Genomic DNA, 50,473 nt, shown 5'->3' on the forward strand with positions numbered 1-50,473 from the left:
AGGACCAGCGAGCGGGGCTGGTCCTGGGGTTCGCCGCAGTGCCGGAGGCGGCGATCGAATCGGCACTGGCGAGGCTCAAAGAGGTCTGGAGCCCGGCGTGAGCGACGGCGTCCGCATCAGGTCCCGGACTTGATCTTGGTCCAGGCCCGGGTCCGCGCCCGTTCGGCATCGCGAGGCAGCGGTTGCAGGGTGTAAAGCGTGCTCATCGCCGTTTCCGTCGGGTACAGGTTCGGGCCGCTCCAACGGTCCCAGCCTGAACCGGCGGGCAAAGGGTAGTTGAAGTTGAACCCTTCGCCTGCGCCTTCACCGTGTTCGTCTTCGTAGCCGAGGAAGAACGGAAACTCGGCTTCCGGATGGCCATGGATCGAGGTGAACAGCACATCGCTGCGCTCGTAGAAAATCGATTGGGTGCCGTTGCCGTGGTGGCAATCGACATCGAGGATCGCGACCTTTTTGTGGCCTTGATCGAGGAGTGCCTGAGCGGCGACGCGACGGCGTTGGCGCAAACCAGCATCTCTTGATTGGTGGTGATTCGCGTGTCCGCCTGGCTCAGATCCGCCGCGCTGATGCCGCTGCCGGCCAATAACGCCTCGCTGGACAGGCCTTCGGCCTTGAAGGTGTTAAGCACCAGGGAAACGGCGTTGAGGGTGGTGAGATGGGAGTGGAGCATGGAGTGTTCCAGCGTCGAGATGCTGGAACGGGAGCAAGTTATGTGCCGAGCGCAATAACCTTGTGGGAGCGAGCCTGCTCGCGATGGCGGCAAGCTAGTCGATATCAATGTTGAATAATCAATCGCTATCGCGAGCAGGCTCGCTCCCACAGGGCCGCTTTGTGTCAGCTCAGTTCGCCGCACAGGTCGAGTTCAGCCAGCCGCCGAACTTCAGCAGTTTCAAGCCCCGCACCCAGCAGCGCACGCAGCTTGCCGAGCGCCGCCTCGCGGGTCATGCCGCCACCGGACAACACACCGGCATCACGCAAGCGGCTACCGGCCTCGTACACGTCGAGATGCACTCCACCTTCATGGCATTGCGTGACCGCGACCACCACCACACCTTTGTCTCGCGCCCGTTCCAGGCTGGCGAGAAACTCGGGGTTGTCGCTTGGCCCGGTACCACTGCCATAACATTCCAGCACCAGACCCTGAATACCGCTGTTGAGCAGGCCATCGAGCTGCTCGGCGCCGATGCCGGGGAACAGTGGCAGTACCGCGACTTTCGCCAGTTGATTGGGTTGGTTGTAGTTCAGCTGCGCCGGCACGGAAGTCGCCTTCACACCGCCGCCCTGGCGCTCCAGCCGCTTGAACGGATGACGACCGAAACTGCGAACCTTCGCGCAACGAGTCGGGTCGAGCAGCTCGCCGTGGAAGTACAGATGAACCCCCGGCGCCAGGCCTTGACCAAGGGCAACCAACGCACCGCTGAGGTTTTCCCAGGCATCGCTGTCGGTCACACCGGCCGGTAACATCGAGCCGGTGAACACCACGCGGGCATGCAGGCCGAGCAATTGAAAGCTCATGGCCGCGGCGCTGTAGGCCAGGGTGTCGGTGCCATGCAGGATCAACACGCTGTCGCAGCCCTGGACATCGACGGCGTCGACCACCGCTTCGCGCAGTTGCTGCCAGTAGGCGGGCGTCATGTTGGCGCTGTCGATCAGCGGCGACATCTCGCGAAAGCGCCACTGCGGCACCACCAGCTCGGGCTGGCTGTGCAGATACTCACGCATCCGCGCTTCGAAGCCGGACGCCGGGGCCAGGCCATGGGCACTGGCTTGCATGCCGATGGTACCGCCGGTGTAGAGCACCATGACGTGCTGGGCAGCAGGAAAAGTCGAGGAATTCATGGAGGTTCTCCGAAAGCGATGTGGGAGCGAGCCTGCTCGCGATGGCAGCGATGTGGTCTCAGGCTCGAACCAAAACGGCAGCCTCAAAAAAGCTGCCACAACATACGACCGAGCATGACGTCGGTCGCAAGCTGTGTCACGCCGGACGCAGGGGATGCGCCCGGTTTTTTACCAATCAGCGTTGCGCTGCGGTCACGCCTTGCGGCTCGGCGTCTGCCTGTGGAGCAGCGGCTGCCGGATTGGCTGGCCAGGCTTTCAAGTCCAGGTCCAGATCCGGGAACTTGCTCGAATCGAACACCGGGGTCTTGATGCCGGCAGCGCGCTGGTCATCGTAGTCACGCAGGATGCGCATGCCGATCTTGAACAGCAGGAACAGCGCGATCAGGTTCACGAACGCCAGCAGGGTCATGGTGATGTCGGCGAAGGCGAACACAGTGCCGAGGTTTTCGATGGCACCCCAGAAAATCAACACCAGTACCAGCGCGCGATAGCCGATCAGCACCTTGCGGTTTTCGCCGATCATGAAGCGCAGGTTGCTCTCGCCCAGGTAGTAGTTGTAGAGGATCGAGGTGAACACGAACAACGACAGGGCCACCGAAATGAATATCCGGCCCCAGTCACCGACCACGGCGGCCAGGGAGTTCTGGGTCAAGGCAATGCCGTCACCTTCAAAGCCCGCGGTGTAGAAGCCCGACAGCAGGATCAGCAATGCGGTGCAGGTGCAGATCACGAAGGTGTCGAGGAACACGCTGAACGCCTGAATTACACCTTGCGAGACCGGGTGCTCGACCGAGGCCACGGCGGCTACGTTTGGCGCACTGCCCAGGCCTGCTTCGTTGGCGAATACGCCGCGCTTCACGCCCATGACGATGGCGCTGCCGATCAGGCCGCCGAACGCCTGATCCAGACCGAAGGCGCTTTTGACGATGGTCATCAACATGCCTGGAACGTGGTCGAACTGCAGCACGATCACGTAGAGGGTCACGCCGATGTAGGCCAGGGTTTTGACCGGTACCAGCAGGTCAGCGACCTTGGCGATCCGCTTGATACCGCCGATGAACACCAGACCCAGCAATACCGCCAGGGCCAGCCCGGTGTACGTGGTGTCGAAGCCGAACGCGTTGTTCAGCGAGTGGGTCACGGCATGGGCTTGCAGGCCGTTGAAGGCGAAGCCGAAGGTGATCAGCAGCAGGAACGCCATGATCATCCCCAGCCAGCGTTTCTGCAGGCCGTGCTGAATGTAGAAGGACGGGCCGCCACGGAACTGGCCTTCGGAGTCGCAGCGCTTGTAGAGCTGGCCGAGGGAGCATTCGAAGAAGCTGCTGGACATGCCGACCAGCGCGGTCACCCACATCCAGAACACCGCACCGGGGCCACCAAGGGTCACGGCGATGCCGACACCCGCGATGTTGCCCGCACCGACGCGGCCAGCGAGGCTGAGCATCAGTGCCTGGAAGGAACTGAGCTGGCCGGCGCTGCTTTTGAGGCTGTCACGGAATACCGCGAACATGTGAAAGAAATGACGGAACTGAACGAAACGCGAGCGGATCGTGAAGTAGCTACCGAGCCCGACAATGAGCACGATCAGTACTTTCCCTGAGAGGAAGTCGTTGATGACTTCGAGCATGGATTATTCCTCGCTATTTTTTGTGTGTGCAGATAATGGTGGACCGACACATCGCGTTACACCGGCTTGCGCGTGGCACAACAAGTGGATCGAGGTTCGTTCCGGTTCCATATCGCGGGTTTTATTAGTTCGGGTTTCGCATGGGTTTGGGCCTCGTTACCGACGACCGCTCAAGCGAAGAGGGCCGGCACTATACCTAGGAGAGTGCCGTCCGTCTGCACGATTGTGGTGCGAGCGACGAAACGAGAGCGCTGCAAAATCAAAAAATCGCAGCCTTCGACAGCTTCTACAGAGGTCTCAAATCCCGTAGAAGCTGACGAAGGCTGCGATCTTGGCGGCACTGAAAACATTTAACATGTTCGGAAAATCCGCAAAGTATTAAAAAAAAGGGCTTGAGGGAACAAATCCCCAAGCCCTCAAAAGGTGAGAGGTGTCTAGTCCCTCGACCTGGTGAGCGTGCTCTCACTTGGAGAGCCGGCGTTTGGTTAAGCCTTCAGAGGCACCAGACGCGGAGCAATCATGTTTTCCGGGCGCAGGATGTCGGCGAGCATTTCTTCGTCGAGCAAGCCTTCTTCGCGCACCAGTTCCAGCACGCCGCGGCCGCTTTCAAGGGCGACACGGGCAATGCGGGTGGCGTTTTCATAGCCGATGTACGGGTTCAGCGCGGTGACCAGGCCGATCGAGTGTTCGACCAGTTCACGGCAGCGCTCTTCGTTGGCGGTGATGCCGACGATGCAGTGCTCGCGCAGCATGTCCATGGCGCGCTGCAGCAGGCGGATCGAGTCGAAGATCTTGAAGGCGATCAGCGGCTCCATCACGTTCAGTTGCAGCTGGCCGCCTTCGGCCGCGATGGTCAGGGCCAGGTCGTTACCGATGATCTGGAATGCCACCTGGTTCACGGCTTCCGGGATAACCGGGTTGACCTTGCCTGGCATGATCGAGCTGCCTGGCTGACGCGCTGGCAGGTTGATTTCGTTGATGCCGGTGCGTGGGCCGCTGGACAGCAGACGCAGGTCGTTGCAGATCTTCGACAGCTTGACCGCGGTGCGCTTGAGCATGCCGGAGAACAGCACGAAAGCGCCCATGTCGGAGGTGGCTTCGATCAGGTCGGCGGCCGGCACCAGCGGTTGACCGCTGATCAGAGCCAGACGCTGAACGGCCAGGGCCTGGTAACGCGGGTCGGCGTTGATGCCGGTACCGATCGCGGTGCCGCCCAGGTTCACTTCGGTCAGCAGCTCAGGCGCCAGGGTCTTCAGACGCGCCAGGTCTTCGCTCAGGGTGGTGGCGAAGGCGCGGAATTCCTGGCCCAGGGTCATCGGCACGGCGTCTTGCAGCTGGGTACGACCCATCTTCAGAACGTGGCTGAATTCTTCACCTTTGGCGGCAAACGACTGGATCAGGCTGTCGAGGCTGGCCAGCAGAGCGTCGTGACCCAGTAGCAGACCCAGACGGATCGCGGTCGGGTAGGCGTCGTTGGTCGACTGCGCCATGTTCACGTCGTTGTTCGGGTGCAGGTACTTGTATTCGCCCTTGCTGTGGCCCATGGCCTCCAGCGCGATGTTGGCGATGACTTCGTTGGCATTCATGTTGGTCGAAGTGCCAGCACCGCCTTGAATCATGTCCACCACGAATTCTTCGTGGAAATCGCCGCGGATCAATCGGGCACAGGCTTCGCTGATGGCAGCGTGCTTGGCTTCGCTCAGGTGACCCAGCTCGCGGTTGGCGTCAGCGGCGGCCTGCTTGACCATCGCCAGACCAACAACCAGTTTCGGGTAATGCGAAATCGGAACACCGGAGAGACGGAAGTTGTTCACCGCTCGCAGGGTCTGGATGCCGTAATACGCTTGAGCAGGTACTTCGAGTACGCCAAGCAGGTCTTTTTCTGTGCGGAAAGATGCAGCGGAGGACATGATAGAAATCATCTCGATATGGACCCGGTCTGTGCCGGAACACGGCAAATGCTAGGCGTGTGGAGAATTTTGAGCCAATGCTGTTAAACACTAGCCTATGCACATTCGGCATAATGCCGGTGTGACGCCGCGTGTGCGGCGAACGTGTGACCTAAATCGGTGCATTTTCGGGAGGGGCGTGATGAATCTGGAAAGCAAATGGCTCGAGGACTTCAGTGCTCTGGCCGCTACCCGCAGCTTCTCCCAGGCGGCTGAAAGACGCTTCGTAACTCAGCCGGCATTCAGCCGGCGGATCCGCAGCCTTGAAGCCGCGCTGGGGCTGACCCTGGTCAATCGTTCCCGCACCCCGGTCGAGTTGACGGCGGCGGGGCAGCTGTTTCTCGTCACCGCGCGAACCGTGGTCGAGCAGTTGGGTGAAGTGCTGCGTCACCTTCATCATCTGGAAGGCGGGCAGGGCGAGGTGATGCAAGTCGCCGCCGCGCACTCCCTGGCGCTGGGTTTTTTTCCGCGCTGGATTGCGCAATTGCGCAACGAAGGGTTGAACATCGCCACGCGACTGGTGGCCACCAACGTAGGCGATGCAGTGCATGCGCTGCGTGAAGGCGGCTGTGATCTGATGCTGGCTTTTTACGATCCGGACGCAGCGATGCAAATGGACCCGGAAATTTTCCCGTCACTGCATCTGGGGGACACCGAAATGCTCCCGGTCTGCGCCGCGGACGCTGACGGCAAGCCATTGTTCGATCTGGAGGGCGAAACCAGTGTGCCGCTGTTGGCCTACAGCGCTGGTGCGTTTCTCGGGCGTTCGGTCAACATGTTGTTGCGCCAGCGAGCCCTGCGATTCACCACAATTTATGAAACCGCCATGGCCGACAGTCTGAAAAGCATGGCGCTGGAAGGTTTGGGAATTGCCTGGGTGCCGCATCTGAGCGTGCGCGCCGAACTGGCTCGCGGCGAGCTGGTCGTCTGCGGTGGCCCGCAATGGCATGTGCCGCTGGAGATTCGCCTGTATCGCTGCGCGCTGGTGCGCAAGGCGAACGTGCGGTTGCTCTGGCGCAAACTTGAGGGCAGCGTAGCCCAAACCACCACCGGCTCTTGAATACAAAGAAGAACCCTGTGGGAGCGGGCTTGCCCGCGATTGCGGAGGGGCAGGCAACATCAATGTTTGCTATGCCGACCTCATCGCAGGCAAGCCAGCTCCCACAGGGACTTGTGGTGTATTTGATTGACCTTGAGGTCAACAAAACCGCTGCTTTGCACCGCATGACAGATGGTCGTATAGGGGGCTGTTTATCTGCTTCATTGAGGTATACTGCGCGGCCTTCGGCCGGTTTGACTGGCCATAATTCGTACAATCAAGCCACGCATTTTGCGTGGCTTGTTGTTTTTTGACGCGCCTGCGGGCGCCCAGAGAGAAGAGGCACGACGATGAGCGCACTGGTTGGCGTGATCATGGGCTCCAAGTCCGATTGGTCCACCCTTAGCCACACCGCCGATATGCTGGAAAAGCTCGGCATCCCTTACGAGGTGAAAGTGGTTTCTGCCCACCGTACCCCGGACCTGCTGTTCCAGTACGCCGAAGAGGCTGAGGCGCGTGGCATCGAGGTGATCATCGCCGGTGCTGGTGGCGCGGCCCACCTGCCGGGTATGTGTGCGGCCAAGACCCACCTGCCGGTGCTGGGCGTGCCGGTGCAGTCGTCGATGCTCTCGGGTGTCGATTCGCTGCTCTCTATTGTGCAGATGCCCGCGGGCATTCCGGTCGCCACCCTGGCCATCGGCAAGGCTGGCGCGATCAACGCAGCGCTGCTCTCGGCGAGCATCCTGGGCGCCAAGCACCCGCAGTTTCATACCGTGTTGAAAAAATTCCGCGCAGAGCAGACAGACAGCGTCCTGGACAATCCAGACCCACGCATCGCCTGAGGTTGTTGACGATGAAGATCGGTGTAATCGGTGGCGGCCAGTTGGGTCGCATGTTGGCGCTGGCGGGCACTCCGCTGGGCATGAACTTCGCTTTCCTGGACCCGGCGCCGGATGCTTGCGCAGCCGCGTTGGGCGAACACCTGCGGGCCGATTACGGCGATCAGGATCACCTGCGTCAACTGGCTGATGAAGTCGATCTGGTGACCTTCGAGTTCGAAAGCGTCCCGGCTGAAACCGTGGCCTTCCTGTCGCAATTCGTTCCGGTGTACCCGAGCGCCGAAGCGCTGCGCATCGCCCGCGATCGCTGGTTCGAGAAGAGCATGTTCAAGGATCTGGGCATCCCGACTCCCGCGTTCGCGGACATCCAGTCCCAGGCCGATCTGGACGCCGCCGTGGCGTCCATCGGTCTGCCTGCCGTGCTGAAAACCCGCACACTGGGTTACGACGGCAAGGGCCAGAAAGTCCTGCGCAAGCCTGAAGATGTGGTCGGTACTTTCGCAGAACTGGGCAGCGTCGCCTGCCTGCTGGAAGGCTTCGTGCCGTTTACCGGCGAAGTTTCGTTGATCGCCGTGCGTGCTCGCGATGGCGAAACCAGGTTCTATCCACTGGTTCACAACACTCACGACAGCGGCATTCTCAAACTGTCCGTGGCCAGCACCGATCACCCGCTGCAAGCGTTGGCTGAAGATTACTCCAGTCGCGTACTCAAGCATCTGGAGTACGTCGGCGTGATGGCGTTCGAGTTCTTCGAAGTCGACGGTGGCCTCAAGGCCAACGAAATTGCCCCGCGCGTGCACAACTCCGGGCACTGGACCACTGAAGGCGCCGAGTGCAGCCAGTTCGAAAACCATCTGCGAGCCGTTGCCGGTCTGCCGCTGGGTTCGACCGCCAAGGTTGGTGAGAGCGCGATGCTCAACTTCATCGGTGTCGTGCCGCCAGTAGAGAAAGTGATCGCGATTGCCGACTGCCACCTGCACCACTACGGTAAGGCCTTCAAGGTCGGCCGCAAGGTCGGTCACGCCAATTTGCGCTGTGCGGACCGTGAGACGTTGGCTGCGCAGATCCTCAAGGTCGAAGCGCTCATCGCCGAATAGTTTCATGTGGCAGCGGCGGAACCTTCAGTGGCCGCCGCTCTCTGATGGCAGGATGCCAAAGTCTGTCTAGGCTTGGGCCGGGTGTCCTGTCTCACCAAATCATTCAGAGGGAAATGCCATGGGAATTATCGGAACCATCTTTATCGGCTTGATCGTTGGCCTGCTGGCCCGGTTCCTGAAACCGGGCGATGACGGCATGGGCTGGATCATGACCATCCTGCTCGGTATCGGCGGTTCGTTGGCGGCCACTTACGGCGGCCAGGCCCTGGGCATTTACCATGCCGGTCAAGGCGCGGGCTTCATCGGTGCGCTGGTGGGGGCGGTGGTGTTGCTGGTGATCTACGGCCTGATCAAAAAGAACTGATTCAAGCGACAAAGCCCTCTCTGCGCCATCGTCGGAGAGGGCTAGAATGCTCGGCGTCACACTGTCCTTTCCTTTGCCGAGCACTTTCATGCGCCGTCTTCTGTTGACTCTTCTCTTCCTGGGCAGTGGTTTGGCCCATGCCGGCGAACTGCCGGAAACCGACTGGCTCGAACTGATGCCCAAGTCGGACCAGAAAGCCCTCGAGGCCATGCCCGAAATCGATCACAACTCCCCGGAAGCCAACGGCACCTTTACCCAAAAGGGTGGCATGAAGCAGAGCAAAGGCTTGCCGGCGGTGATGTATTCGACCAAAACCGTGCCGTCGATGAACGACAAGCACATCCGCATCGGCGGTTATCCGGTACCGCTGGAATCCGATGCCAAGGGCCGCAGCACGTTGTTCTTCCTCGTGCCGTATCCGGGCGCTTGCATCCACGTGCCCCCACCACCGCCTAACCAATTGGTGTTGGTGCGTTATCCCAAGGGCCTGAAGCTGAATGACATCTACACGCCGCTGTGGGTGACCGGCACGCTGAAGATCGAGACGGTCAACAACGACCTGGCGGATGCGGCGTATGCGCTGGATGCGGCGCAGGTGCGGGCGGTCAAAGAGTCGGATTTGTAAAAGCGCCCGTCAGCCTGGCACGGATCAAAATGTGGGAGCGAGCAAGTCCGCTCCCACATTCGTTTTGTGGTGTTAGAGGGATTTGCTGCCGATGCTCACGCTCAGGGTGTGGCTTGCTCCCGGCGCCAGGCTCACCACATCATCCATCACATTCGCCGTTTCAATGCACAGCATGCGCTGCCAGCCATCGTCGGCCATGTCGCTGAACGCTGCGGCGCGGTCGATCCAGGGGTTCCAGATCACCGCCGAGCGCGAGCCGCTGCTGGTCAGTTCAATGCGTCGTTCCCAGTGCGGGTCAACGATGCTCAGCTTCGGCGGGGTATTCAGATAGATGCGGTCGGTCTCACCAGTAAAGCGCAGATCACCGGCCTGAGCGACAGTTTTCCAGTCGTCCAGCGTCTCGATGTAACTCAAGCCATCCAGCCCTTCGACATGCACGTTGCGTACGTCGCTGACGGCGAAATAGCTGTGCAGTGCCTGGCTGATCGTGACGGGTTCGGCACCCTTGTTTTCGCTCGTCAGGCTGATGTGCAGCTGTTCGTCCAGACGAATGCTCAGCTTCAAGTCCACCTGATGCGGCCATTCCGGCAAGCCGCCTTCGGGGTAGGGCAGGACGAATTCCACCTTCAGGCTTTCGCCCTCGGCCTCGATGCCGCCCAGTTCCCAATCCATCGCCCGCACCAGCCCATGAGCGGTCGGCGGTTCCTGGCTGACGCGCATGGCCTGAACGCTTTGCGGGTTACGCGACAGATTGCCGAACCACGGCCAGCACACCGGTACGCCGGCACGAATAGCTTTGCCGGTCTTGAACACCGCCTCGTCGTTGAGCCAGATCAGCGGCGGCTGGCCGGCCAGTTGATAACTGAGGATGTGCGCGCCTTGCTGAGCCACCAGCAATTCGGCCTGACCGTGGCGGATGCGCCAGCAGTTCAGTTCATCCAGTTTCACGGCTTCAACGTTGGGAGTGCTCATGGGGTGACTCTCAATCAGGAACAGGGCTGCAATGGACCGCAAAATGGTCGCCGGGTTTAACGAGCTCTAGGCGGAACCGAACGCGTACGGCCACTGCCGTCGATGGCGACAAACACGAATACCGCTTCGGTCACTTTGCGCCATTCGCTGGACAGTGGATCGTCGCTCCAGACTTCGACCATCATCTGAATCGAGCTGCGGCCGATTTCCAGGGCCTGGGTATAGAAGGAGAGCTGAGCGCCCACTGCCACCGGTACCAGGAACGCCATGCGGTCGATCGCAACGGTGGCCACGCGCCCGCCAGCCACTTTGCTGGCCATTGCTGTGCCGGCCAAGTCCATCTGCGCCACCAGCCAGCCGCCGAAAATATCGCCAAAGCCGTTGGTTTCGCGCGGAAGTGCGGTGATTTGCAGGGCCAGATCGCCTTGCGGGATTGGATCTTCTTGTTCGAGCTCTATCATGCCGGGGGTGCCTCTGACCCGTGACTCTTCATTTGTACTTCAGGTTGAATAGCCGTCTCTAAGAAAAACGATTCAGCCCCGAACATACTACGTTCGTCACGTTTTTCGTAAGGCGCCTAAAGGGAAACTCTGCGAAATCGGCTGACGGGCGCCAACGACGGTTTCGCACAGCAACCCCTTACAAGCCGTTGCAATGTTGCGAGTATATCGATCGGTAGACTCCGAGACGACCGTCCGGTTCTCATTTTGACCGTCAAATACGCGCCTCTATGTGCTTTTTCGAACAATTTGCTATCGTGCCGAACCTGCCCAAGCCTCCGCCAGCGTTGTTGAGGTTGCAGATCCGACTATAAGAGAAGCCCTTGCCATGACCACAGCGCCCTCGAGCCTCGCGCAGCCAGCCCAACCCGCACGTCCGCTGACCCGTAACGACTACAAGACATTGTCGCTGTCTGCCTTGGGCGGCGCGCTGGAGTTTTACGACTTCATCATTTTTGTGTTCTTCGCCACGGTGGTCGGCAAACTGTTCTTCCCCGCCGACATGCCCGAATGGCTGCGCTTGATGCAGACATTTGGCATCTTCGCCGCCGGCTACCTGGCGCGGCCGCTGGGCGGCATCGTCATGGCGCACTTCGGTGACCTGCTGGGGCGCAAGAAGATGTTCACCTTGAGCATTTTCATGATGGCCGTGCCGACCCTGATCATGGGCTTGCTGCCGACTTATGCGCAGATTGGTATGTGGGCGCCGATCCTGTTGCTGCTGATGCGGGTGATTCAGGGCGCGGCGATTGGCGGTGAAGTGCCGGGGGCGTGGGTATTCGTTTCCGAACACGTGCCACAGCGGCACATCGGCTATGCCTGCGGCACGCTGACCAGCGGTCTGACCGTCGGTATTCTTTTGGGCTCGCTGGTCGCCACCGCAATCAACAGCATTTACACGCCGGTTGAAGTTTCGGATTACGCCTGGCGGATCCCGTTCCTGATGGGCGGTGTGTTTGGCCTGTTCTCGGTTTACCTGCGCCGTTGGCTCCACGAAACCCCGGTATTCGCCGAACTGCAATTGCGCAAGGCCCTGGCCGAAGAAGTGCCGCTGCGCGCGGTGTTGCGTGACCATCGCGGTGCGATTCTGATCTCCATGCTGCTGACCTGGCTGTTGTCCGCCGGCATCATCGTGGTCATCCTCATGACCCCGACCGTGCTGCAGACCGTTTACCACTTCGCGCCGACTACCGCGTTGCAGGCCAACAGCCTGGCCATCGTGTTCCTGAGCCTGGGTTGTGTCGCCTCCGGTGCACTGGCTGACCGCTTCGGTGCCGGTCGGGTGTTCGTGTTCGGCAGCGGTTTGCTGCTGCTGACGTCGTGGACTTTCTATCACAGCCTGTTCAACCACCCCGACTGGTTGTTCCCGATGTATGCCCTGACCGGTTTGCTGGTCGGCACCATCGGTGCGGTGCCGTACGTGATGGTCAAAGCCTTCCCGGCGGTGGTGCGTTTTAGCGGGTTGTCGTTTTCCTACAACCTGGCTTACGCGATTTTTGGTGGCCTGACCCCGATGGTCGTCACCCTGCTGCTCAAGGAAAGCCCGATGGGGCCGGCCTATTACGTGGCGATTATCTGTGGGGTCGGGGTTCTGGTGGGCGGGTATCTCTGGAAGAAAGGGCGTTAAGCCGACGCTTTCATCGACTGCACTGGCCCCATCGCGAGCAGGCTCGCTCCCACATTTATTCTGTGTTCACCGCAGATCCCCTGTGGGAGCGAGCCTGCTCGCGATGAAGGTGACGCGAATCATCTTGTAAATCCAAATACTGGCCTTTCATCCAATTGTCATATTTCAGCCATAGAGTGTTCACACGGCCTGCTGATACTTGGCCCCGACTTAACACACCTATCTGCTAGGAGTAAGGCATGAAACTGAAGCGTTTGATGGCGGCAATGACTTTTGTCGCTGCTGGCGTTGCGACTGCCAACGCGGTTGCCGCTGTTGACCCTGCTATCCCGAGCTACACCAAGACCACTGGTGTGTCGGGCAACCTGTCCAGCGTCGGCTCCGATACCCTGGCCAACCTCATGACCCTGTGGGCTGAGAACTACAAAAAAGAATACCCGAACGTAAACATCCAGATTCAGGCCGCTGGCTCCGCCACTGCGCCACCTGCGCTGACTGAAGGCACCTCCAACCTGGGCCCGATGAGCCGCAAGATGAAGGACACCGAACTGGCTGCCTTCGAGCAGAAGTACGGCTACAAGCCAACCGCTATCCCGGTTGCCGTAGATGCCTTGGCTGTGTTCGTACACAAAGACAACCCGATCCAGCACCTGACCATGGAGCAAGTCGACGCGATCTTCTCCTCGACTCGTCTGTGCGGTGCCAAAACCGACGTGAAAACCTGGGGCGACCTGGGTGTGACCGGCGACCTGGCCAACAAGCCAGTACAACTGTTCGGTCGTAACTCGGTATCCGGCACTTATGGCTACTTCAAGGAAGAAGCCCTGTGCAAAGGCGACTACAAGCCAAACGTCAACGAACAACCAGGCTCGGCGTCGGTCGTGCAGTCGATCAGCTCTTCGCTGAACGGCGTTGGTTACTCGGGCATCGGCTACAAGACCGCCAGCGTGAAGACCGTGGCCCTGGCCAAGAAAGGCAGCACTGACTTCATCGAAGACAGCGAAGAAAATGCCCTGAATGGCAAATACCCGCTGTCGCGCTTCCTCTACGTTTACGTCAACAAAGCCCCGAACAAGCCTCTGGCCCCGCTGGAAGCCGAGTTCGTGAAACTGATTCTGTCCAAGCAGGGTCAGGAAGTGGTTGTGAAAGACGGCTACATCCCGCTGCCAGCCAAGGTTGCTGCAAAAGCACTGGCTGACTTGGGTCTGCAAGAAGGCGGCAACGTCGCAAAAAAGTAAAACCCTAGGTCCGGGCTAAACCCCGGACCTGTGTAGGAGCTGTCGAGTGAAACGAGGCTGCGATCTTTTGATCTGGCTTCCAGCTGCAAGACCAAAAGATCGCAGCCTCGGTTCCCTCGACAGCTCCTGCAACCCCCAAATTTCCGATCCACTGCCAGTTCCCACGGGCGGCGGATTTGTTGCGTCACTGCATTGTCATCTTTCTGTCATACAGGATCGCTAGGGTGTGCGCATGAATGATCTGGCCAACTCCACCATGACTACAAATCCCCCCAAGCGAATTGACTTCAATACGCCTGAGCTGCACCGCAAGCGCCGCATTCGTGCGCTGAAAGATCGCCTGACCCGCTGGTACGTCCTCGTCGGCGGCCTCGCCGTTCTTGGTGCGATCACTCTGATTTTTTTCTTTCTCGGTTACGTCGTCGCGCCCCTGTTCCAGGGTGCCGACCTGACCGCCAAAGACGCCATCACGCCCGCCTGGATGCAAGACGCCGGCAAACCGCTGATGATCTCCCTCGAAGAACAGAACCAGGTCGCCATGCGGGTTTCCGACAAGGGCCAGGCACTGTTCTTCGATATCGATACTGGTGCCGAGCTGCGCCGCGTCGACCTGCCGATTCCGGCCGGCACCAGCGTGACCTCCATCGCTGAAGACCAGCCCGGCCATCCATTGGTGGCGGTGGGCTTGTCCAACGGCCAGGCGCTGGTGTTCCGTCACACGTATAAAGTCAGCTACCCGGACGGCAAGAAAACCATTTCCCCGGCCATCGAATACCCGTACGGCGAGACACCCATCGCGCTGAACGAGGCGGGCGGAGCTCTGGAGCACGTCAGCCTCAACGCTACCGATTCGACCCTGATGCTGGCCGGCTCCACCGGTGCGCAGCTGCATGTCATGTCGCTGACCAGCGAAGAAAACATGATGACCGGCGAAGTCACCAACGAGCAGAAGCGCATCGAACTGCCGCAAATGACCGAGCCGGTGAAGAACATTTTCGTCGACCCGCGTCAGCAGTGGCTATACGTGGTCAACGGTCGCGCTCAGGCCGATGTTTTCAGCCTGCGCGACAAGAGCCTCAACGGGCGCTACAAATTGCTTGAAGACGGTAATGCCGAAGTGACCGCCAGCACTCAATTGCTGGGCGGTATCTCGTTGATCGTCGGCAACTCCAAGGGTGGCCTCGCCCAGTGGTTCATGGCCCGCGACCCGGATGGCGAGCTGCGCCTGAAGCAGATTCGTACCTTCCAGATGGGCACTGCGCCGATCGTTGAAATCACCGCCGAAGAACGTCGTAAAGGTTTCGTTGCCCTCGACGCGTCCGGCAAGCTCGGCGTGTTCCACAGCACCGCTCACCGCACCTTGCTGGTGGACCAGGTGGTCGACGGCCAAGGCCTGTTTGGCCTGTCGCCACGGGCCAACCGCGTGATCGTGGAGCAGGGCGGCAAGCTGCAGCCGTTGCTGCTCGACAACCCGCACCCGGAAGTCTCGTGGAGCGCGTTGTGGAGCAAGGTCTGGTACGAGAACTACGACGAGCCTAAATACGTCTGGCAATCGACCGCCGCCAACACCGACTTCGAACCCAAGCTGAGCCTCTCGCCGCTGACCTTCGGTACTCTGAAAGCCGCGTTCTACGCCATGCTGCTGGCCGCGCCGCTGGCCGTCGCCGCGGCGATCTACACCGCGTACTTCATGGCTCCGGGCATGCGTCGCAAGGTCAAGCCGGTGATCGAGCTGATGGAAGCGATGCCGACGGTGATCCTCGGCTTCTTCGCCGGCCTGTTCCTGGCGCCGTATGTGGAAGGGCATTTGCCCGGCATCTTCAGCCTGCTGATGCTCCTGCCGATCGGCATTCTGGTGGCGGGTTTCGTCTTCAGTCGCCTGCCTGAGTCCATCCGCCTGAAAGTGCCGGACGGCTGGGAAAGCGCGATCCTGATCCCGGTGATTCTGTTTGTGGGCTGGTTGTCGCTGTACATGAGCCCGTACATGGAAACCTGGTTCTTCGGCGGCGACATGCGCATGTGGATCTCCCACGACTTAGGGATTACCTACGACCAGCGCAACGCTCTGGTAGTCGGTCTGGCCATGGGCTTCGCGGTGATTCCGAACATCTACTCCATCGCCGAAGACGCCGTGTTCAGCGTGCCTCGCGGCCTGACCCTGGGCTCCCTGGCCCTCGGTGCCACACCGTGGCAGACCATGACCCGCGTGGTGATCCTCACCGCCAGCCCGGGCATCTTCTCGGCACTGATGATCGGCATGGGCCGTGCGGTCGGTGAAACCATGATCGTGCTGATGGCCACCGGTAACACCCCGGTCATGGAAATGAACCTGTTCGAAGGCCTGCGCACATTGGCAGCCAACGTCGCGGTGGAAATGCCCGAATCGGAAGTCGGCGGCAGCCACTACCGCGTGCTGTTCCTCTCGGCGCTGGTGTTGCTGTTGTTCACCTTCGTCATGAACACCCTCGCGGAACTGATTCGTCAGCGTCTGCGCAAGAAATACTCGTCGCTTTAACAAAGGTAGAAGTCTGTGAAACAGAACTCCCTGAATGGATGGTTCAAGAGCGGCGCCCCCGGCGTCTGGATCAGCGGTGGCGCGGTGTCCATTGCGGTCATCATGACCATTGGCCTGCTGGCGGTGATTGCCGTGCGCGGTCTGGGTCACTTCTGGCCGGCGGACCTGATCCACGCCAGCTACGACGTGCCGGGCCAAGCCAATCACCTCGTCATCGGCGAAGTGGTGCAGAAGGAAGAAGTGCCACGCGAGCGCCTGAAAAGCGCTGGCCTGCCGGTGCCCGATCAGGGTCCGGAGTTCATGACTCGCGAGTTGATCAAGGTCGGCAACCGCGATCTGAACGGCACCGACTTCACCTGGATTGTCGGCGAGTGGCTGACCAGCCAGAAAACCCCACCTGAGCTGATGGCCATCGAGCGTCGCGAGTGGGGCAACTTCTATGGCTACCTGGTCAACGTCAAACAGGACGGCAAGGTCATCGCTGAAGGCGAGGCCGCATGGCCTGAGTTGCAGGCCCGTGTCGAGCGCGTCAACCAGCTCGCTGTGCAGCTCAAGAGCCTGGAAAAAACCGACATCGGCGCGATCAACGCCGGTCTCGAACGTGTGCGTCTGCACGGTCGCAAACTGGAACTGGCCGGCCATCTCGACGCTGCCGCACAAGCGGACCTGGAGTCCGAACGCGCCGAGTTGAATGCCCGTTATCAGGAAATCGAAGCGCGTCTGAACGATCTGCACACGCAGTTCAACCGTGACAGCCTGACCGCTCGCGACGCGAACGGTAAAGAGATCGAAATCGGCATCGGCAAAGTGGTTCACGCCTACCAGCCGAACGCGATGGGCACCTTCACCAAGATCGGTTTCTACTTCAGCAAGGTCTGGGAATTCCTCAGTGATGACCCGCGTGAAGCCAACACCGAAGGCGGGATTTTCCCGGCGATTTTCGGCACCGTGATGATGACTCTGATCATGGCGATGATCGTGACGCCCTTCGGCGTGCTGGCAGCGGTTTACCTGCGTGAATATGCGCGGCAGAACACCATGACTCGCTTGATCCGCATCGCGGTGAACAACCTGGCGGGTGTGCCTGCGATCGTTTACGGCGTGTTCGGTCTGGGCTTCTTCGTCTATGTGCTGGGTGGCTCGGTCGACCGCCTGTTCTTCCCGGAAGCACTGCCGGCACCGACCTTCGGTACGCCGGGCCTGCTTTGGGCTTCCCTGACCCTGGCGCTGCTGGCGGTGCCGGTGGTGATCGTGGCCACCGAAGAAGGCCTGGCGCGGATTCCTCGCACCGTGCGTGAAGGCTCGTTGGCCCTCGGCGCGACCAAGGCCGAGACCTTGTGGAAGATCGTGCTGCCAATGGCCAGCCCGGCGATGATGACCGGCATGATCCTCGCCGTGGCCCGTGCCGCCGGTGAGGTGGCACCGCTGATGCTGGTGGGTGTGGTGAAACTGGCGCCGTCGCTGCCGGTGGATGGCAACTACCCGTACTTGCACCTGGACCAGAAGATCATGCACTTGGGCTTCCATATTTATGATGTCGGCTTCCAGAGCCCGAACGTCGAAGCCGCGCGGCCGCTGGTGTACGCCACGGCGCTGCTGCTGGTGCTGGTGATCGCCACGTTGAACCTGTCGGCCGTATACATTCGAAACCACCTGCGCGAAAAGTACAAAGCGCTGGATAGCTGATTTGAAGCAGCACTGATTTCTATGTGGGAGCGAGCCTGCTCGCGATGGCATCACCGCGGTTTCAGAGTTAAACCGCATTGCCTGAATCGCGAGCAGGCTCGCTCCCACAAAAAATGAACCGAATTTGTTAGCACAGGGAGCCTCCCATGCAGCACGAAGCACACACTCACGGCATCAACATGTCGGCCTTGGGCCGCGACAAACAGAGCCTGAGCCTCGAGCAGGAAACCGTGGCCATCGAAGTACCGGGCCTGAGCCTGTTCTATGGCGAGAAACAAGCGCTGTACGACGTCAGCATGAACATCCCGAAACAGCGCGTGACCGCCTTCATCGGCCCGTCCGGCTGCGGCAAGTCCACGCTGCTGCGCACCTTCAACCGCATGAACGACCTGGTGGACGGCTGCCGCGTCGAAGGGGCGATCAACCTCTACGGCAACAACATCTACCGCAAGGGCGAGGACGTTGCCGAGCTGCGTCGTCGGGTCGGCATGGTGTTCCAGAAGCCGAACCCGTTCCCGAAAACCATCTATGAAAACGTGGTTTACGGTTTGCGCATCCAGGGCATCAACAAGAAACGCATCCTCGACGAAGCTGTCGAGTGGGCGTTGAAAGGCGCGGCGCTGTGGGATGAGGTCAAGGATCGTCTGCACGAGTCGGCACTCGGCCTGTCCGGTGGTCAGCAGCAACGTCTGGTGATTGCCCGCACCATCGCCGTGGAGCCGGAAGTGCTGCTGCTCGACGAACCGTGCTCGGCACTCGACCCGATCTCCACGCTGAAAGTCGAAGAGCTGATCTACGAACTGAAATCCAAGTTCACCATTGTTATCGTGACCCACAACATGCAACAGGCCGCGCGGGTTTCCGACTACACGGCGTTCATGTACATGGGCAAACTGGTGGAATTCGGCGACACCGATACCCTGTTCACCAATCCGGCGAAGAAGCAGACCGAAGACTACATTACCGGTCGTTACGGCTAGGAAGCTGTTGTTGCTCACTGAACTGACGCTGCGGTCCACCGCACCTTACCGGACGCTCCAAGGACGCCAACATGATTAGTAAAGAAGGCCTTACCCATCACATCTCCGCGCAGTTCAACGCTGAGCTCGAGGAAGTGCGCAGCCACCTCCTGGCCATGGGCGGGCTGGTGGAAAAGCAGGTCAACGACGCGGTGACCGCGCTGATCGAGGCCGACTCTGGCCTGGCCCAGCAAGTGCGCGAGATCGACGACCAGATCAACCAGATGGAACGCAACATCGACGAAGAATGCCTGCGCATTCTGGCCCGTCGTCAGCCGGCGGCGTCGGACTTGCGTCTGATCATCAGCATCTCCAAGTCGGTGATCGACCTGGAGCGCATCGGCGACGAAGCCACCAAGATCGCCCGTCGTGCCATTCAGTTGTGCGAAGAAGGCGAAGCCCCACGGGGTTACGTCGAGGTTCGCCACATCGGTGACCAGGTGCGCAACATGGTTCGCGATGCACTGGACGCTTTTGCCCGCTTCGACGCCGACCTGGCGTTGTCGGTGGCGCAGTACGACAAGATCATCGACCGCGAATACAAGACCGCGCTGCGTGAACTTGCCACCTACATGATGGAAGACCCGCGCTCTATCTCACGGGTCTTGAGCATTATCTGGGTGCTGCGTTCCCTGGAAAGGATCGGCGACCACGCGCGCAATATCTCGGAACTGGTGATTTACCTGGTGCGCGGCACCGACGTGCGTCATCTGGGCCTCAAGCGCATGAAAGAAGAAGTTGAAGGCACAAGTGCCGAAACCGCTAATGTTCCGGGCAAAGCTGACGATAAGTAAGATTGCCCAAGAAAAGCGCCCGGCCCTTTGGCCGGGCGTTTTTGTTTGCGTGAGGCTCTCGAATTGAAAAGCCGAATTGAAAAACCGAATAGAAAAGCAGCACCCGCGAACGAAAAGTCCCGGCGTGACTGAAGAGTTTTGGCAAAGTGCCATCAGCCAGCGTTATGCTTGCCGGGATTTTTAAAGGGGTGTTGGATGAGCAAGATCAGTGTGTTGGTCGTGGACGATGCGTCGTTCATTCGTGACCTGGTAAAGAAGTGCCTGCGTAACTACTTCCCGGGGATCCGGACCGAAGATGCAGTCAACGGCAAAAAGGCCCAGGCCATGCTGGCCAAGGAAGCGTTCGACCTGGTTCTGTGCGACTGGGAAATGCCGGAAATGTCCGGCCTGGAGCTGCTGACCTGGTGCCGCGAGCAGGACAACCTCAAGAGCATGCCGTTCGTGATGGTGACCAGTCGTGGCGATAAAGAGAACGTCGTCCAGGCGATCCAGGCCGGGGTTTCCGGCTACGTCAGCAAGCCATTCACCAACGAGCAGCTACTGACCAAGGTCAAGCAGGCGCTGAACAAGGTCGGCAAGCTCGACACCTTGATGAACAGCGCGCCAACCAAAATGAACTCGGCGTTCGGTAACGATTCCCTGAGCGCGTTGACTGGCGGCAAAGCGGCGGTGGTCGCACCCTCGGCTGCGCCGGTCAACCCGTTCGCCAAACCTGCCGCCGCTGCGCCAGCCCCGGCGGCCGCGCCTGCCCGTGGCTTGCTCAACAGCCCGCCGGTCAAGGCACCTGCCGCCTCTGTCGCCGCCTCAGCTGGCGGTCGTGGCCAAGGCCAACTGCGCTTGCCGAGCGGCACTCAGCAATGTGTGATCAAGGCCTTGAGCATCAAGGAAGCGCTGCTGGTGGTGAAGCGCAGCGACACCTTGCCGCAAGTCCTCGACAGCGCCGTACTCGACCTGGAGCAGGGCGACAACGCCGAAATTGCCCGTCTCAACGGCTACCTGCACGCCATCGTCGCCCACGAGCCGAAGCCCGACAGCGAGTGGCTGCAACTGACCTTCCGCTTTGTCGATCAGGATGCGCAGAAGCTTGACTACATCTCCCGCCTGATCGCCCGTGGTACTGCGCAGAAGCATTTCGTTCCTGGCGCGTAATCTTCGCCGCCTGACAGTCCGTCTTCGCGAGCAAGCCCGCTCCCACAGTGGAATGCATTCCACTGTGGGAGCGGGCTTGCTCGCGAAGGGGCCATCACATTCACCACACATCCCCTGATCCGCCCATTTTGAAACATCTGTCGACTACGCAGGTCCACTTCTGCTGCTAGGCTCCTTCCCAGGCCTTACTCGACAGAATCTTGCCCATGCTCGCGCGCCTGCTGTTTTTCTGTGGTCTTTTCATGGCCTCCACCTCGGCTGTGGCCATGACGATCTACAGGTCCACCGACGCCAGTGGCGTGGTCTCTTACAGCGACCGCCCCACCAAAGGCGCGAAGGTGTTCGTTTTTCGGGACCGGATGGTCGAGCGCCTTGAGCGGCAGGTGTACCTCGACATCAAGAAGCAGGGGGGCATGGACAGTGTGTTCGTGCGTAACGACCTGTATGCGCCGGTCGAGATCGAGCTGAGTTTCGACGGGCTGAAGAACGTCAGCGGTGCGCCGAGCCGGCCAATCCGTCGGGTTATGCCGGCGCGCAGTAACCTACGTCTGGCACTGCTCAAGGCGACGAACGCCGGAAGGCCGCTGGTCTACACCCCAAGGTTCGAGTATTCCCTGGGCGACCCCTCAGGGGCCGCCATGGCCTATCGATATCCACTGCCTTGGCGTGGCGGGCCGTTTCGGCTGAGCCAGGGCCCTAATGGCCAATACAGCCACTACGGGCCGAAGAACCGTTATGCGATGGACATCGCCATGCCCGAAGGCACGCCGATCATCGCGGCGCGCGGCGGGGTGGTGGTGAAAACCGAGAATGGCCAGACCGGACGCGGCAACGACCCGTCGGGCAATTTCGTGCGGGTGCTGCACGATGACGGGACCATGGGCGTGTACCTGCACCTCAAGAAGGGTTCGGTCAGCGTGCGGGAAGGTCAGCGGGTGACGGTAGGCAGTGCGCTGGCGCTGTCGGGCAACACTGGCAACAGCAGCGGTCCCCACCTGCACTTCGTGGTGCAGCGCAATACCGGGTTGGGGCTGGTGTCGATTCCGTACCAGTTCAATCAACCGGTAGGCGCGTTGCCCAACTTTGCGTTGGGCAAGCAGTAAGGAGTTGCCTGACCCAACGCCATCGCGGGCAAGCCCGCTCCCACAGGTCCTGTGCAAATCCTTGTGGGAGCGGGCTTGCCCGCGAAGGGGTCGACGCGGATCTGGATCAGGGCATTAATCCAGCATCAACACCTTGGCCAAAACAATCTTCGGCCCTTTCATCTTCTTGATGATGATCCGCAAACCTTCGACTTCCAGCACTTCTTCCTCTTCCGGCACCCGTTTCAGGGTTTCGTAGACCAGCCCGGCGAGGGTTTCGGCTTCGATGTGGTCCAGGTCGATACCCAGCAGACGCTCCACCTTGAACAGCGGCGTATCGCCCCGCACCAGCAGCTTGCCTGGCTGATACGCGAGGATCCCGCGTTCGGCCTTGCGGTGTTCGTCCTGAATGTCGCCCACCAGCACTTCCAGCACGTCTTCCATGGTCAGGTAGCCAATGATGTTGCCGTCGGCTTCCTCGACCACGGCGAAATGCGAGCCGCCCTTGCGAAATTGTTCCAGCAGTTGCGACAGTGGCATGTGCCGCGACACGCGTTCCAGCGGCCGGGTCAGTTCGGCGAGGTTGAACGACTCGGGAATGTGGTCCAGGGCGGCCAGTTCCAGCAGCAGATCCTTGATGTGCAGCAGGCCGACGAACTCCTGACGCTCGCTGTCGTACACCGGATAACGGCTGAACTTGTGGCGACGGAACAACGCCAGGATTTCCTTGAGCGGTGCGTTGAACTCAAGGGTGACCAGATCTTCCCGGGAGTTGGCCCAGTCGACCACTTCCAGCTCGCCCATTTCCACCGCCGAGGCCAGTACGCGCATGCCTTGATCGCTTGGGTCCTGGCCGCGGCTGGAGTGCAGGATCAGTTTCAGTTCTTCACGGCTGTAATGGTGCTCGTGGTGCGGGCCGGGTTCACCTTGCCCTGCGATGCGCAGGATCTGGTTGGCGCTGGCGTTGAGCAGGTAAATGGCCGGGTACATGGCCCAGTAGAACAGGTACAGCGGCACGGCGGTCCAGAGCGACAGCAGCTCGGGTTTGCGGATGGCCCAGGATTTCGGGGCCAGTTCGCCGACCACGATGTGCAGGTACGAAATGATGAAGAACGCCGTGAAGAACGAAACCGCCTTGACCACTTCAGCGGAATCTACGCCCACGGCACTCAGCACGGGTTCCAGGAGGTGTGCGAACGCCGGTTCGCCGACCCAGCCCAGGCCGAGGGAGGCGAGGGTGATACCCAATTGGCAGGCCGAGAGGTAAGCATCGAGCTGACTGTGCACGGTGCGCAGGATGTGTCCGCGCCAGCCGTGCTGTTCAGCGATGGCTTCGACCCGGGTCGAGCGCAGTTTGACCATGGCAAACTCTGCCGCAACGAAAAAGCCGTTGAGCAAAACCAGGATCAGAGCAAAAAGAATCATGCCGAAGTCGGCGAATATTGTTGCGAGGGTCAAGCCAGGGGAAGGGTCCATGATGGAGTTTTGCAGGTTCCGTGTATTCGAAAGGAAAGAAAAAAGTGCGCCTGAAGGGCAGGCACAAGTCAGCCAATGTAGCGGCTGACCGGATGATTGACTAGTGGCGAGTGCTGGCCGGTATCAGTCGGCGGCGCTGATGACGCGGGATTTGGTGACCTGGGCCGGCGCAAAATGACAGGTAAACGTGCTGCCGTGCCCCGGCACACTGCTGATTTCCATGCGTGCCCGGTGGCGCAGCAACACGTGTTTGACGATGGCCAGCCCCAGCCCGGTGCCGCCGGTGTTGGAGTTGCGGCTGGAGTCGACGCGGTAGAAGCGTTCCGTCAGGCGCGGCAAGTGTTTGCTGTCGATGCCGATCCCCGAATCCTGCACGCTCAGGTGTGCGCCTTGATCGTCGCCCCACCAGCGAATGCGGATATTGCCTTCGGCGGGGGTGTATTTCACTGCGTTGAACACCAGGTTGGAAAACGCGCTGCGTAGTTCGGCTTCACTGCCCTTGAGCAGAATTGTCGGGTCGGCTTCCAGGGTGATGCGCTGATTGCGTTGACCGGACAGCTGCTGAGCGTCGCTCTTGATCGATTGCAACAGGCTGTCGATGGACACTGGCTGGTTGTCCGACGGGTAATCGGTGGCTTCCAGTTTGGCCAGCAGCAGCAAATCGTTGAGCAAGGTCTGCATGCGCCCGCCTTGCTGCTGCATCTGCTGCAGGGCACGGCTCCAGCGCGGGTTCACTTCCTCGACATTGTCGAGCAGAGTTTCCAGGTAGCCGCAGATCACCGTCAGCGGCGTGCGCAGCTCGTGGGACACGTTGGCGATGAAGTCTTTGCGCATCTGTTCCAGCTGATGAATTCGCGTCACGTCGCGCACCAGCATCAAATGTTCGTTGTTGCCATAGCGGGTGATGTACAGCTGAATGCGCAGGCGATCATTGATCGGCGAAGGAATTTCCAACGGCTCGGCGTAGCTGTTCTGCTCGAAGTATTCCTTGAAGCGCGGATGACGCACCAGGTTGGTCACGGGCTGGCCGCTGTCTTGAGGGGTCTTGAGGCCCAGCAGGGTTTCGGCAGCGCGATTCCACCATTCCAGGTTGCCGTCGCTGTCGAGCATGATCACCGCGTCTTTCAGCGCGGCGGTGGATTCCTGGACCCGGTCGATCACCGCTTGCAAGCGCCCGCGTACCCGTTGGTCACGGCGTTGCAGGTGGTAAATGCTGTCGAATACTTCACCCCACAGGCCGTAGCCGTCGGGCGGTGCCTCATCGGGTTGGTGCAGGCGCAGCCATTCGTGCAGACGCAGCAGTTGCTTGAGGGTCCAGGCCAGGTAAAGGCCCAGGCCCACGGCGAGGCTCCAGCCGTAATAGCCGGAAATCAGGCCGATCACCAGGCAGGCGGTGACCAGCAACAGCATGTGGCGAATCAGGGTGCCATGCCAGTTTTGGTTCACGAAAAATATGCATCCTTGTCAGCGAGTCTGGCGGTCGGCTCAGGCCTTGGTGGAGAACCGGTAGCCGGTGCCGCGCACGGTTTGTACCAGGTTTTCGTAAGCATCGCCGAGGGCTTTGCGCAGGCGACGGATGTGCACGTCGACGGTGCGCTCTTCAACGTAGACATTGCCGCCCCAGACCTGATCCAGCAATTGGCCACGGGTGTACGCGCGCTCCTGGTGGGTCATGAAAAACTGCAACAGACGGTACTCGGTCGGGCCCATCTCGGCGGGTTTGCCGTCAATGGTCACGCGGTGGCTGATCGGGTCCAGCAACAGGCCGCCGACTTCGATCGGCGCTTCGCCATCGGTCGGGCCAGCGCGTCGCAGCACGGCTTTGAGGCGCGCAACCAGCTCACGGGGGGAAAACGGTTTGGTGATGTAGTCGTCAGCGCCGACTTCCAGGCCCTGGATCTTGTTGTCCTCTTCGCCCTTGGCGGTAAGCATGATGATCGGGATATCACCGGTCAGTTCATCGCGCTTGAGGCGGCGGGCCAGCTCGATGCCGGAGGTGCCGGGCAGCATCCAGTCGAGCAAAATCAGGTCCGGTTTACGGTCGACGATAATGGCATGGGCCTGCTGCGAGTTCTCCGCCTCCAGGCAGTCGTAGCCGGCCATCTCCAACGCAACAGCGATCATTTCGCGAATGGGCGCTTCGTCGTCGACGATCAGAATGCTCCTGCCAACCATGCCTTAATCCTCTTGTCATTTAACTGTCTTGCGCCGCATTAGATAACGGAATTATTGCAGTCGTGTGACAGTATTTTAGCCGCCCTGCGATTGTCGCGATCCTGAACTAAGCTCTAAGTCCAAATCCTGACAACCACAAGAGGAAGGTTTCCATGAATCACATTGCTCAATCCTGGAAGGCCCTGCTGGTCACGGCTGCGCTAACGTTGCCGTCCGTGGCCTTTGCCGCCGAACCGGCCATGATGAAAGACGGCGTGATGGTCGACCACAAGGGTATGACCGTTTACACGTTCGACAAGGACACTGGCGGTAAGTCGATGTGTAATGCCGATTGCGCCAAGATGTGGCCACCGATGATGGCTCCAGCGGGTGCCAAGGCCGAAGGTGAATGGACGATCATCAAGCGTGATGACGGCATGATGCAGTGGGCTTATGACGGCAAGCCGATGTACACCTACAAAATGGACATGAAGCCTGGCGATAAGAACGGCGAAGGTTACAAAGATATGTGGCACATGCCGAAGCACTGACCCGTGTAATCCGCTCCTCGGACTTGGTCACGGGGAGCCTGCGGCAGCTGCTATAGCTCAATCGCAGTCAGCGCAACGCGTAATCCAGCACAATCCCCACGAAAATCGCCAACCCCGCCCAATGGTTATGCAAAAACGCCTGGAAGCAGCGCATCCGGTCCTTGCTGCGGGTGTACCAGAACTCCCACGCAAAACAGCCCGCCGCCACCAGCAACCCAAGGTGGAACCAGCCGCCGAGATGGAATTTCGAACCCGCCAGCAGCAGGCAACCCAACGCCAGGCCTTGCAGGGTCACGATGATCGTCCTGTCGGCATCGCCAAACAGAATCGCGGTGGATTTCACCCCGATTTTCAAGTCGTCGTCGCGATCAGTCATCGCGTAATAGGTGTCGTAGCCAACCGTCCACAACAAATTGGCGATCCACAGCAACCACGCTGAGGCTGGAAGCTCACCGGTCTCGGCAGTGAACGCCATTGGCATACCCCAGGAGAACGCCGCGCCCAACACCACTTGCGGGTAATAGGTGTAGCGCTTCATGAACGGGTAAGTGAAAGCCAAGGCCAAACCACCCAGCGACAGCCAGACAGTCGCCGCGTTGGTGCACAGCACCAGCAAGAAACTCACGCCCATCAGCACCGCGAAGAACACCAGGGCTTCTTTTGAACTGATCTTGCCGCTCACCAGTGGCCGTTGCTCAGTGCGTTTTACATGGCCATCGACCTTGCGGTCCGCCCAATCGTTGATCACGCAACCGCCAGCACGGGTCAGCACCACGCCGAGCACGAAAATCACAATATTGGCCAATGACGGCGAACCTTCACCGGCAATCCACAATGCCCACAACGTCGGCCATAGCAGCAGATAAATGCCGATCGGCTTGTCCATGCGGGTCAGCTGAATGAAATCCCAGGCCCGTGGATTCAAGCGGTTCAGGGACTTGAGCAGGCTCTGGTACATCAGCAGTTCTCCGGATGGGCGCGGGTGGCGTGCCACAAGGTCGGCAGGAAGATCTCGGCCACCAGCACGCTTAACGCGCCACGGTCGAAACGCGAGCGCCGGCCCCACAGTTCAGGCGCCTGAGCCTCCACCGGCAACCATGCTTGAGGATAGTGACAAACCTCGATGGCCCGGCGCTGAAACGCCTGATCGCAAAACAGCAATTCACCCAGGGAGCGGCTGCCCAGCTCGTCCATATGCAAGCCGTCGCCTTGCAACGCGCTACGCGCCGCCACGCTGCGGGCGAATACCCAGGCGTCGCCGTTACCGCGCAAATACACCTCGCGCACCCAGCCTTCGCTGCCCTCGGCCAGCTCCAGTGCGGCACATTCGTCGGCGCGAAGCGGTTGCCAGCCTTCGAACAGCGGCGTGACGCTGAAACCGTCATTCGACAGGCGGATCAAGCGCCGGGTCAGCGACCCTTCATCGAACAGCCAATCGAGCGTAGACGTGTCGGGGAGGGGCGTCAGTTGGCTTTGTGGAAGCCAGAGCGGCGTCGGGGAAGGGGCTTTTGAGTGCGGCACAGTGAGTCATTATTGGCAGCAAATGAGGCGGCGAGCTTACCATGTCAGACGGCGATTTTGATTGATCCGGCCTGCCGTTGCGCCGAACAGGCTTGCATCTGCCGGCCCCGATCAGTACAAAACGCCCTGAGCCGGACGGCAGCGCTTCACTCATCGACCGTTCGCGCCGGCAAAAGCCTGAATCTGAGGAAGTACCTGAATGAAAAAGTGGCAATGTGTGGTCTGCGGCCTGATCTATAACGAAGCCGACGGTTGGCCCGATGAAGGCATTGCGCCGGGTACGCTGTGGCAGGACGTGCCGGAAGACTGGCTGTGCCCGGACTGCGGCGTGGGCAAAATGGATTTCGAAATGATTGAAATCAACTAAGAATCAAAGGAGCAACAAGGAATGAACGCACCTGTCGTGATCGTCGGCACTGGGCTGGCTGGCTACAACCTGGCCCGGGAGTTTCGCAAACTCGATGGCGAAACCCCGCTGCTGTTGATTACCGCAGATGACGGACGCTCCTACTCCAAGCCGATGCTCTCCGCCGGCTTCGGCAAGAATAAAGACGCCGATGGCCTGAGCATGGCCGAACCGGGTGCCATGGCCGAGCAATTGAAGGCTGAAGTGCGCACCCACACGCGCATAAGCGGCATCGACCCAGGCCACAAGCGCCTGTGGATCGGCGAAGAATCGGTGATCTACCGTGACCTGATCCTGGCTTGGGGCGCGGAAACCGTGCGAGTGCCGATCGAAGGTGATGCGGCGGACGCCGTTTTCCCGATCAACGACCTTGAAGACTACGCACGCTTTCGCGCGGCCGCGGCCGGCAAGCGTCGGGTATTGCTGCTGGGCGCCGGTTTGATCGGCTGCGAATTCGCCAACGACCTGATTCTCGGTGGCTACGAGGTGCAACTGGTTGCCCCCTGCGAACAGGTCATGCCGACCTTGCTCCACCCGGCGGCGGCCGCTGCGGTCCAGGCCGGCCTGGAAAGCCTGGGGGCGCGCTTCCACCTCGGGCCGGTGCTCAATCGCTTGCAGCGAGTGGCTGACGGCCTGGAAGCGCATCTGTCCGACGGCCAAGTCATCCCGTGCGATGTAGTGGTGTCGGCCATCGGTCTGCGTCCGCGCATCGACCTGGCCGCTGCTGCCGGTGTGCAGGTCAATCGCGGCGTGGTGGTCGACCGTCAGCTGAAAACCTCTCACGCCAACATCTACGCCCTGGGCGACTGCGCCGAGGTCGATGGGCTGAATCTGTTGTACGTCATGCCCCTCATGAGTTGTGCGAGAGCGCTGGCTCAGACCCTCGTCGGAAACCCTACGACGGTGAGCTATGGCCCGATGCCGATCACCGTGAAAACCCCGATTTGCCCATTGGTGGTTTCGCCGCCGCCACGGGGTGCGGAAGGCGTGTGGACGGTCGAAGGGCAAGGCACGGACATCAAGGTGCTGTGCCGTGACAGCGCCGGCAAATTGCTGGGCTACGCCCTGACAGGCGCGGCGGTGATGGAAAAACTCGCCCTGAACAAAGAGCTTCCGGCCCTGTTGGCCTAAATAGCGGTCGTTCTGTCGGAATCACCCCGTTTTTGCCCCTACAAAGGTCGCGGGGAGACTGGCGCCGCTCTAAAGCGCGTGCCATTCTCACTCCCGTCTGCCGCAGAGTAGAGCACCTGCGGCGCCTTGGGCGCTGTTCCAACGAGAACGGCACGGACATAACAACAAAAAACCGTCAAAGGGGCTTCACTAATGCGTAAACCAGAACTCGCCGCTGCAATCGCGGAAAAAGCAGATCTCACCAAAGAACAGGCCAACCGCGTTCTCAACGCCGTTCTCGAAGAAATCACCGGCGCTCTGCATCGCAAGGATAGCGTCACGCTGGTGGGCTTCGGGACCTTCCTGCAACGCCATCGCGGTGCCCGTACCGGCAAGAACCCGCAAACCGGTGAGCCAGTCAAAATCAAGGCCAGCAACACCGTCGCCTTCAAGCCAGGCAAGTCGTTGAAAGACAGCGTAAATCCGTAACACGCACCGACTACCCGCCTGGCGGGTGAGCGAGATCAAAAATGGGCACGCCAACGAGGTTGGGTGCCCATTTTTTTTGGTTCTTCACGGCCTTGTGCTGGGCTTTGCGCAGGATGCGCCGACTCAGTTGACTGATCCACCCAGGCCTGCTTCCGCCCGTTGCATCAATGACGCGCACCCTCGACCGACCAGCGGTTCAAAGCACTTCTTTTGCAAGTAACGTCGCCGAACTGGTCGAGAATAAACTTCTAGAAACCTCGCAAGCTGAAACGTATCAGCTTCAGAAAAATATCAAATTATGCACAAATGCATTTTTTCTTGACCCGCAAGATCGAGTCCCTTAAGGTTAATTTGCTGTATGTATATACAGTATTTTCTTGATCGAATATTTATTCGAATTCATTCATGGACGAGGTATCACCCTATGAAAAGCAACACTGAAAAATTCGGCAAAACGCCCCATCAATCCAGCCTCTGGACCCGCGCTGATGCGTTGAAAGTCCGTGCGGACGATCCCACCACCACTCAGCCGCTGGTCAGCGCGGATTTCCCGGTATTGAGCAACGAAGTGTTCATCTGGGACACCATGCCGCTGCGCGACTTGGACGGTAACGTGACGTCCGTCGATGGCTGGTCGGTGATCTTCACCCTGACTGCCGATCGTCATCCAAACGACCCGGAGTACATCGACGAGAACGGCAACTACAACGTCATCCGCGACTGGAACGACCGCCACGGTCGGGCAAAGATGTACTACTGGTTTTCTCGTACCGGCAAGGACTGGAAACTCGGTGGCCGTGTGATGGCTGAAGGGGTTTCGCCGACCGCTCGCGAATGGGCCGGTACGCCGATCCTGTTGAACGACCAGGGTGAGGTGGACCTGTATTACACCGCTGTCACCCCGGGCGCGAGCATCGTCAAGGTGCGGGGCCGGGTGGTGACCACCGAACATGGCGTCAGCATGGTCGGCTTCGAGAAGGTCAAGCCGCTGTTCGAGGCCGACGGCAAGATGTACCAGACCGAAGCACAGAACTCCTTTTGGGGCTTCCGTGATCCATGGCCATTCCGCGACCCGAAGGACGGCAAGCTGTATATGCTGTTCGAGGGCAACGTGGCCGGCGAGCGCGGCTCGCACAAGGTGGGCGAAGCGGAAATTGGCGATGTGCCGCCGGGTTATGAGAACGTCGGCAACTCGCGTTTTCAGACTGCCTGTGTCGGCATCGCCGTGGCCCGTGACGCGGACGGCGACGACTGGGAAATGCTACCGCCGCTGCTGACCGCCGTGGGGGTCAACGACCAGACGGAACGCCCGCACTTCGTGTTCCAGGACGGCAAGTACTACCTGTTCACCATCAGCCATACGTTCACCTATGCTGACGGTGTGACCGGGCCGGATGGGGTGTACGGTTTTGTCGCGGATTCGCTGTTCGGCCCTTACGTGCCGTTGAACGGTTCCGGCCTGGTGCTGGGCAACCCGTCCTCTCAGCCGTTCCAGACCTACTCGCACTATGTGATGCCCAACGGCCTGGTGACCTCCTTTATCGACAGCGTACCGACCGACGCAACCGGCACGCAGATTCGTATCGGCGGCACTGAGGCACCGACGGTGGGCATGAAGATAAAAGGGCAGCAGACGTTCGTGGTGGCCGAGTACGACTACGGCTATATCCCGCCGATGCTAGACGTCACGCTCAAATGATAGCGATACAGGGCTTTCAGGCAGCGGGTTTGAGGTCGATGAAAAAACCGTTGTGGATATGATCGAGATATCCCGCCTGATTCACTGCGACGTTGATCGCAAGCCCTATTGAATAATGTGTAGTAACAGCCCTTCGTTACTGGCTGCAAGGATGCAGCCAGTAACGGGTATCTTCCCTCCGCTACCGCCTCCTGTTCGTCAGGCCAGCATTTTGTCTCGCGTTTCCTTCAGATTCGCAGTCACCCGCGACACCCTTGCCTCTGGCTAACACCTCCTCTTGCCGGGTGTGTAAAGGGCTTCTACCTCCAAGTCATCCAACTCACCACCACAGTGAGCCAAACAGCGCCAGTGACGGCGCTATTCGCCATGCCTGGCGCACCAATAAAAAGGTTCTTCACGGTTTTCCGGGAAGAACCATTTTTTATGGGGGGCGGAGTACTTTCTTTCCTGGTGGATCAACTGACTCGGCTTTGTTTCCTGGCGAGAATCGCTGCTATTTCCGGCTCATTCAGGTGATCCAGCGCTCGCTCCACCAACAAATGCACCCCGTCGGCCAGGCGGCTGAGCGACAGGGCTACGGAGCGGCGTGAACCGTCCACGTCGTCGGCGAGGTCGGCGGCGATGGCGCTGATGGACAAGATATCTTCCGAGGCATTGGCGAGGAGGGCTTCAGTGTTGATGCCCGGGCAGACGCTGAAGAGTTGGCCTTTGCGTTTCGGTGGCTTTGGTTCGGCTGGCGGGAAGTGATGGTCGAGGGCGCGTTCGGCGGCGTCGTTGAGTTTTTTTGAATCGGGGCTTTCGTATGGGGAGACCGGATCGGTGTCCGGTGGGTTAGGTGTGACCTTGAACATGACCTTCAATTCCTTGAGTGATGCTGACACCACTTCGCCGACTAAACGAAGGGGTGGCAGCTGTACGCAGGTTAGTCGGACCGGGGAATTGAAGAAGCCGGCGCACCCAAAGGTGCCCTACGCACAGCCACCATCAAAATGCAGGTAGCAAGTACCTGTCTGACGGACGCTTGTACAACTTCAATTACCAGCGGGCGACTAAACCCGACCACTGACGATCAGTGACACGAGTCAAGTTACCGACCGACCCCAAAGCGCACAAGCCGGCGGATTCTGGCGTAGCCGTAGGCAACGACGCAAGGTGTTGTAGCTTTCACGGCGTTACCTACAAGGCTTTTAAACAAGCACTGTCAGGCATTGGCGTGGGATCGATTGGAAAACCATTTTTGATCAGGATTGGGGGGGCTGAATCAGGTTGCCGAGTTCGTCGTAATGGTGGTGCAGGCTGCTGGCCGCACTGTGTTCGGCAGCAACTGACCGAGGGCGTCGTAGATAAAGAAGCGATGGACTCGACTGACCGGATGGCGAGGGAACATGATGAGCGCGAGCTGGAAAAATGAGCACACCGACTGGATCAGGTGCCCATTTTTGTTGGACGCAGAGATGAACGTCTAACAAAGTCCCTCTACCAGTACCTTGTCTTTCTCGCCACCCCAAGGATCGTCCAGCAGGTACTTGGCTAGAACTCTGCTGTCTGATGGGACCAGAGTGGTTTTGTAAGAGATTTCTTCACCCTCGCAAACCTCGAAGTACAACGCATAGTCGCGTTTCTCTAGATCAAGCTCGACCTTGAAGTTTTCAGCAACGGATGCAATTTCCACATGACTGGGATCTGTGACATGAAACGGCACGACGATGCAGCGCTGGGTGCTGGGTGCTGGGTGCTGGGGTCGAGGCGGAAGCTGTCTTCCAGTTTCAGGTGCATGTTTGCACCGAAAGCGTCTTCGGGTAGGGGGTCAAACACAACGTAATCGCTATGAATGATCGCACCCTGCTCCAAATTAACCTCGCCCCATTGGCTTGAGGCTTCGTCGAAGGGCCGTGAGCGGAATTGAATCTGGCTGTGGGAGATTAATAGGTCCATAACTTGAGCTGTCTTTTTCATCCATAAACCTCGATCGGTATCCTGCTTGGTTTCTCCGACACGTTGATCCTAGAGTCCCCGGCCTTGCTCAGGCTTTTTTCTCTAAATAGAACTTCAGATATTTTTTTGGTCTTTCTTGAAAGGCTCGCGCCTTACCGAAGCTATAAACATCGTCAAAGTATTTATAAGCCTGTGAATAATCTTCCAGTTCAAAGTAGACCATTCCCAAGTTGATCAACGGACCTGTATCGATATCTGACTCTCGGCCATCCAGGGTCTTTTGTGCCCAGTCTTTAGCGGCCTCGAAGTCACCGTTGTCGAAGTGCAGGTTGAAAAAAGAACCTGTGACCCATGACGACAAAGGTGTCCATTCAAGTTTTGGTTCAGGAAGCAAGTCCCATGCTTTTTGGTACAAGGCCTGGCCTTCATTTTTTTTGTTTTGCTCATCGAGCTCATTGCCCGAGGCCATAATGGCCATTATCTCGTCTGCCAGTTCGGGATTTTCATCGGCTAAGTCTTTCATATGATAACTCTGCATTTATGGTAGGCGTCCTTTTGACACTTTGATCGCTATAAGTGGCGTCAGATTACTAACAGCCTACTCTAGGAATTCTACTGCAGTTTCCCCTTCTAAGGCTTGAACGGCCGTTCGATAAATGACCGTCCAACTATCCTCTGGCGATCTTTTAAGAATATGTTTTGAACCAAACACGTAGATGGTGTCGCCAAGTGAAATTTTTTCTTTTATGTGCTGTGCCGAAGGTGAAATTAAAAATTGATGTAAGAAAACCATGGGTCGGCCCTGATGATACAACCAGGTTGGTCCTCCCACCCATACAGGTTTTTCCTTCAAATACAGGAACTCATTTTCCAGACGTTCTGTTAGCCATTTCTTTTTATTTTTGGGGGCGCCTTGCTTAACGTATTCGTCGTAAAGGCCCCGTGCAAAATCTTCTGCACCTTCGGCCTCCATCGACGCGGATTGCTTTTCTGCAATCTCCATCGCAGCACCCCAGAAAACGTGAAAATCCGTCAACCCGCTCATGTTTTCTCCTGTGAAGCCTGCTTTACCATTGCCCGGTAGTTTTTATAACTTTCACTAAGTCCCGCCCGTATGGCGATTGATGGACCCGAATCAAGACTCAGATATAGAAGTTGCCGCCCTTCGCGATATTGGCTGCCACCTCCAGCACGCCGCCGAGGATGTCGACCATCATTGAGGAGTGGTTGAGTGCATCGTCCAGCCGGGCGGCCCAGAGCGCGTCAGACGTGCGCGGGGTTCATCCGCCGCAAGGGGCTGGATGCGACGCAATCGTTGCGCCGGTTGCGTATTTCGACGCCTTCCATTGCCCCCTTTCTCCCTGTTGATTACGGTACGCGCATCAGCGCAACCTTCAGGCGTTTGATCTGCTTCGGATACTTGAGGCATCGACTGGACGTATGTTATCCACACTGGTTCGCTTACTCCTCGTCTATATCCTCCTCATTAATCAGTCCTTGAACAAATCGGATAAAATTTGAGCAAACATGTTTTTCAGATCGGCTCTGATTCTCTTCAGGGCTCAGATCGCTATTAAAGCTATCAGTCGTGAAATAACTGATGGAGCCCGATTCAAGATTCAGGCAAAAGAAATTGCCGCCCCAGTCGTTCGCGAAAGGTAGGAGGTGCGCAGGAATAACCTGTTTCTTCAGCATGGATTGGTAAGTGGACAGCAGCGAGGGGGAGCCATGGGCAATCGGCTTGAAGGCGGCCACTTCCAGTGGCTCGTCAAAATCTTCGCTGAGCCAATATGTCCGTTCCGGCATACCGCCGTTGTACTTGAGGTAATGGTCTCGAAAAGGGGGCGGTAGTTTCTTTCCGATAGCGGACTCCAGATGGTCCAGATCCACTGGAGTAATGGTTGCTTCGTCATCTGAGAATGTGTTTTCGATCATGACTCATCTCAAGGGGGCGGTATCAGTTTGTAGGGCGACGTTGGCCGCCACTTCCAGCATGCCCCAAAAATGTCGACCATCATGGGGGCCAGAAGCCTAGGCTTGATTTTTATAAGGGACAAACGTGCGGTTGGCGATATAGAAACCCAAGCCTTTGTAGCTTTCGAATTTTTTCTCGATCATAGAATCGGCCAACTGCTGAGAGATCAGCAGGTCTCCCGACTGTGGCTCACGAGCAATCCCGCACATTCCTGCAGCATTGTCCAGGAACCAGGTTTTAGTGAAATACATAATCGATCCATCATCGTCCCGTTCGGCGACAGATTGCCCTTTGTCGATCGCGTTGACGGTATTGATGGCATTCACAATGAAAAAAGTTTCGTCGACCTCTTCCCCGTCTGCAATGACGACAGCAGGCTGAATGAGCTGGATGTCCTGAGCAGATCGATGGGTGAGAAAATCTGCCAGTCGCTCAGTGACTAGTGGAACTCCCCCTAGTAGCCATAGGCAGTCATACGCAAGCAATTTATTTTTCTTACACGAAAAATAAACCTTTGGCTTGTCCATATTCAATGGGTAGGGTTTTCCCGCCAACAATGACAGGTAGTCAAAGTTGGAGTCGGCGGTTTCATAGGAACCGCTTTCGATGTCATACGAGCCGATCAGCTGTTCGCTGTAGTAAGTAGGGGCTTTCCAACCTAAGATCATGTTTGAATTTCCTAGTCGTAATAGGCACCGGCCGTCCAGCAGGTTGGCGGTGGGGTCGTACTCGAAATGCCTTTGCAAGGCGGCCGGCGTTATCGAGGGCCGTCTAGTGTGTTTGGCATTGTCGCGTAGGTAAGCGACCACTGCGGTAAGGTCCCCGTGCGCTCACTACTCACTGAATACAAAGCTTTCTTGTGCCAGTTTATGTTCGGTCCGGTAATTGGTTTCCCATTCAAGGTAGTCTTCGGGAGGTTCTTGGCTGATTCCCTGGGTGGACCAATATTGTTTTCCATAGGCTATCAACATGGCCCAGTGGTACTCCAGTTCGTGGCTCCTTGAAATGACAGCCATGTAGTTACTGACAGGCTTGTTTATTACAGGCGCAGCAGCCATAAGCGAATCGGCTTCCGCTTCGGTCCTGTTGGCATAGTGAACAATAATTCCTCGGATGACTTCGACCCAACTACGCATGTTGAAAATAACCGTTTCAACCAGGTCATCATCATCTTGGAAAACCATCCCATCGACAAAATTATCTCTGTGCATCATGAACAACCTTTAATTTTGAATGCGCGACATGGGACGGGATCGCTCCGGCGGCTCGTGCGGCGGGAATGTTATTGGTGAGGTGAGAATGTGCGCCCTGCACCGTGGGCGGGAAGAGGGCGTTGCTGAAACTCTCGCACCGGTTACTCAAGCCCTTGCCGGCCCCGGTCTTGCTCATGGCGTGGCCGACGATGGTACCGACCACCACGCCGAGCAGGAAGCAACCGAGCCCGCCGGTGACGACGGTGATGCCCATGGCCGCGACCGCTGCAGTTGTCGCCACCACGGTGATCGCAATATTGGCCGCCGCCTCCAGCACGCCGCCAAGAATGTCGGCCATCATCGAGGTGTGGTTGAGTGCGTCGCCCAGCCGGGCGGCCCAGAGCGTGTCAGACATGCAGGGTGTTCATCCGCCGCAAGCGTCTGGCCACCGCGCAATCGTTGCGTTTGTTGCGCAATTCGATGCCTTCCATTGCACTGTTCTCCTTGTTGGTTACGGCATGCGCATCAGCGCGGCTCTAAGGCGTTTGATCAGCTTCGGATCCTTGAGGCAATCGGCCGGCCGTATGCTATCCAGGGCGGGCACTTGTTGTTCGATCCACCACAATCCTTCCTTGAGCCCTCTTTTACCGTAGAGGATGACCGCCATGTCGAGGTTGCCATCCAGTTGTTTCGCCAGGGTGCGGGCGTTGTCGTCGAGATAGTCCTCTTCGAATAACCGCACAAGCACTTGCCAGTCGGCATCGCCGAGGTATTCGTCTTCCAGTTGTTTCATCTTCTGCGCTCACTGGCCGGGTCAGATCCATGACCTGAAGATTAACCATAAAAATAATCAAAAAACCGTTCGAAGTTTTCTTCCCCAAGTAGGGGGCTGACTTCCTTTGTGAGTAATTCTACGAACTTGCTGGAAAGTTCGTCATCATCGTTATAGATCTCAAAAATTTCGAATTCGCCGTGGACAACCTCAATCAATTTGGCAAAAGCAAAAAAGAAATCAGCCAATGAGTCGGCAATTTTGAAAGGCAAAGCCACGTCATAGCTGGCAAATACAGGCGTACCCTCAGTGTCGGTAACGGCGATGACAGGTTTACCGCCTCCGATATCATCCATAAATACTACAAAACTGGCTGGCCAGCGTGGGTTGAGCTGCGACTTGTTTGAATTGCCATCCCATTTGTAGCCCGCTTGGTCATCTTCAATGGTGTTCAGGTCAAAAAAACGTATCGGAGTCAAACCTGTCTCCATCTCTACACCCACAGGCTCGTAGTTGTCATAGAAAAAATCAGTTTCGACAGAGCGCTCAAGCGTTTGCGGCCATGTGGCGTTGACTTGGCCATTCTTTTCGAATTTGCCGTCCAACAGGAATTTCTTATGGATACGGTGCAGCTCTATCAATGCCTTTTGTAACGTGCTCATGTTCATTTTTCGCCCCCCGCAAAACCCCCGAGCAGAACTTTGCTGTCGTCCAGCACGAGATCGATCCAAATGCCATTCAGACGCTTACTCTTCATATATATATTGTTCATTAGTCAGTCCTTGAACAAACCGGATGAAATTAGAGCAGACATGTTTTTCAGATTGGGCCTGATTCTCTTCAGGGCTAAGATCGCTATCAAAGCTATCAGTCGTGAAATCACTGATGGACCCCGAATCAAGATTCGGGCAAAAGAAGTTGCCGCCCCAGTAGTTCGCGAAAAGTAGGCTTCTTTCCGATAGCGGACTCCAGATGGTCCAGATCCACTGAGGTAATGGCCGCTTCGTCATCTGAGAATGTGTTTTCAATCATCACTAATCCCAAGGGTACTTAATGTGAAATTACGCCGCCAGCACGGCGCCAAGGATGGTCTAGCTCGACATTTTTCAATATCAATGCTGATCAGCAAGATTGCGTGACCGTATGAAAAGTTTTCTTGTTTTCATCACAAAACAAATAAGCCTGCGAGTTATCATGGCTTAAACCACTAATATCGAGTTGCCCCAAAAAAATCATTGGTCTTCCATCTTGTATAGGCCATTCGGGGTTTTGGAGCCATTTAGGTGGTGTCTTCAGAGAACGAAAATCACTTTTTATTTTTCCCTTTAACCATAGCTGCAGCTCTTTGGTGCTAAGTGATTTTTTGTCTTCAATGAGGCTGGATAGATAGTCTGATGGTAGGGACAACCATTTTGGCTGAACTTTCAGCGTTAGGTTGAATGGCTCTTTATATTTTTTTTTGATCTTGTGGGGTATGTTTTTCTTGTTTAGAAAGTCAGATAGAAGAGTTTGGGTGTTATATATGGATTCAAGGTTTTCATAGTTTTGACTGATGGCGTATGTGTATAGGTCTGACTCTGCCACGTAAGCTGGTAAATTTTTCTCGATTCTTAGTAACTCTTCAATTGATGAGTTGGCATAAATTTCCGCTTCGAATTCTTTTGGCGAAATGGATGCTTCGACAAATTGCTTCACAATTTCTATAGCAGTCATTACTTAGCTCCTAGATGTCTGAAATTATCAAGTTCGGCATGTTGTTCTCGTGTGACTTCCCGTAAGTTTCGGGGGTCGTTCACGCCGCCTGAAGTTTTCGAGGCTTCGTGTCGACTCTTCCAATACCTTGATCTCACTACGTCTCATGCAGGAGCTTTGCACCGTTAGCGTCGCCTTTTTCCAGCGTTTTGAACTGGACACAACCCCAACCCCATGGGTCCACCCATCGGTTATGTCCATATTGATAGAGGTTTAATCCTCCCATCAACCCAATAGGATCCGACTTTGTAAACCATCCCACATCCGGATCACGTATTGAAAGGCAGCCCAGTCTCCCGGTCCAGGTACTGCCTCTGAAACTTCAGGTTCTACTCTGTTACGACCATCGACTAGTCAATCAGTCTCGTACCAACTCATCGTTTTCATCAGGCGGTTCTTTCTTGACGAGTTCTTCGTAATTTACAGGCTCTGAGCTTAAGGTGGCAGGCAGCCATTTGCCATTGATTTTCTCATAGCTACCTCCTCTGTAAGGATGACGGGCGATAATTTCGGTAATTTCTTTTTGGAAATTACTCTCTTCATACCAAACGCTGCCGCATTCACCGCATCCCCAGAATGGCGGCGAATGGGTGTCAATCAAATCTACCCATCCTGCGCATTGAGTAATAGGGCATCGATAATGTATGTCTTGATTCTGATTCTGAGCACTATCCGCAGTCTTGACGCATTGCGTAGAGGAGCCGCAGCAGGGGCACTCTATCATTATGAAACGTTGACCTTTTTCGACCAGGGGCAAGACGAAACTTTGCTGCTGCGCATTCAGTTCAAAGATTTCCTTGCAGACTTGGCACTGTGTACTTTTAATTGAGTCCATATGGATTTTCCCCTTCAGGATACCAATGTAGGGTCTTGCTATTGGTTTTATGGTAGGCCTTGTCCATGGGAACAAGATGACTTTGACGATTGTTGCCTCCCCTGAAAATCGGCTTTTTATGATGTATATCAAAGCCATCAGTAACCAGGCCTTTCTTCATTCTGTCCGCGCCAGCCTGATCATAGCTTTCGTAGTACAGGCGATTGAGCCAGCAGCTGTCGGGCAGTTGGGTCTGGATCAGGTTGACGAGTTCGTCGTAGTGGGAGGGCAGGGTGCCGGTCGCGCTTTGTTCGGCGAGCAACTGACCGCGGGTGTCATAGGTAAAGACGCGATGGATTCGACTGATCGGATGGCGAGGGAACATGAGCGCGAGCTGGAAAAATGGGCACACCGATTGGATCAGGTGCCCATTTTTGTTGGACGCAGAGATGAACTTCTAACGAAGTCCCCCTACCAGTACCTTGTCTTTCTCGCCGCCCCAAGGATCGTCCAGCAGGTACTTGGCTGGAACTTTGCTGTCTGATGGGACCAGAGTGATTTTGTAAAATATTTCTTCACCCTCACAAACCTCGAAGTACAACGCATAGTCGCGTTTCTCTAGATCAAGCTCGACCTTGAATTTTTCAGCAGCGGATGCAATTTCCACATGACCGGGGTCCGAGACATGAAACGGCACGACGATGCAGCGCTGGGCGGTGGGGTCGAGGTTGAAGCGGTCTTCCAGTTTCAGGTGCACGTTTGCCCCGAAAGCGTCTTCGGGTAGAGGGTCAAACACAACATAGTCGCTATGAATGATCGCACCCTGCTCCAGGTTAACCCTGTCCCACTGGCATGAGATTTCGTCGAAGTCCCGTGAGCGGAATTGAATCTGGCTGTGGGAGATTAATAGGTCCACAGTTTGAGCTATCTTTTTCATCTATAAACCTCGATCGGCATCCTGCTCGGTTTCTACGATGCGTCGGCTCTAGAGCCCTCGGCCTTGGTCAGGCTAGCCTTTGCTTGTTTTTAGAAGGGCAAGGAGTTTTTTATTGCTGCGAATTTTTCTAACGCAGCACCTTTATCTCTCAAATAGTCCAACGCGGCGTCTAAAGTTGAAAATTCTTCGATTTCTTCATTTTCATCATCTTCAAGTAAGTCCATGCGAGATTCGTCGATTGAAAAATAATATGTGTAATAAATATTGTCTTGTTTTTTTATGGCGTACTGGAATAGAAAAGCCCCCCTCTCGATCAAGCGACTTTCCTCGTAGCCTCGCCGTTTACCGGTGTTGAGTGCATCTATGAGTTTATTCATGTTCTAACCTGTGATGTCGATACGGACCATTGTGGCCGCCTCGTTATTCGAAAATGTGTTCTCGATCATCATTAATCTCAGCTTTAATAGAACCGTCACCGTTCTGATCCACTTTTTCATAGGGGATCAATTCAGTTACCCGTGAGTAAATCGATTGGTTCGGTTTCGGTTAGCTGGATCTTGAAAAGGGTAATTACCTGCATGCTGAGTGGGAGCTAGGCTCTATCGATTGAGCCGACCTTCTCCGTATCGACCACTTCTGCACCTACCAGATTTAGTTCTTTAAGTGCAGTGGCGGCGTGAGGCGAAAGAAATACGAATCCAAGTAAAGTAATTTCATCGATACTAAAAAAATCTGTACTGATATTTTCTTTGATTGTCAGGCTGATGATATTTTTGATTTCGCCGCTCGCTCGAAAATTAATCTTCGACAGTGTCTGATCGATCACGTCCACAGGCTCCTTGTCTATTCGTTGCTGGCGCATGAAAAAATATTGGCGCTGTGCGACCGAAACGCCCTTCGGGTTGACGATCTCCAGTTCTGCGATCTCCCATCGGGAAGTCTTGAGGGGCTGGAAGGCTTTCAGGAAGCGCTCACTGACAATATGCCCCTCAAAGGCTGTGCGAAAGTCAAAGTCATAGCGCTTGTCCTTGGTAATCAGCACCAGCTTTTTCGGGAGGGGAGCGAGAGCTTCGTCGGGGCCCGCGTCGTGCCAGTCGGCATCCATCGCATCGTCATAGGCGCCAGGGCTGTACGACTCATGAATAACGCCATCAATGAAGGTGGGGCAGTCTTTGTCTTTCTTGAATGCAAGGGTATAGAACATGAAAGCCTCTTGTCAGCAAAGTCGACCGGTACTGGATTAGGTTCGTATTCTTCCTGAAACAGTCTTCTTGCGAGGGCTGCTTTGTAGTGATGAAACCTGTTGCTGTGCCAGCAACGCCGGGACCGCCAGCCCCACGTCCGGGGTCTTGCCGGTGCGGATCTCGCGCACCACCACCGAACCGCCGCCAATGGTCACGTTGGAGGAGATCAGCCCGGAGCCCACCACCTTGGCGTCGCAGGTGCTGCGCTCGCCGCTGCGCACGGCGGGCTGACCGTTGATGGTGACCTTGTCCGAGCCCTCGGCCATGAACTGCGGCGGCATCGGCGGATGCTTCATGCAGACGAGCAGGTCCAGCGGCTTGGGCACGGCGCCGGGCGCCGGGGTGGCGACAGTAGGGCGCCACATCTGGGAGAAGAAGCTTTCGGCCATGTCCAGGTAAGTGGGCTCGGCTTCCGGCTCGGGTATTTCCAGTTCGGTACCGGCCGGCGCGACATGGGACGGGATCGCCCCGGCGGCGCGGGCAGCAGGGATGTTGTTGGTGAGGGTGTTGGTGGAGCCGGTGAGAATGTTCGCCTGCACCGTGGGCGGAAACAGCGCGTTGCTGAAACTCTCGCACAGGTTACTCAAGCCCTTGTCGACCCCGCTCTTGCTCATGGCGAGGCCCACGATCGTGCCCACCACCAAGCCGAGCACGAAGCAACCCAACCCCCCGGTGACGAAGGTGATCGCGATGTTGGCCGCCACCTCTAGCACGCCGCCAAGAATGTCGGCCATCATCGAGGTATGGTTGAGTGCATCACCCAGTCGGGCGGCCCAGAGCGCGTCAGACATGCGGGATGTTTATCCGACGCAAGCGTCTGACCGCCGCGCAATCGTTGCGCAATTGTATGCCTTCCATTGCACCTTTCTCCTTGTCGGTTACGGCATACTCATCAGCGCCATTCTCAGGCGTTTGATCAGCTTCGGATTCTTGAGGCAATCGGCCGGTCGTTTGTTACCGAGGGCGGGCACTTTCTGTTCGATCCACCACAACCCTTCCTCAAGCCCTCTTTTACCGTTGAGGACGACCGCCATATCGAGGTTGCCATCCAAGGCTTTCGCCAGCGTGCAGGCGTCGTCGTCGAGATAGACTTTGTTATACAAATCCACGAAATCCTGCCAATCGGCATCGCCGGTGTATTCGTCTTCCAGTCCCATTCTAAAAACCTGCAAATGATATTAAGTTACTACCGGTCGGGTTTCGCGTCGACGGCGCCCGAATTCCATCATAACCATTGGCTTTCGACCAGACGCCAATCTGATGGGTTTGGGTGCATTTATCGCCGGTAATGCTTTTAAGGGAGGCGCCTAATTGTTTGCGCACATCGGCTCGGGTCAAATCCAGGACGTTGTTGAGCTGCAATTTTTTGCTGACCAGTACCCGTTTGGACAGATCAACCCCCCAGTGATTGACCTCTCCTAGTGCGGTCTTGCGTGAGTTCACGCCATAGGCCTCCCAGTCCCTTGGCGGTCTTACGTTGAATGGTCACATTTTGAATTTTATATTCATTGTAAATAATTTTCAAACTACTCAAGAATAGTGTGGTTAGTGTGAGCCTGGTATTAGGTGGAGTTTATCAGCAGTCTAAAATTTCTAACTAAGTTGAGTTGCTCTGAGTAAACACTAGAAATTATATACCCAGAGTTCATCGAATACGAAGTCAAGTCCAAGATAATCAGCTAAGGACTCGAAATCATCATGTTCTTCGGGCAATGAAAGGCCAATGCCGCTGATTTTATCTATTTGCACGAAGCCGGACCATGCTACTTGCTCTTTGGAGTGCCTAAGAACGTCGGCTACCGTCATTCCAGCCCAAAGCTTATTCTGGTAATTTCCGGTAAAAGATCGATTGCAGGAAATGGAAGAAATAATTCCGTCAGTACCGTGATAGGCTCCGATAAGCCCATCGTCTATTGTGAGTGAGTTAACTTCCTTGTGGATCTTATATCGACCTGAGATACGTGCTTCAATCTTCTCTACATTTTCGCCTATGCATATTCCGCCGATGGACTTTTTTGGCACTATTATCTTGGTGATATCCATTGCTAACTCTACTTTGGTGCATTCATTAAGACGCTGTCTACGAAAACAGGGCTGTTCACAATTTTCTCGTACTTTTCAACACGCTTGGCTCCTATACGACCCTGAACCTCGCCATTCCTGTATACCTTCCAGTAATCGGATTGGTGGTCGCCACCGCCTGGCTCGTTCAAAGTCCTGCTCGACTATCCATCCATCAAGGTACATTTTCGCCATGTCATATTGACCGTGGGCATCACCGGATTCGGCTCGGGCAAAGTGAAATTCCACCGTTTTGGATGTGGTATCAATCTCCCAATAATCGCGTTTGTTTACCTGGAATAGCCGAACGGTTTGATCGTTCACCCATTCAACAGGACCTAGCAACGACTCAAAAAGACCCCGCGCGACGCTGATTCGCGTGGCTGTGAAAAATGCTTCAGGCGTGTTTTTTGAACCCTGCACCAGGACGCCGATTTTGATGTATTGATCCGTGCGCCAAGCAACCGTTGCTTTGAGCGTTTTGGACGGGTTTTTTAGTGAGCGTCCCGAGGTGCCTGAGAACCGATAGTCACGTTTGATGATCTCAGCTTGGAGCCTATGTATCGGGTCGTTATCCCACCCTTTGAGCGCCGCCAGCGACAAAAGCGCTTCGTTAATGTCCTCGATTAGCGACTGGCGAATGGCGAATGGCGCTGTCCGTAGCGTCCGCAGGTAGCTTATCGAGGTGCTTGAACGGATGAGAGTAGGTGCAAACATCCAGAAGCGTTTTCTCTGCTTCGACTGGAGCTGGCTGAAGAACTACTTTGGAAATGCCGCCAGCAGGTAGCTTGCACTTAGTAGCAAGGAGATAAACGTAGAGTACGGCTGCCTCCCGAACGCTGTGAGCCTGGAGGCGCTCCGTAGGGGAGTCGATTTCGAGTGCCGATAAATATTTGCTCATCAGGATCTCTGCCTAGGTCGAATGACGTTGCGAACCCTCCAGTCGGAGATCGAATCTTCAACTTCAGTAACGACGTTCGCGCTGCGCATTATTCACTGAATACGCAGCTTTCGTGCGCGAATTGACCCTGCCTGAATGGTTTATTCGTATTTTCAGAAGAATTTACCCTTCTGTCCATTTGATCACGACAACGGCATTTCGAAAACAATCTTGCCTAAACGGTTCTTAACAAAATAAATATTGTCTTTTATTTCTGCGCTTTTAAAATAATCACTCCTGTCAATAAAGCTTGGGATGTCGTTCATCCAAATTTTCTTCTCCGTCGAATTCTGTGAGTTAGTTGTTTCGCAATACCAGCTCTCGCCAACTTCAGGGCTTAAAAGTCTAAAAACATTGATTTTTTGTTTTTTGTCTTTACTGATTTTCGAGAGTTTTTTAATTTGAGTTGTTAATTGAAATTGAGTCTTTTTCACCGCGTTGCGAGTGGAATTTATTACACTGATGACTTCTTTATTTTCGACTTTTTTTGTGGCGATGGTAATAAGCGCGTTGCCTAACTCGTCTAACAGCTTGGTATTCTGAGTGAAGCGGTCTAGTGACAAAAAACCTTTGAAATCGAAATCTTCAATAAAAATATTAGTCACGCCTAGCACATTATCAAATAAATCCTCCTCGCCCCTCGGACCCAATTTCACGACTATTTTACTGCTTCCGTTGATGTCTATCTTTGGCAGCAACGCCATAAATATCTGCGTAATGGGGTGGCTTAACCAACGAATACGGACATTCTCTGGCAAAATGGCCGAGTCGCTTTCTTGTAGGGTGAACATATTCAGATTCATTGCTGTGTTCGCTTTAAAAAACTAGCTGGTACTTAGTATTATTCTGCCGCATACAAATGAATTGCATCTTCTGAAATGTATATTATTTTTCTGCTTGGATGTGCCTGAACTGGAGAGATTAATAACTCGCGCAGATCGCCTGAAGTCACGGCGCCGTCAAGAAAACTCAAGAGATCGTTTCTTTCTGCCTTATATAATTTTCCCTTGAAAATTATTTTTTTACCTTTGTAAGCGATCAGTTTGTGTGCCACATAATAGTAATCTGAAGTCATGTGAGGCCTTAGATCTCTAAGTGAGTCGAGTGCTTGAATGTAATCCCCTGAAAGCGTTGGTTGTAACATCATTGAATAGATAGCTTCTCTGCTTTCATTCGGAGCCAATTCAAGCACTTTGAGTTTTTCCAGTCGATAGTTGTTTTTCATACTGGTTCGATTAACACGAGCTACTAAGCCAGGAGGAGAAGTCAGAAATATAAATTTCATTTAAAATCAGTTCTAGAGGTATATCCTCAATGCTATCGGCTATCTCGTCATAAGGGGTGGGTAATACATAGGAAAATCCGAAGTCATCATCGATAATTATTGAGCCATTAAAAATGCGTTGACGCTTTGTGAGTTTTTTTACTTGGCCAAAAGACATCCCTGTAGAAAGCACACCTCTGTAAAGTCCTTGGTAATGTACATTACAGCCGATTGAGTATATTTCTCCGTCAGAAAGGGTTGCTATGGTGATGGTGTCGTTTACCACATAGGCCATCCTTGTTTTTCCGTCTGGTAGATTATAATTTTTTATTTTTACGTTATGTTTTCTATATAACTCATCGATATGGCTGGAAATGTTTTCCCCTAATAGTACGTTTGCTGCTGAGTGCTTGGATTTGATGTCTGCTGCAAAGTCAATCATATTTAAGTTCCACCATTCATTAACGTGCCATTAACATAGACTGGAGAGTCTTTTATTAGGTCGTAATTTTTGAAGTCGCCATGTCCAATTCTGCCAAATACAATATTTTCTCCAGATTTATTGGCTTTGTACACTGTCCAATAATCGTTTTCGTGAATGTTGGGCTGGATGGAACCGTAATCTTGGACGGTAATAAATACTCGTAGAGTACGACCGCCTCTCGAATGCTCTGAGTATTCAAGTGTGGGTAAGTGCTTGCTCGTCAAGAGTTTGATCTCGTCAAACATTCCTCAGGATAAATTTTCAGTTTGCTATTGTCCGTAAGTATTTCAAAAATGGTTAGGGAATCATCTGCGTGATTGATCTCATAAAATCTTTCCGTGAAGGTGCTTCGCCATATTTTTTCAGTAATCGAAGTGATTTTATCGGCATTGTATTTATAAAGAGTTTCGAAGTATTCTCCTGTATTGTTCAAACAGTAATGCCCTATAGGTTTGTCATTCAGAAACTTAATAAGGGAAACCGAGTCAAGGTTGGCCTCTAGGTTGCCGTTTAGCTCACTGCCGAATGTAAGTTCAAGGGTTTGATCGGCCTCATGCAAAAAAAACCGTCTATAAACAATCCATTGTTTTTTAATTGTTACGTATTTCGCAAATTTTAACTCGCCTATTATTTTGTTATCCTCATTTAAGAAATAACGTTGTCTGTTTTTGGCTGGCTCAGATTTTTTTTTAAAAAAATGCCCAGGCTTACATCCCTGGAGTTCCGACATATAGGGGGCCGGCGAATAGGAAGGCATGATCCCCATGCCCCAGATTGTCGTTTTGTAGTTTTTCTCCACAGACGATATAAGCTCTGAATATTTATCCTTATATTCGTTGAGTCGTGCGTGTAAAAAGTCCTTCATGGGGCATCTCCTACTTTGCTAATGGGAAAACCTTTCCGCCGTTGAGCTCAAAGTTGAATTTATTTAAACCCGACTCGAATCCAGATTTTGTGTTCGCCCCCGGATCATAAAGCCGGAACGTGTTGTAGTGCAGCCCGGTCTCTCGGTAGAAAAAACTTATTCCCGTTTTTTATCCATACATGCATGTTATGGTTTTCGCTAAAAAATAGAGCCGGAAGTTGTTTAGCTCTTCCGGCTATTTTTCTAATCTAGTCTAGAAAGTCATCGTTTTCCAAATAATACGTAACTGCTTTCAGTAGTTCTTCTTTGCCGGAGTTCGGATGATGTTCTATTTTATTTTCAATGATCGCTTTGAGTATTGGAGACTCAAGGAATGTTCCGTATTCGTCATCGAACTCCATTTCTTCGTCGTCATTTTCTGCAAGGTAATACTTTCTATTTAGGATGTCGTTTTCTGACTCCAAATCGAAATCAGTATCCACATATAACCAGCCGACATTGGGTAGGTCATTACGTTTTTGCAGAAGTTCGTCAAAGCCATTAATGGTTATCATAAGTACTCCTTGTTTTCGACATTTCGTACCGCCGCCCCATTTATTTCGACCGCCTTTACCATCAGGGTGGTAGATTTTATGATACGTTTTATGATCATTGAAGTCGGCTAGCTGTAATGAGCCTGGTTTGTTTCCATGATGCCAAGTCATATTGGCTGGGGATGTTCCTCTGAACGTCCCATTCGGCCGTGGCTGCACAAGCTCTACAGCGCCAGGGTATTTAGTCTGCATTTGACGTTTAAAGTCCGGATCTGTTTGCATTCGTTTGTAAACAGATTCATTTGCGCGGCTAAAGTGCTCTGCGTCAGTCATTTTGTATTCGGACGCGTTCAGTGAGTGCTCATGGAACACATGATATTTCCCTAGGTCGCGAGATCCTTCACCATTGTATAGCCCAAGCGGATCTATCCAGGTCAGGGTGAGTGGGGCATAACTGTAAAAATTCAGCCCTCCCGCCAACCCAATCGGATCCGGCGTGATAAACCGCCCCACATCCGGATCATAAAACCTGAACATATTGAAATGCAGCCCCATCTCCCGGTCCAGGTACTGCCCCTGAAACCTCAGGTTTTGCTCTTCAATGTAATACGGCTCGCGCACCTCTTCTAGCATGTTGCCCCACACCCGATAACTCGCCTGCCAGACGTTGTGGCCCTCCGCTTCGGTGAGTTGTTCCGGGAGGCCGCTGATGCGGGTGCCGTCGACACGGGGCCGGGGTTCGTAGCCTTCGTCCTCGTATAGAAAAATGGGTTTAATCGCAATAAATGTACAAATTCAAATTTTCATCGTAGGTATTATTTAGGAATTTTATAAAGTCATTCAGCTCGATTGAATTTGGTTTGCCGGTTTTCATTATTTTTTCAATTTCAACTATTAGAGGTTTTATTTCGCCAAAAAGAATGCTGGTGTCGGAGTAGTAATCGGAAAATTTATGTATTTTCGGGAAGTCTTTTTTGGGTTTTGCGATGCTCAGCAGAATATCGTGTGCGTTTTCACTCAGAGAAAATACGGAGGTTTTTTCATTGATTTTTTTTTGACTTTCTGAAGCCATAAAATCGAGTGGCATAGGGGTACCTAATTTTTAGGACGAGAAGGCGAGCTCGTCTTCTTCGTAAAAAACAGCGCCCAGCTTCGTTGGGTACGGCCGGATGTTCAGGAAATTTTCAAGCTTGTATGAAAGTAGATTGAATATGTCCATTTTTTAAGGTTTTCCACTTGCCTCTCGCACATTTTTTCTCGACACGAAACGATGTGATGGTGCTATTCAGTTTGCCTAATAACCTGGTGCCCGTCATCTGAGAATGTGTTTCAAGCATCACTAATCCCAAGGGAGCGATTGAATTTGAAGTCGCACCGTTGCGTCATGAGACCGACGAATATGGATATTTTCTGGTGTAATGATTCTGTTTATTTTCAGGGCTAGCGCTCAAGGAGCAAAAGGATTGAGGAGGGTGTTTCTTTAAATTTGCACTTGTAGTTAACGAATTCAACAATGAAGATAAGCGTCTCTCGTAAGTTTTGTTGGGCGGAGGTAATATTTTTCGTTAGGATAATTATTTTTTCAGAAGGATCTATTCTTACTTTGGTCATTCCTTCTTCTGGATACCGCAAGCCAAATAAACAGTCAATTACGGCATCGACATTCTTGCCATAACTATCAGGGAAGCCGAATTTTTCTGCGAGGGCTTCATACAGTTGCTCGGTATCTTTTATTTCAGAAAAATCCAGCTCAATCGTTGCTTTTATGTTCATTATTTCCATCCACCAAGGTTTATTTCTATGAATGAATCATAGTGATCGTGAGAGTAATAAGCTTGGCCTGTTTTTTTGTCGACGACGATGCGCCGAGCGCCATTGGTTCCTACATTAGGCGTTTTAACCGTCCATTCGTGATAGGGCCCGCTTCCTGTGTTCAGTCTTTGGCTGTTGGGGATGCCGATTGTGTGGGTGTTACTGAAAGGCGTGCCGTCGTTGGAGTAGCGAGGCTACCTTAATTTAGTTCGGTTAATGGTGCTTTGCAGCTCTCTCATTTCCTGTTTTGACATGCTGTGCCCCCATTTGCTTTTGATCGCAGCATGGGCTTGCTTAGGGCTTTTAGCAAAATGAGAGCATTTTAAACCCAGTGGGTCGATATAACTGTGCGGATCGGAGGCATAACCGTAAGCATTTAGTCCCCCGCCAACCCAATCTGCGGATTCCATGACCATTCGGACACCCATTCCACCAACATCCGGACACTGATTCCACGCTGATCCGGACACTCTTTCCACAAGTATCCGGACACCGATTCCACGGCCATCCGGACACTTTGAGGCA

58 protein-coding genes and 6 pseudogenes (1 of these 64 cut by a window edge) are annotated in these 50,473 nt (G+C 55.5%); 20 read left to right on the top strand and 44 right to left on the bottom strand.

Annotated features, from left to right (window positions below; translation table 11 throughout):
• Positions 1-101, top strand: partial view of a MocR-like pyridoxine biosynthesis transcription factor PdxR gene (pdxR, locus tag AACY49_RS08455; protein WP_339522937.1) — the end only. It extends 1,453 nt beyond the left edge of the window; the window shows 101 of its 1,554 coding nt (coding positions 1,454-1,554); the start codon falls outside the window, past its left edge; its stop codon occupies positions 99-101.
• Positions 102-236: 135 nt separating this feature from the next.
• Here pdxR and AACY49_RS08460 read toward each other — a convergent pair.
• The 5 genes and pseudogenes from AACY49_RS08460 to aspA form a co-directional block, all read right to left on the bottom strand.
• A pseudogene (locus tag AACY49_RS08460) lies at positions 237-488 on the bottom strand (histone deacetylase family protein); the annotation flags it as partial.
• Positions 488-670, bottom strand: a pseudogene (locus tag AACY49_RS08465) (AraC family transcriptional regulator); the annotation flags it as partial. The pseudogenes AACY49_RS08460 and AACY49_RS08465, both read right to left, overlap by 1 nt.
• A 164-nt stretch (positions 671-834) precedes the next feature.
• Positions 835-1,839 (bottom strand): asparaginase, encoded by a 1,005-nt coding sequence (locus AACY49_RS08470; RefSeq protein WP_339522939.1) that lies wholly within the window; start codon positions 1,837-1,839, stop codon positions 835-837.
• Positions 1,840-2,014: 175 nt separating this feature from the next.
• On the bottom strand, positions 2,015-3,466 hold the full coding sequence (locus AACY49_RS08475) for an alanine/glycine:cation symporter family protein (protein ID WP_339522941.1): 1,452 nt from the start codon (positions 3,464-3,466) through the stop codon (positions 2,015-2,017).
• A gap of 485 nt (positions 3,467-3,951) precedes the next feature.
• A complete protein-coding gene (aspA, locus tag AACY49_RS08480; protein ID WP_339522943.1) occupies positions 3,952-5,376 on the bottom strand; it encodes an aspartate ammonia-lyase in 1,425 nt (474 codons plus the stop codon).
• 181 nt (positions 5,377-5,557) lie between these two features.
• Here aspA and AACY49_RS08485 point away from each other — a divergent pair, with 181 nt between their 5' ends.
• From AACY49_RS08485 to AACY49_RS08505, 5 genes are all read left to right on the top strand, one after another.
• Positions 5,558-6,475, top strand: a complete 918-nt coding sequence (locus tag AACY49_RS08485) for a LysR substrate-binding domain-containing protein (RefSeq protein ID WP_258698250.1) — start codon at positions 5,558-5,560, stop codon at positions 6,473-6,475.
• A gap of 329 nt (positions 6,476-6,804) precedes the next feature.
• On the top strand, positions 6,805-7,296 hold the full coding sequence (gene purE, locus AACY49_RS08490; protein WP_003196369.1) for a 5-(carboxyamino)imidazole ribonucleotide mutase: 492 nt from the start codon (positions 6,805-6,807) through the stop codon (positions 7,294-7,296).
• A gap of 11 nt (positions 7,297-7,307) precedes the next feature.
• Positions 7,308-8,390 (top strand): 5-(carboxyamino)imidazole ribonucleotide synthase, encoded by a 1,083-nt coding sequence (locus AACY49_RS08495; protein WP_339522944.1) that lies wholly within the window; start codon positions 7,308-7,310, stop codon positions 8,388-8,390.
• 118 nt (positions 8,391-8,508) lie between these two features.
• Positions 8,509-8,754 (top strand): GlsB/YeaQ/YmgE family stress response membrane protein, encoded by a 246-nt coding sequence (locus tag AACY49_RS08500; RefSeq protein WP_258698248.1) that lies wholly within the window; start codon positions 8,509-8,511, stop codon positions 8,752-8,754.
• An 88-nt stretch (positions 8,755-8,842) separates the two neighbouring features.
• The gene (locus AACY49_RS08505) at positions 8,843-9,379 is read left to right on the top strand and encodes a DUF3299 domain-containing protein (protein ID WP_258698247.1); all 537 of its coding nucleotides are present in this window, start codon (positions 8,843-8,845) and stop codon (positions 9,377-9,379) included.
• Between the two features lie 72 nt (positions 9,380-9,451).
• On the opposite strand, the gene AACY49_RS08510 is transcribed toward AACY49_RS08505, so the two are convergent.
• Together AACY49_RS08510 and AACY49_RS08515 are read right to left on the bottom strand one after the other, a co-directional pair.
• Complete coding sequence (locus AACY49_RS08510; RefSeq protein ID WP_339522948.1) at positions 9,452-10,351, bottom strand: D-hexose-6-phosphate mutarotase; 900 nt, start codon at positions 10,349-10,351, stop codon at positions 9,452-9,454.
• A gap of 56 nt (positions 10,352-10,407) precedes the next feature.
• Positions 10,408-10,812 carry an acyl-CoA thioesterase gene (locus tag AACY49_RS08515; protein ID WP_007896491.1) on the bottom strand — a complete coding sequence of 135 codons (405 nt, stop codon included), beginning with the start codon at positions 10,810-10,812 and terminating at the stop codon, positions 10,408-10,410.
• A 367-nt stretch (positions 10,813-11,179) separates the two neighbouring features.
• Between AACY49_RS08515 and AACY49_RS08520 the strand changes: the two genes are divergently transcribed.
• The 8 genes from AACY49_RS08520 (at position 11,180) to AACY49_RS08555 (ending at position 21,982) form a co-directional block, all read left to right on the top strand.
• Positions 11,180-12,478, top strand: a complete 1,299-nt coding sequence (locus AACY49_RS08520; RefSeq protein WP_258698245.1) for an MFS transporter — start codon at positions 11,180-11,182, stop codon at positions 12,476-12,478.
• A gap of 239 nt (positions 12,479-12,717) precedes the next feature.
• Positions 12,718-13,716: a phosphate ABC transporter substrate-binding protein PstS family protein gene (locus AACY49_RS08525; RefSeq protein WP_258698244.1), complete on the top strand. Its 999-nt coding sequence runs from the start codon at positions 12,718-12,720 to the stop codon at positions 13,714-13,716.
• A 481-nt stretch (positions 13,717-14,197) separates the two neighbouring features.
• The gene (locus tag AACY49_RS08530; protein WP_258700820.1) at positions 14,198-16,231 is read left to right on the top strand and encodes an ABC transporter permease subunit; all 2,034 of its coding nucleotides are present in this window, start codon (positions 14,198-14,200) and stop codon (positions 16,229-16,231) included.
• Between the two features lie 15 nt (positions 16,232-16,246).
• Positions 16,247-17,917 carry a phosphate ABC transporter permease PstA gene (gene pstA, locus AACY49_RS08535; protein ID WP_258698243.1) on the top strand — a complete coding sequence of 557 codons (1,671 nt, stop codon included), beginning with the start codon at positions 16,247-16,249 and terminating at the stop codon, positions 17,915-17,917.
• A gap of 146 nt (positions 17,918-18,063) precedes the next feature.
• Complete coding sequence (gene pstB, locus AACY49_RS08540; RefSeq protein ID WP_007934504.1) at positions 18,064-18,897, top strand: phosphate ABC transporter ATP-binding protein PstB; 834 nt, start codon at positions 18,064-18,066, stop codon at positions 18,895-18,897.
• A gap of 71 nt (positions 18,898-18,968) precedes the next feature.
• Positions 18,969-19,730, top strand: coding sequence for a phosphate signaling complex protein PhoU (phoU, locus tag AACY49_RS08545; protein ID WP_007896483.1), 762 nt, complete (start codon positions 18,969-18,971; stop codon positions 19,728-19,730).
• A gap of 195 nt (positions 19,731-19,925) precedes the next feature.
• Positions 19,926-20,879 carry a response regulator gene (locus AACY49_RS08550; RefSeq protein ID WP_258698242.1) on the top strand — a complete coding sequence of 318 codons (954 nt, stop codon included), beginning with the start codon at positions 19,926-19,928 and terminating at the stop codon, positions 20,877-20,879.
• A 206-nt stretch (positions 20,880-21,085) separates the two neighbouring features.
• A complete protein-coding gene (locus AACY49_RS08555) occupies positions 21,086-21,982 on the top strand; it encodes a peptidoglycan DD-metalloendopeptidase family protein (RefSeq protein WP_339522955.1) in 897 nt (298 codons plus the stop codon).
• 114 nt (positions 21,983-22,096) lie between these two features.
• Here AACY49_RS08555 and AACY49_RS08560 read toward each other — a convergent pair whose 3' ends face one another.
• The 3 genes from AACY49_RS08560 to phoB all read right to left on the bottom strand — a co-directional run bounded on the left by AACY49_RS08560 (position 22,097) and on the right by phoB (position 25,612).
• Positions 22,097-23,437 (bottom strand): hemolysin family protein, encoded by a 1,341-nt coding sequence (locus tag AACY49_RS08560; RefSeq protein ID WP_258698240.1) that lies wholly within the window; start codon positions 23,435-23,437, stop codon positions 22,097-22,099.
• A 123-nt stretch (positions 23,438-23,560) separates the two neighbouring features.
• Positions 23,561-24,847 carry a phosphate regulon sensor histidine kinase PhoR gene (phoR, locus tag AACY49_RS08565; RefSeq protein WP_258700819.1) on the bottom strand — a complete coding sequence of 429 codons (1,287 nt, stop codon included), beginning with the start codon at positions 24,845-24,847 and terminating at the stop codon, positions 23,561-23,563.
• 75 nt (positions 24,848-24,922) lie between these two features.
• Entirely contained in the window at positions 24,923-25,612 is a 690-nt protein-coding gene (gene phoB, locus AACY49_RS08570) for a phosphate regulon transcriptional regulator PhoB (RefSeq protein WP_007896474.1), read from the bottom strand.
• Between the two features lie 152 nt (positions 25,613-25,764).
• Between phoB and AACY49_RS08575 the strand changes: the two genes are divergently transcribed.
• Positions 25,765-26,142 (top strand): COG4315 family predicted lipoprotein, encoded by a 378-nt coding sequence (locus AACY49_RS08575; RefSeq protein WP_258698239.1) that lies wholly within the window; start codon positions 25,765-25,767, stop codon positions 26,140-26,142.
• A 67-nt stretch (positions 26,143-26,209) separates the two neighbouring features.
• Here the strand turns inward: AACY49_RS08575 and ubiA are convergent, their stop codons facing one another.
• Positions 26,210-27,100: a 4-hydroxybenzoate octaprenyltransferase gene (ubiA, locus tag AACY49_RS08580; protein WP_339522958.1), complete on the bottom strand. Its 891-nt coding sequence runs from the start codon at positions 27,098-27,100 to the stop codon at positions 26,210-26,212.
• Positions 27,100-27,663 carry a chorismate--pyruvate lyase family protein gene (locus AACY49_RS08585; protein ID WP_258698237.1) on the bottom strand — a complete coding sequence of 188 codons (564 nt, stop codon included), beginning with the start codon at positions 27,661-27,663 and terminating at the stop codon, positions 27,100-27,102. The genes ubiA and AACY49_RS08585 overlap by 1 nt, the downstream gene beginning before the upstream one ends.
• A 199-nt stretch (positions 27,664-27,862) precedes the next feature.
• Here AACY49_RS08585 and AACY49_RS08590 point away from each other — a divergent pair, with 199 nt between their 5' ends.
• The 4 genes from AACY49_RS08590 to AACY49_RS08605 all read left to right on the top strand — a co-directional run bounded on the left by AACY49_RS08590 (position 27,863) and on the right by AACY49_RS08605 (position 31,367).
• Entirely contained in the window at positions 27,863-28,030 is a 168-nt protein-coding gene (locus tag AACY49_RS08590; RefSeq protein WP_237885215.1) for a rubredoxin, read from the top strand.
• A 21-nt stretch (positions 28,031-28,051) separates the two neighbouring features.
• Positions 28,052-29,200: an NAD(P)/FAD-dependent oxidoreductase gene (locus AACY49_RS08595; protein ID WP_258698236.1), complete on the top strand. Its 1,149-nt coding sequence runs from the start codon at positions 28,052-28,054 to the stop codon at positions 29,198-29,200.
• Positions 29,201-29,392: 192 nt separating this feature from the next.
• The gene (locus AACY49_RS08600; RefSeq protein WP_003213368.1) at positions 29,393-29,668 is read left to right on the top strand and encodes an HU family DNA-binding protein; all 276 of its coding nucleotides are present in this window, start codon (positions 29,393-29,395) and stop codon (positions 29,666-29,668) included.
• Positions 29,669-30,092: 424 nt separating this feature from the next.
• Positions 30,093-31,367, top strand: a complete 1,275-nt coding sequence (locus AACY49_RS08605; protein ID WP_258698235.1) for a glycoside hydrolase family 68 protein — start codon at positions 30,093-30,095, stop codon at positions 31,365-31,367.
• 455 nt (positions 31,368-31,822) lie between these two features.
• Here AACY49_RS08605 and AACY49_RS08610 read toward each other — a convergent pair whose 3' ends face one another.
• From AACY49_RS08610 to AACY49_RS08670, 14 genes and pseudogenes are all read right to left on the bottom strand, one after another.
• On the bottom strand, positions 31,823-32,218 hold the full coding sequence (locus AACY49_RS08610; RefSeq protein ID WP_258698234.1) for a DUF6124 family protein: 396 nt from the start codon (positions 32,216-32,218) through the stop codon (positions 31,823-31,825).
• Positions 32,219-32,829: 611 nt separating this feature from the next.
• Positions 32,830-33,069, bottom strand: coding sequence for a hypothetical protein (locus AACY49_RS08615; protein ID WP_258698233.1), 240 nt, complete (start codon positions 33,067-33,069; stop codon positions 32,830-32,832).
• Complete coding sequence (gene comJ / locus AACY49_RS08620; RefSeq protein ID WP_339522968.1) at positions 32,991-33,323, bottom strand: competence protein ComJ; 333 nt, start codon at positions 33,321-33,323, stop codon at positions 32,991-32,993. Before comJ (AACY49_RS08620) ends, AACY49_RS08615 begins: the two co-directional genes overlap by 79 nt.
• Positions 33,324-33,390: 67 nt before the next feature.
• Positions 33,391-33,825, bottom strand: a complete 435-nt coding sequence (locus tag AACY49_RS08625; RefSeq protein WP_258698232.1) for a hypothetical protein — start codon at positions 33,823-33,825, stop codon at positions 33,391-33,393.
• A gap of 75 nt (positions 33,826-33,900) precedes the next feature.
• Positions 33,901-34,347 carry a hypothetical protein gene (locus AACY49_RS08630; protein WP_258698231.1) on the bottom strand — a complete coding sequence of 149 codons (447 nt, stop codon included), beginning with the start codon at positions 34,345-34,347 and terminating at the stop codon, positions 33,901-33,903.
• A gap of 416 nt (positions 34,348-34,763) precedes the next feature.
• On the bottom strand, positions 34,764-35,237 hold the full coding sequence (locus AACY49_RS08635; protein WP_339522971.1) for an SMI1/KNR4 family protein: 474 nt from the start codon (positions 35,235-35,237) through the stop codon (positions 34,764-34,766).
• A 96-nt stretch (positions 35,238-35,333) separates the two neighbouring features.
• Entirely contained in the window at positions 35,334-35,945 is a 612-nt protein-coding gene (locus AACY49_RS08640; protein ID WP_258698229.1) for an imm11 family protein, read from the bottom strand.
• Between the two features lie 165 nt (positions 35,946-36,110).
• Positions 36,111-36,491, bottom strand: a complete 381-nt coding sequence (locus tag AACY49_RS08645) for a hypothetical protein (protein WP_339522974.1) — start codon at positions 36,489-36,491, stop codon at positions 36,111-36,113.
• Positions 36,492-36,513: 22 nt separating this feature from the next.
• Positions 36,514-36,885 (bottom strand): annotated as a pseudogene (locus AACY49_RS08650) (hypothetical protein); the annotation flags it as partial.
• A 96-nt stretch (positions 36,886-36,981) separates the two neighbouring features.
• Positions 36,982-37,263, bottom strand: coding sequence for a hypothetical protein (locus tag AACY49_RS08655; RefSeq protein WP_339522976.1), 282 nt, complete (start codon positions 37,261-37,263; stop codon positions 36,982-36,984).
• A gap of 41 nt (positions 37,264-37,304) precedes the next feature.
• Entirely contained in the window at positions 37,305-37,904 is a 600-nt protein-coding gene (locus tag AACY49_RS08660; protein ID WP_339522978.1) for a hypothetical protein, read from the bottom strand.
• Between the two features lie 460 nt (positions 37,905-38,364).
• Positions 38,365-38,955: a hypothetical protein gene (locus tag AACY49_RS08665; protein WP_339522980.1), complete on the bottom strand. Its 591-nt coding sequence runs from the start codon at positions 38,953-38,955 to the stop codon at positions 38,365-38,367.
• A 199-nt stretch (positions 38,956-39,154) separates the two neighbouring features.
• Positions 39,155-39,323, bottom strand: a pseudogene (locus AACY49_RS31780) (RHS repeat-associated core domain-containing protein); the annotation flags it as partial.
• Positions 39,324-39,352: 29 nt separating this feature from the next.
• The gene (locus tag AACY49_RS08670) at positions 39,353-39,595 is read right to left on the bottom strand and encodes a hypothetical protein (RefSeq protein WP_258698223.1); all 243 of its coding nucleotides are present in this window, start codon (positions 39,593-39,595) and stop codon (positions 39,353-39,355) included.
• 39 nt (positions 39,596-39,634) lie between these two features.
• On the opposite strand from AACY49_RS08670, the gene AACY49_RS08675 reads away from it, so the two are divergent.
• Positions 39,635-39,823: a hypothetical protein gene (locus tag AACY49_RS08675; protein ID WP_339522982.1), complete on the top strand. Its 189-nt coding sequence runs from the start codon at positions 39,635-39,637 to the stop codon at positions 39,821-39,823.
• On the opposite strand, the gene AACY49_RS08680 is transcribed toward AACY49_RS08675, so the two are convergent.
• The 18 genes and pseudogenes from AACY49_RS08680 to AACY49_RS31785 form a co-directional block, all read right to left on the bottom strand.
• Complete coding sequence (locus tag AACY49_RS08680) at positions 39,816-40,193, bottom strand: HNH endonuclease signature motif containing protein (protein WP_339522984.1); 378 nt, start codon at positions 40,191-40,193, stop codon at positions 39,816-39,818. The two genes, AACY49_RS08675 and AACY49_RS08680, sit on opposite strands and share 8 nt — an antisense overlap.
• A gap of 72 nt (positions 40,194-40,265) precedes the next feature.
• Entirely contained in the window at positions 40,266-40,745 is a 480-nt protein-coding gene (comJ, locus tag AACY49_RS08685; RefSeq protein ID WP_339522985.1) for a competence protein ComJ, read from the bottom strand.
• Between the two features lie 89 nt (positions 40,746-40,834).
• A complete protein-coding gene (locus AACY49_RS08690) occupies positions 40,835-41,122 on the bottom strand; it encodes a hypothetical protein (protein ID WP_258698219.1) in 288 nt (95 codons plus the stop codon).
• A 215-nt stretch (positions 41,123-41,337) separates the two neighbouring features.
• Complete coding sequence (locus AACY49_RS08695; protein WP_339522988.1) at positions 41,338-41,949, bottom strand: Imm43 family immunity protein; 612 nt, start codon at positions 41,947-41,949, stop codon at positions 41,338-41,340.
• Positions 41,950-42,057: 108 nt separating this feature from the next.
• Positions 42,058-42,780, bottom strand: a pseudogene (locus tag AACY49_RS08700) (PAAR domain-containing protein); the annotation flags it as partial.
• Positions 42,781-42,867: 87 nt separating this feature from the next.
• A complete protein-coding gene (locus AACY49_RS08705; RefSeq protein ID WP_339522990.1) occupies positions 42,868-43,146 on the bottom strand; it encodes a hypothetical protein in 279 nt (92 codons plus the stop codon).
• Between the two features lies 1 nt (position 43,147).
• Complete coding sequence (locus AACY49_RS08710) at positions 43,148-43,432, bottom strand: RES family NAD+ phosphorylase (protein WP_258698215.1); 285 nt, start codon at positions 43,430-43,432, stop codon at positions 43,148-43,150.
• Positions 43,433-43,612: 180 nt separating this feature from the next.
• Complete coding sequence (locus AACY49_RS08715; RefSeq protein WP_258698214.1) at positions 43,613-44,032, bottom strand: hypothetical protein; 420 nt, start codon at positions 44,030-44,032, stop codon at positions 43,613-43,615.
• A gap of 75 nt (positions 44,033-44,107) precedes the next feature.
• The gene (locus AACY49_RS08720; RefSeq protein WP_339522993.1) at positions 44,108-44,767 is read right to left on the bottom strand and encodes an SEL1-like repeat protein; all 660 of its coding nucleotides are present in this window, start codon (positions 44,765-44,767) and stop codon (positions 44,108-44,110) included.
• Positions 44,768-45,133: 366 nt separating this feature from the next.
• A complete protein-coding gene (locus AACY49_RS08725) occupies positions 45,134-45,781 on the bottom strand; it encodes a hypothetical protein (RefSeq protein WP_258698212.1) in 648 nt (215 codons plus the stop codon).
• A gap of 50 nt (positions 45,782-45,831) precedes the next feature.
• Entirely contained in the window at positions 45,832-46,215 is a 384-nt protein-coding gene (locus tag AACY49_RS08730) for a hypothetical protein (protein ID WP_339522996.1), read from the bottom strand.
• A gap of 10 nt (positions 46,216-46,225) precedes the next feature.
• Positions 46,226-46,696: a hypothetical protein gene (locus AACY49_RS08735; protein WP_258698210.1), complete on the bottom strand. Its 471-nt coding sequence runs from the start codon at positions 46,694-46,696 to the stop codon at positions 46,226-46,228.
• A 262-nt stretch (positions 46,697-46,958) separates the two neighbouring features.
• Positions 46,959-47,603 carry a hypothetical protein gene (locus tag AACY49_RS08740; protein WP_258698209.1) on the bottom strand — a complete coding sequence of 215 codons (645 nt, stop codon included), beginning with the start codon at positions 47,601-47,603 and terminating at the stop codon, positions 46,959-46,961.
• A 248-nt stretch (positions 47,604-47,851) separates the two neighbouring features.
• Entirely contained in the window at positions 47,852-48,469 is a 618-nt protein-coding gene (locus AACY49_RS08745) for a DUF7716 domain-containing protein (RefSeq protein ID WP_445262631.1), read from the bottom strand.
• A gap of 81 nt (positions 48,470-48,550) precedes the next feature.
• Positions 48,551-48,904: pseudogene (locus tag AACY49_RS08750) on the bottom strand (RHS repeat-associated core domain-containing protein); the annotation flags it as partial.
• Between the two features lie 4 nt (positions 48,905-48,908).
• Positions 48,909-49,223, bottom strand: coding sequence for a hypothetical protein (locus AACY49_RS08755; protein ID WP_339523000.1), 315 nt, complete (start codon positions 49,221-49,223; stop codon positions 48,909-48,911).
• 353 nt (positions 49,224-49,576) lie between these two features.
• Positions 49,577-49,909 (bottom strand): barstar family protein, encoded by a 333-nt coding sequence (locus AACY49_RS08760; protein WP_320392705.1) that lies wholly within the window; start codon positions 49,907-49,909, stop codon positions 49,577-49,579.
• Positions 49,909-50,097, bottom strand: coding sequence for a ribonuclease domain-containing protein (locus AACY49_RS31785; RefSeq protein WP_445262632.1), 189 nt, complete (start codon positions 50,095-50,097; stop codon positions 49,909-49,911). Before AACY49_RS31785 ends, AACY49_RS08760 begins: the two co-directional genes overlap by 1 nt.
• Between the last annotated feature and the right edge of the window lie 376 nt (positions 50,098-50,473).

The sequence above is a fragment of the Pseudomonas sp. EL_65y_Pfl2_R96 genome (genome assembly GCF_963970905.1).
Classification (GTDB): domain Bacteria; phylum Pseudomonadota; class Gammaproteobacteria; order Pseudomonadales; family Pseudomonadaceae; genus Aquipseudomonas.

Coding starts and splice junctions, on each gene's coding strand:
- AACY49_RS08470 (WP_339522939.1), bottom strand. CDS start 1,839: ATGAATTCCTCGACTTTTCCTGCTGCCCAGCACGTCATGGTGCTCTAC.
- AACY49_RS08475 (WP_339522941.1), bottom strand. CDS start 3,466: ATGCTCGAAGTCATCAACGACTTCCTCTCAGGGAAAGTACTGATCGTG.
- aspA (WP_339522943.1), bottom strand. CDS start 5,376: ATGTCCTCCGCTGCATCTTTCCGCACAGAAAAAGACCTGCTTGGCGTA.
- AACY49_RS08485 (WP_258698250.1), top strand. CDS start 5,558: ATGAATCTGGAAAGCAAATGGCTCGAGGACTTCAGTGCTCTGGCCGCT.
- purE (WP_003196369.1), top strand. CDS start 6,805: ATGAGCGCACTGGTTGGCGTGATCATGGGCTCCAAGTCCGATTGGTCC.
- AACY49_RS08495 (WP_339522944.1), top strand. CDS start 7,308: ATGAAGATCGGTGTAATCGGTGGCGGCCAGTTGGGTCGCATGTTGGCG.
- AACY49_RS08500 (WP_258698248.1), top strand. CDS start 8,509: ATGGGAATTATCGGAACCATCTTTATCGGCTTGATCGTTGGCCTGCTG.
- AACY49_RS08505 (WP_258698247.1), top strand. CDS start 8,843: ATGCGCCGTCTTCTGTTGACTCTTCTCTTCCTGGGCAGTGGTTTGGCC.
- AACY49_RS08510 (WP_339522948.1), bottom strand. CDS start 10,351: ATGAGCACTCCCAACGTTGAAGCCGTGAAACTGGATGAACTGAACTGC.
- AACY49_RS08515 (WP_007896491.1), bottom strand. CDS start 10,812: ATGATAGAGCTCGAACAAGAAGATCCAATCCCGCAAGGCGATCTGGCC.
- AACY49_RS08520 (WP_258698245.1), top strand. CDS start 11,180: ATGACCACAGCGCCCTCGAGCCTCGCGCAGCCAGCCCAACCCGCACGT.
- AACY49_RS08525 (WP_258698244.1), top strand. CDS start 12,718: ATGAAACTGAAGCGTTTGATGGCGGCAATGACTTTTGTCGCTGCTGGC.
- AACY49_RS08530 (WP_258700820.1), top strand. CDS start 14,198: ATGCAAGACGCCGGCAAACCGCTGATGATCTCCCTCGAAGAACAGAAC.
- pstB (WP_007934504.1), top strand. CDS start 18,064: ATGCAGCACGAAGCACACACTCACGGCATCAACATGTCGGCCTTGGGC.
- phoU (WP_007896483.1), top strand. CDS start 18,969: ATGATTAGTAAAGAAGGCCTTACCCATCACATCTCCGCGCAGTTCAAC.
- AACY49_RS08550 (WP_258698242.1), top strand. CDS start 19,926: ATGAGCAAGATCAGTGTGTTGGTCGTGGACGATGCGTCGTTCATTCGT.
- AACY49_RS08555 (WP_339522955.1), top strand. CDS start 21,086: ATGCTCGCGCGCCTGCTGTTTTTCTGTGGTCTTTTCATGGCCTCCACC.
- AACY49_RS08560 (WP_258698240.1), bottom strand. CDS start 23,437: ATGGACCCTTCCCCTGGCTTGACCCTCGCAACAATATTCGCCGACTTC.
- phoR (WP_258700819.1), bottom strand. CDS start 24,847: ATGCTGTTGCTGGTCACCGCCTGCCTGGTGATCGGCCTGATTTCCGGC.
- phoB (WP_007896474.1), bottom strand. CDS start 25,612: ATGGTTGGCAGGAGCATTCTGATCGTCGACGACGAAGCGCCCATTCGC.
- AACY49_RS08575 (WP_258698239.1), top strand. CDS start 25,765: ATGAATCACATTGCTCAATCCTGGAAGGCCCTGCTGGTCACGGCTGCG.
- ubiA (WP_339522958.1), bottom strand. CDS start 27,100: ATGTACCAGAGCCTGCTCAAGTCCCTGAACCGCTTGAATCCACGGGCC.
- AACY49_RS08590 (WP_237885215.1), top strand. CDS start 27,863: ATGAAAAAGTGGCAATGTGTGGTCTGCGGCCTGATCTATAACGAAGCC.
- AACY49_RS08595 (WP_258698236.1), top strand. CDS start 28,052: ATGAACGCACCTGTCGTGATCGTCGGCACTGGGCTGGCTGGCTACAAC.
- AACY49_RS08600 (WP_003213368.1), top strand. CDS start 29,393: ATGCGTAAACCAGAACTCGCCGCTGCAATCGCGGAAAAAGCAGATCTC.
- AACY49_RS08605 (WP_258698235.1), top strand. CDS start 30,093: ATGAAAAGCAACACTGAAAAATTCGGCAAAACGCCCCATCAATCCAGC.
- AACY49_RS08610 (WP_258698234.1), bottom strand. CDS start 32,218: ATGTTCAAGGTCACACCTAACCCACCGGACACCGATCCGGTCTCCCCA.
- comJ (WP_339522968.1), bottom strand. CDS start 33,323: ATGAAAAAGACAGCTCAAGTTATGGACCTATTAATCTCCCACAGCCAG.
- AACY49_RS08625 (WP_258698232.1), bottom strand. CDS start 33,825: ATGAAAGACTTAGCCGATGAAAATCCCGAACTGGCAGACGAGATAATG.
- AACY49_RS08630 (WP_258698231.1), bottom strand. CDS start 34,347: ATGAGCGGGTTGACGGATTTTCACGTTTTCTGGGGTGCTGCGATGGAG.
- AACY49_RS08635 (WP_339522971.1), bottom strand. CDS start 35,237: ATGATCGAAAACACATTCTCAGATGACGAAGCAACCATTACTCCAGTG.
- AACY49_RS08640 (WP_258698229.1), bottom strand. CDS start 35,945: ATGATCTTAGGTTGGAAAGCCCCTACTTACTACAGCGAACAGCTGATC.
- AACY49_RS08645 (WP_339522974.1), bottom strand. CDS start 36,491: ATGATGCACAGAGATAATTTTGTCGATGGGATGGTTTTCCAAGATGAT.
- AACY49_RS08655 (WP_339522976.1), bottom strand. CDS start 37,263: ATGAAACAACTGGAAGACGAATACCTCGGCGATGCCGACTGGCAAGTG.
- AACY49_RS08660 (WP_339522978.1), bottom strand. CDS start 37,904: ATGAGCACGTTACAAAAGGCATTGATAGAGCTGCACCGTATCCATAAG.
- AACY49_RS08665 (WP_339522980.1), bottom strand. CDS start 38,955: ATGACTGCTATAGAAATTGTGAAGCAATTTGTCGAAGCATCCATTTCG.
- AACY49_RS08675 (WP_339522982.1), top strand. CDS start 39,635: ATGTATGTCTTGATTCTGATTCTGAGCACTATCCGCAGTCTTGACGCA.
- AACY49_RS08680 (WP_339522984.1), bottom strand. CDS start 40,193: ATGTTCCCTCGCCATCCGATCAGTCGAATCCATCGCGTCTTTACCTAT.
- comJ (WP_339522985.1), bottom strand. CDS start 40,745: ATGAAAAAGATAGCTCAAACTGTGGACCTATTAATCTCCCACAGCCAG.
- AACY49_RS08690 (WP_258698219.1), bottom strand. CDS start 41,122: ATGAATAAACTCATAGATGCACTCAACACCGGTAAACGGCGAGGCTAC.
- AACY49_RS08695 (WP_339522988.1), bottom strand. CDS start 41,949: ATGTTCTATACCCTTGCATTCAAGAAAGACAAAGACTGCCCCACCTTC.
- AACY49_RS08705 (WP_339522990.1), bottom strand. CDS start 43,146: ATGGGACTGGAAGACGAATACACCGGCGATGCCGATTGGCAGGATTTC.
- AACY49_RS08715 (WP_258698214.1), bottom strand. CDS start 44,032: ATGGATATCACCAAGATAATAGTGCCAAAAAAGTCCATCGGCGGAATA.
- AACY49_RS08720 (WP_339522993.1), bottom strand. CDS start 44,767: ATGTTTGCACCTACTCTCATCCGTTCAAGCACCTCGATAAGCTACCTG.
- AACY49_RS08725 (WP_258698212.1), bottom strand. CDS start 45,781: ATGTTCACCCTACAAGAAAGCGACTCGGCCATTTTGCCAGAGAATGTC.
- AACY49_RS08730 (WP_339522996.1), bottom strand. CDS start 46,215: ATGAAAAACAACTATCGACTGGAAAAACTCAAAGTGCTTGAATTGGCT.
- AACY49_RS08735 (WP_258698210.1), bottom strand. CDS start 46,696: ATGATTGACTTTGCAGCAGACATCAAATCCAAGCACTCAGCAGCAAAC.
- AACY49_RS08740 (WP_258698209.1), bottom strand. CDS start 47,603: ATGAAGGACTTTTTACACGCACGACTCAACGAATATAAGGATAAATAT.
- AACY49_RS08745 (WP_445262631.1), bottom strand. CDS start 48,469: ATGACTGACGCAGAGCACTTTAGCCGCGCAAATGAATCTGTTTACAAA.
- AACY49_RS08755 (WP_339523000.1), bottom strand. CDS start 49,223: ATGCCACTCGATTTTATGGCTTCAGAAAGTCAAAAAAAAATCAATGAA.
- AACY49_RS08760 (WP_320392705.1), bottom strand. CDS start 49,909: ATGAACATAAAAGCAACGATTGAGCTGGATTTTTCTGAAATAAAAGAT.